At 63.7% G+C, this 55,997-nt stretch carries 57 protein-coding genes (2 of these 57 running past the window's edge); 24 read left to right on the forward strand and 33 right to left on the reverse strand.

Annotated features, from left to right (window positions below; all coding sequences use genetic code 11):
- The 4 genes from tssA to ABE528_RS02335 all read left to right on the forward strand — a co-directional run.
- A protein-coding gene (gene tssA / locus ABE528_RS02320; protein ID WP_346652046.1) for a type VI secretion system protein TssA crosses the window boundary here: on the forward strand, positions 1-1,161 show its 3' portion. 306 nt of this gene lie to the left of the window's left edge; 1,161 of the gene's 1,467 nt are visible here — the last part of the coding sequence; its start codon lies beyond the left edge, outside the window; its stop codon occupies positions 1,159-1,161.
- Positions 1,158-4,727, forward strand: coding sequence for a type VI secretion system membrane subunit TssM (gene tssM / locus ABE528_RS02325; RefSeq protein WP_346652047.1), 3,570 nt, complete (start codon positions 1,158-1,160; stop codon positions 4,725-4,727). The genes tssA and tssM overlap by 4 nt, the downstream gene beginning before the upstream one ends.
- 221 nt (positions 4,728-4,948) lie before the next feature.
- Positions 4,949-5,932 (forward strand): DNA-binding protein, encoded by a 984-nt coding sequence (locus ABE528_RS02330; RefSeq protein ID WP_346652048.1) that lies wholly within the window; start codon positions 4,949-4,951, stop codon positions 5,930-5,932.
- A 56-nt stretch (positions 5,933-5,988) separates the two neighbouring features.
- Complete coding sequence (locus tag ABE528_RS02335) at positions 5,989-6,159, forward strand: DUF6021 family protein (protein ID WP_346652049.1); 171 nt, start codon at positions 5,989-5,991, stop codon at positions 6,157-6,159.
- Between the two features lie 47 nt (positions 6,160-6,206).
- Here ABE528_RS02335 and ABE528_RS02340 read toward each other — a convergent pair whose 3' ends face one another.
- The 4 genes from ABE528_RS02340 to ABE528_RS02355 form a co-directional block, all read right to left on the reverse strand.
- Positions 6,207-6,458, reverse strand: a complete 252-nt coding sequence (locus ABE528_RS02340) for a hypothetical protein (RefSeq protein ID WP_152957471.1) — start codon at positions 6,456-6,458, stop codon at positions 6,207-6,209.
- A gap of 24 nt (positions 6,459-6,482) precedes the next feature.
- On the reverse strand, positions 6,483-6,983 hold the full coding sequence (locus ABE528_RS02345) for a DUF4142 domain-containing protein (protein ID WP_346652050.1): 501 nt from the start codon (positions 6,981-6,983) through the stop codon (positions 6,483-6,485).
- 62 nt (positions 6,984-7,045) lie between these two features.
- The gene (locus ABE528_RS02350; RefSeq protein ID WP_346652051.1) at positions 7,046-7,579 is read right to left on the reverse strand and encodes a GNAT family N-acetyltransferase; all 534 of its coding nucleotides are present in this window, start codon (positions 7,577-7,579) and stop codon (positions 7,046-7,048) included.
- Between the two features lie 32 nt (positions 7,580-7,611).
- Entirely contained in the window at positions 7,612-8,325 is a 714-nt protein-coding gene (locus tag ABE528_RS02355) for an MgtC/SapB family protein (RefSeq protein WP_346652052.1), read from the reverse strand.
- Positions 8,326-8,707: 382 nt separating this feature from the next.
- Between ABE528_RS02355 and ABE528_RS02360 the strand changes: the two genes are divergently transcribed.
- Entirely contained in the window at positions 8,708-9,181 is a 474-nt protein-coding gene (locus ABE528_RS02360) for a beta-carotene hydroxylase (protein ID WP_346652053.1), read from the forward strand.
- On the opposite strand, the gene ABE528_RS02365 is transcribed toward ABE528_RS02360, so the two are convergent.
- A complete protein-coding gene (locus ABE528_RS02365; protein ID WP_346652054.1) occupies positions 9,138-10,025 on the reverse strand; it encodes a bile acid:sodium symporter family protein in 888 nt (295 codons plus the stop codon). The genes ABE528_RS02360 and ABE528_RS02365 overlap by 44 nt on opposite strands.
- A gap of 192 nt (positions 10,026-10,217) precedes the next feature.
- On the opposite strand from ABE528_RS02365, the gene ABE528_RS02370 reads away from it, so the two are divergent.
- From ABE528_RS02370 to ABE528_RS02415, 10 genes are all read left to right on the forward strand, one after another.
- Complete coding sequence (locus tag ABE528_RS02370; RefSeq protein ID WP_152957465.1) at positions 10,218-11,099, forward strand: Dyp-type peroxidase; 882 nt, start codon at positions 10,218-10,220, stop codon at positions 11,097-11,099.
- Positions 11,100-11,187: 88 nt separating this feature from the next.
- Positions 11,188-12,096 carry an aldo/keto reductase gene (locus tag ABE528_RS02375; protein WP_346652055.1) on the forward strand — a complete coding sequence of 303 codons (909 nt, stop codon included), beginning with the start codon at positions 11,188-11,190 and terminating at the stop codon, positions 12,094-12,096.
- Between the two features lie 4 nt (positions 12,097-12,100).
- On the forward strand, positions 12,101-13,405 hold the full coding sequence (locus tag ABE528_RS02380; protein WP_346652056.1) for an MFS transporter: 1,305 nt from the start codon (positions 12,101-12,103) through the stop codon (positions 13,403-13,405).
- Positions 13,406-13,519: 114 nt separating this feature from the next.
- On the forward strand, positions 13,520-13,699 hold the full coding sequence (locus ABE528_RS02385) for a KGG domain-containing protein (protein WP_152957463.1): 180 nt from the start codon (positions 13,520-13,522) through the stop codon (positions 13,697-13,699).
- A gap of 60 nt (positions 13,700-13,759) precedes the next feature.
- On the forward strand, positions 13,760-13,957 hold the full coding sequence (locus ABE528_RS02390) for a hypothetical protein (protein WP_152957462.1): 198 nt from the start codon (positions 13,760-13,762) through the stop codon (positions 13,955-13,957).
- 19 nt (positions 13,958-13,976) lie between these two features.
- Complete coding sequence (locus ABE528_RS02395; RefSeq protein WP_346652057.1) at positions 13,977-15,314, forward strand: iron-containing redox enzyme family protein; 1,338 nt, start codon at positions 13,977-13,979, stop codon at positions 15,312-15,314.
- On the forward strand, positions 15,314-16,267 hold the full coding sequence (locus tag ABE528_RS02400; protein ID WP_346652058.1) for a class I SAM-dependent methyltransferase: 954 nt from the start codon (positions 15,314-15,316) through the stop codon (positions 16,265-16,267). Before ABE528_RS02395 ends, ABE528_RS02400 begins: the two co-directional genes overlap by 1 nt.
- Before the next feature lie 6 nt (positions 16,268-16,273).
- On the forward strand, positions 16,274-17,395 hold the full coding sequence (locus tag ABE528_RS02405; protein WP_152957459.1) for a carboxylate-amine ligase: 1,122 nt from the start codon (positions 16,274-16,276) through the stop codon (positions 17,393-17,395).
- A 52-nt stretch (positions 17,396-17,447) separates the two neighbouring features.
- The gene (locus ABE528_RS02410) at positions 17,448-18,038 is read left to right on the forward strand and encodes a nucleosidase (RefSeq protein WP_152957458.1); all 591 of its coding nucleotides are present in this window, start codon (positions 17,448-17,450) and stop codon (positions 18,036-18,038) included.
- Positions 18,039-18,124: 86 nt separating this feature from the next.
- Positions 18,125-18,973, forward strand: a complete 849-nt coding sequence (locus tag ABE528_RS02415; protein WP_152957457.1) for a Ku protein — start codon at positions 18,125-18,127, stop codon at positions 18,971-18,973.
- A gap of 53 nt (positions 18,974-19,026) precedes the next feature.
- Here ABE528_RS02415 and ABE528_RS02420 read toward each other — a convergent pair whose 3' ends face one another.
- From ABE528_RS02420 to ligD, 5 genes are read right to left on the reverse strand one after another with little or no spacing between them, the layout of a single operon-like run.
- Positions 19,027-19,674 (reverse strand): glycosyltransferase, encoded by a 648-nt coding sequence (locus ABE528_RS02420; RefSeq protein WP_346652059.1) that lies wholly within the window; start codon positions 19,672-19,674, stop codon positions 19,027-19,029.
- Positions 19,671-20,270, reverse strand: coding sequence for a class I SAM-dependent methyltransferase (locus tag ABE528_RS02425; protein WP_152957455.1), 600 nt, complete (start codon positions 20,268-20,270; stop codon positions 19,671-19,673). Before ABE528_RS02425 ends, ABE528_RS02420 begins: the two co-directional genes overlap by 4 nt.
- An 11-nt stretch (positions 20,271-20,281) precedes the next feature.
- Positions 20,282-21,037: a PIG-L family deacetylase gene (locus tag ABE528_RS02430; protein ID WP_152957454.1), complete on the reverse strand. Its 756-nt coding sequence runs from the start codon at positions 21,035-21,037 to the stop codon at positions 20,282-20,284.
- On the reverse strand, positions 21,034-22,077 hold the full coding sequence (locus ABE528_RS02435; protein WP_346652060.1) for an acyl-CoA dehydrogenase: 1,044 nt from the start codon (positions 22,075-22,077) through the stop codon (positions 21,034-21,036). The genes ABE528_RS02430 and ABE528_RS02435 overlap by 4 nt, the downstream gene beginning before the upstream one ends.
- Positions 22,074-24,572, reverse strand: a complete 2,499-nt coding sequence (ligD, locus tag ABE528_RS02440; RefSeq protein ID WP_346652061.1) for a DNA ligase D — start codon at positions 24,570-24,572, stop codon at positions 22,074-22,076. The genes ABE528_RS02435 and ligD overlap by 4 nt, the downstream gene beginning before the upstream one ends.
- 128 nt (positions 24,573-24,700) lie before the next feature.
- Between ligD and ABE528_RS02445 the strand changes: the two genes are divergently transcribed.
- Positions 24,701-25,162, forward strand: a complete 462-nt coding sequence (locus ABE528_RS02445; RefSeq protein WP_152957451.1) for a phosphotransferase system, HPr-related protein — start codon at positions 24,701-24,703, stop codon at positions 25,160-25,162.
- On the forward strand, positions 25,159-25,389 hold the full coding sequence (locus ABE528_RS02450) for a metallothionein (RefSeq protein ID WP_152957450.1): 231 nt from the start codon (positions 25,159-25,161) through the stop codon (positions 25,387-25,389). Before ABE528_RS02445 ends, ABE528_RS02450 begins: the two co-directional genes overlap by 4 nt.
- Before the next feature lie 109 nt (positions 25,390-25,498).
- Here the strand turns inward: ABE528_RS02450 and ABE528_RS02455 are convergent, their stop codons facing one another.
- From ABE528_RS02455 to ABE528_RS02470, 4 genes are read right to left on the reverse strand one after another with little or no spacing between them, the layout of a single operon-like run.
- On the reverse strand, positions 25,499-26,446 hold the full coding sequence (locus ABE528_RS02455; protein ID WP_346652062.1) for a lysylphosphatidylglycerol synthase domain-containing protein: 948 nt from the start codon (positions 26,444-26,446) through the stop codon (positions 25,499-25,501).
- Positions 26,446-27,648 (reverse strand): cardiolipin synthase ClsB, encoded by a 1,203-nt coding sequence (gene clsB / locus ABE528_RS02460; protein ID WP_346652063.1) that lies wholly within the window; start codon positions 27,646-27,648, stop codon positions 26,446-26,448. The genes ABE528_RS02455 and clsB overlap by 1 nt, the downstream gene beginning before the upstream one ends.
- Positions 27,645-28,430: an endonuclease/exonuclease/phosphatase family protein gene (locus tag ABE528_RS02465; RefSeq protein ID WP_346652064.1), complete on the reverse strand. Its 786-nt coding sequence runs from the start codon at positions 28,428-28,430 to the stop codon at positions 27,645-27,647. Before ABE528_RS02465 ends, clsB begins: the two co-directional genes overlap by 4 nt.
- Positions 28,427-29,344 (reverse strand): DUF72 domain-containing protein, encoded by a 918-nt coding sequence (locus ABE528_RS02470; protein ID WP_346652065.1) that lies wholly within the window; start codon positions 29,342-29,344, stop codon positions 28,427-28,429. The genes ABE528_RS02465 and ABE528_RS02470 overlap by 4 nt, the downstream gene beginning before the upstream one ends.
- Positions 29,345-29,515: 171 nt before the next feature.
- On the opposite strand from ABE528_RS02470, the gene ABE528_RS02475 reads away from it, so the two are divergent.
- Together ABE528_RS02475 and ABE528_RS02480 are read left to right on the forward strand one after the other, a co-directional pair.
- On the forward strand, positions 29,516-29,890 hold the full coding sequence (locus ABE528_RS02475) for a low affinity iron permease family protein (RefSeq protein WP_152957446.1): 375 nt from the start codon (positions 29,516-29,518) through the stop codon (positions 29,888-29,890).
- 22 nt (positions 29,891-29,912) lie between these two features.
- A complete protein-coding gene (locus ABE528_RS02480) occupies positions 29,913-30,464 on the forward strand; it encodes an ATP-dependent Clp protease proteolytic subunit (RefSeq protein WP_346652066.1) in 552 nt (183 codons plus the stop codon).
- A gap of 74 nt (positions 30,465-30,538) precedes the next feature.
- Here the strand turns inward: ABE528_RS02480 and ABE528_RS02485 are convergent, their stop codons facing one another.
- Entirely contained in the window at positions 30,539-34,303 is a 3,765-nt protein-coding gene (locus tag ABE528_RS02485) for a CheR family methyltransferase (protein ID WP_346652067.1), read from the reverse strand.
- A 324-nt stretch (positions 34,304-34,627) separates the two neighbouring features.
- Here ABE528_RS02485 and ABE528_RS02490 point away from each other — a divergent pair, with 324 nt between their 5' ends.
- Complete coding sequence (locus ABE528_RS02490; protein WP_152957443.1) at positions 34,628-34,843, forward strand: general stress protein; 216 nt, start codon at positions 34,628-34,630, stop codon at positions 34,841-34,843.
- A gap of 103 nt (positions 34,844-34,946) precedes the next feature.
- Complete coding sequence (locus tag ABE528_RS02495; protein WP_152957442.1) at positions 34,947-35,216, forward strand: DUF6555 family protein; 270 nt, start codon at positions 34,947-34,949, stop codon at positions 35,214-35,216.
- A gap of 4 nt (positions 35,217-35,220) precedes the next feature.
- Here ABE528_RS02495 and ABE528_RS02500 read toward each other — a convergent pair whose 3' ends face one another.
- Entirely contained in the window at positions 35,221-35,835 is a 615-nt protein-coding gene (locus tag ABE528_RS02500) for a response regulator transcription factor (protein ID WP_346652068.1), read from the reverse strand.
- A 116-nt stretch (positions 35,836-35,951) separates the two neighbouring features.
- Between ABE528_RS02500 and ABE528_RS02505 the strand changes: the two genes are divergently transcribed.
- Positions 35,952-37,613 (forward strand): hybrid sensor histidine kinase/response regulator, encoded by a 1,662-nt coding sequence (locus ABE528_RS02505; RefSeq protein WP_346652069.1) that lies wholly within the window; start codon positions 35,952-35,954, stop codon positions 37,611-37,613.
- Here ABE528_RS02505 and ABE528_RS02510 read toward each other — a convergent pair.
- From ABE528_RS02510 to paaF, 16 genes are all read right to left on the reverse strand, one after another.
- On the reverse strand, positions 37,600-37,899 hold the full coding sequence (locus ABE528_RS02510; RefSeq protein ID WP_152957439.1) for a hypothetical protein: 300 nt from the start codon (positions 37,897-37,899) through the stop codon (positions 37,600-37,602). The two genes, ABE528_RS02505 and ABE528_RS02510, sit on opposite strands and share 14 nt — an antisense overlap.
- 277 nt (positions 37,900-38,176) lie before the next feature.
- Positions 38,177-40,225 carry a phenylacetic acid degradation bifunctional protein PaaZ gene (gene paaZ / locus ABE528_RS02515; RefSeq protein ID WP_346652070.1) on the reverse strand — a complete coding sequence of 683 codons (2,049 nt, stop codon included), beginning with the start codon at positions 40,223-40,225 and terminating at the stop codon, positions 38,177-38,179.
- Between the two features lie 24 nt (positions 40,226-40,249).
- A complete protein-coding gene (locus ABE528_RS02520) occupies positions 40,250-41,482 on the reverse strand; it encodes an OprD family porin (RefSeq protein WP_346652071.1) in 1,233 nt (410 codons plus the stop codon).
- 27 nt (positions 41,483-41,509) lie between these two features.
- Positions 41,510-43,072, reverse strand: coding sequence for a cation acetate symporter (locus tag ABE528_RS02525; RefSeq protein ID WP_346652072.1), 1,563 nt, complete (start codon positions 43,070-43,072; stop codon positions 41,510-41,512).
- The gene (locus ABE528_RS02530; protein WP_110637637.1) at positions 43,069-43,377 is read right to left on the reverse strand and encodes a DUF485 domain-containing protein; all 309 of its coding nucleotides are present in this window, start codon (positions 43,375-43,377) and stop codon (positions 43,069-43,071) included. Before ABE528_RS02530 ends, ABE528_RS02525 begins: the two co-directional genes overlap by 4 nt.
- Before the next feature lie 145 nt (positions 43,378-43,522).
- Complete coding sequence (paaE, locus tag ABE528_RS02535) at positions 43,523-44,599, reverse strand: 1,2-phenylacetyl-CoA epoxidase subunit PaaE (RefSeq protein WP_346652073.1); 1,077 nt, start codon at positions 44,597-44,599, stop codon at positions 43,523-43,525.
- A 15-nt stretch (positions 44,600-44,614) separates the two neighbouring features.
- A complete protein-coding gene (paaD, locus tag ABE528_RS02540) occupies positions 44,615-45,148 on the reverse strand; it encodes a 1,2-phenylacetyl-CoA epoxidase subunit PaaD (protein ID WP_346652074.1) in 534 nt (177 codons plus the stop codon).
- A complete protein-coding gene (gene paaC, locus ABE528_RS02545) occupies positions 45,135-45,893 on the reverse strand; it encodes a 1,2-phenylacetyl-CoA epoxidase subunit PaaC (RefSeq protein ID WP_152957433.1) in 759 nt (252 codons plus the stop codon). Before paaC ends, paaD begins: the two co-directional genes overlap by 14 nt.
- 8 nt (positions 45,894-45,901) lie before the next feature.
- On the reverse strand, positions 45,902-46,183 hold the full coding sequence (gene paaB, locus ABE528_RS02550) for a 1,2-phenylacetyl-CoA epoxidase subunit PaaB (RefSeq protein WP_013972614.1): 282 nt from the start codon (positions 46,181-46,183) through the stop codon (positions 45,902-45,904).
- A gap of 25 nt (positions 46,184-46,208) precedes the next feature.
- A complete protein-coding gene (gene paaA / locus ABE528_RS02555) occupies positions 46,209-47,198 on the reverse strand; it encodes a 1,2-phenylacetyl-CoA epoxidase subunit PaaA (RefSeq protein WP_346652075.1) in 990 nt (329 codons plus the stop codon).
- Positions 47,199-47,391: 193 nt separating this feature from the next.
- Positions 47,392-48,711, reverse strand: a complete 1,320-nt coding sequence (paaK, locus tag ABE528_RS02560; protein WP_152957431.1) for a phenylacetate--CoA ligase PaaK — start codon at positions 48,709-48,711, stop codon at positions 47,392-47,394.
- A gap of 121 nt (positions 48,712-48,832) precedes the next feature.
- The gene (pcaF, locus tag ABE528_RS02565; RefSeq protein ID WP_346652076.1) at positions 48,833-50,053 is read right to left on the reverse strand and encodes a 3-oxoadipyl-CoA thiolase; all 1,221 of its coding nucleotides are present in this window, start codon (positions 50,051-50,053) and stop codon (positions 48,833-48,835) included.
- Positions 50,046-50,501, reverse strand: a complete 456-nt coding sequence (paaI, locus tag ABE528_RS02570) for a hydroxyphenylacetyl-CoA thioesterase PaaI (protein ID WP_346652077.1) — start codon at positions 50,499-50,501, stop codon at positions 50,046-50,048. Before paaI ends, pcaF begins: the two co-directional genes overlap by 8 nt.
- Complete coding sequence (gene paaH, locus ABE528_RS02575) at positions 50,494-52,011, reverse strand: 3-hydroxyacyl-CoA dehydrogenase PaaH (protein ID WP_346652078.1); 1,518 nt, start codon at positions 52,009-52,011, stop codon at positions 50,494-50,496. The genes paaI and paaH overlap by 8 nt, the downstream gene beginning before the upstream one ends.
- A gap of 2 nt (positions 52,012-52,013) precedes the next feature.
- Complete coding sequence (gene paaG / locus ABE528_RS02580; protein WP_346652079.1) at positions 52,014-52,805, reverse strand: 2-(1,2-epoxy-1,2-dihydrophenyl)acetyl-CoA isomerase PaaG; 792 nt, start codon at positions 52,803-52,805, stop codon at positions 52,014-52,016.
- Between the two features lie 38 nt (positions 52,806-52,843).
- A complete protein-coding gene (gene paaF / locus ABE528_RS02585; RefSeq protein ID WP_346652080.1) occupies positions 52,844-53,617 on the reverse strand; it encodes a 2,3-dehydroadipyl-CoA hydratase PaaF in 774 nt (257 codons plus the stop codon).
- A 278-nt stretch (positions 53,618-53,895) separates the two neighbouring features.
- Between paaF and paaY the strand changes: the two genes are divergently transcribed.
- Together paaY and paaX are read left to right on the forward strand one after the other, a co-directional pair.
- The gene (paaY, locus tag ABE528_RS02590) at positions 53,896-54,495 is read left to right on the forward strand and encodes a phenylacetic acid degradation protein PaaY (protein ID WP_152957425.1); all 600 of its coding nucleotides are present in this window, start codon (positions 53,896-53,898) and stop codon (positions 54,493-54,495) included.
- Between the two features lie 77 nt (positions 54,496-54,572).
- On the forward strand, positions 54,573-55,496 hold the full coding sequence (gene paaX / locus ABE528_RS02595; protein WP_346652081.1) for a phenylacetic acid degradation operon negative regulatory protein PaaX: 924 nt from the start codon (positions 54,573-54,575) through the stop codon (positions 55,494-55,496).
- Between the two features lie 83 nt (positions 55,497-55,579).
- Here paaX and ABE528_RS02600 read toward each other — a convergent pair whose 3' ends face one another.
- Positions 55,580-55,997, reverse strand: the end of a protein-coding gene (locus tag ABE528_RS02600; RefSeq protein ID WP_346652082.1) for an RHS repeat-associated core domain-containing protein. It continues 2,435 nt past the right edge of the window; only the last 418 of its 2,853 coding nucleotides appear in the window; its start codon lies beyond the right edge, outside the window; its stop codon occupies positions 55,580-55,582.

Raw genomic sequence — 55,997 nt, forward strand, 5'->3', positions numbered from 1 at the left:
GTCGAAGGCTACTGGGAAGCAGCTCATCCAAAACCGGGCCCTAAAGGCTTCCTCGGCAAGCGCAAGCTGGTGGGGCTGGTGCTCAACCGATTGATCGAAGCACTGCCGCGCCTGGATCGCTTCACTTGCAGCCCCGCTCACGCAGCGGCAGCTCAGGATGCGTTGCACCGCCTGCAACAGCAGCAGGATGTCGCGCAGCTGGATGAAGCGCTCCTGAGCGAACTGAAGCGCCTGCTAGGCAAGCACACGGAACTTGCCAACGGCGTGGGCGGGCCGGCTACGTCAAAGGCTTCTGCGACAAGCATCAAGCCTGTGGCGCTGGCCGAAGTCATTGCCGCACCGACGCCCCGGGTGTCGCTAGGCAACCAGCGTGAATCGCGCCGCGCCGTGCTGGCCATGGCCGAGCTGATCAATCAGCAGGACCCATACGAGCCAACCGGTTACCAGTTACGACGGTTCGGATTGTGGGCTCACATACAGGCGGCGCCTCAAATCAAGCAAGGCGATCGCACAGAGCTGATGGCCGTGCCACTGGATATTGCCGGTGATTATGAAGATGCCATTGCGGGCACATCGATTGACTCGGCATTGCTCCTGCGTATCGAAAAGAGTGTGACGGCTTGCCCCTACTGGATACGCGGCAGCTTCCTGGCGGCAACCGCCGCCACGCGGCTGGCCATGGGCGAGGTGGCGGAGGCCATTCGTGCTGCGACCGCACGGTTCGTGCAGCGCCTGCCGGCATTGCAAAAACTGTGCTTCAGCGACGGCAAGGTGTTTGTCGATGATCAATGCCTGGCGTGGCTCAAGGGGGTACAAGGCTCGCCCGATCAGGGAGCAGCGACCCATGAGTTTGCCAACTTGCGCACGGAACTTGTCAGCCAACTGGAAGCCGGCAGCGTAGAAACCGTTTTGCTCAGGTTGCAGGGGATGCAAGCGGATTTCCGTGCCCCGCGTGAGCGCTGCCATACCACCATCATTGCCGCTGACTTGTTGGCCGCACGGGGCGTGTCGTGGCTGGCCCAGGATTTATGCGCAGGCGTAGCCCGAACGATGCAGGAAACCACCGCCAGCGCCTGGGAACCTGAGGTGTTTCAACGTCTTCAGCGGTATGCGACCGCGCAAATGCAGACCGATCGGAACAAGGAACGGAAGTCACGATGAATCAACTATGGAAGCACCTCAAACACTGGGGCTTACCCTTGGTGGCCCGTATTGGTCTGGCCATGCCGCTGCTACTCGGGCTGGGTGCTGCATTGATGCTGGTCACCATCTGGTGGCTCGGTCCGCAATGGACGTGGCGTGAGCAGCAGCCGCTGGCCAGCATGGCCCATCGAGGCCTGGCAAGTCTGCTGCTCGTGCTGGTACCCCTGCTGTGCTGGATCGTTGCTTTGCGCAGGGGTAATGCCCGCCTGCAGGCAGAACGCAAGCAGGCAGTGGCTACCGAACTTGACCGCGCATTGCCGTTCGTTCAGGCACAAGAGAAGGCGCTGGATCAGGGGCTCTCGCGATTTCTGGACGATGCCGGCGGGCGACGCGCGTTGTACCGATTGCCTTGGTACCTGGTGTTGGGCGACCAGCATGCCGGCAAAACCAGCTTCATCGACCGCACCGAACAGCGTTTTTCTCTGACCCGTAACGACAAGGTACAGAGGCAAGGCCGACAAGCTAAGACACTGGCTTACCCGATAGGCTGGTGGGTCAGCAACGAGGCAGTGATCATCGATCCGCCGGGCGCCTTCATCAGTCAAGAATTGGGGCCGGCCGAGGAAGCAGACGCATCGCAAGTACCCGCCGATACCCCGGCCAGGTTGTGGCAGCACCTGCTGGACTGGCTGCTGCGCAACCGCAGCCAGAGAGCCCTGAACGGCGTGTTGCTGATTGTCGACCTGCCTGCCTTATTGCATGGCACACCTGAGCAACGTGTTGCACTGGCGCAGGTCTTGCGTACCCGCTTGCATGAGGTGAGTAGTCAGTTGGGTTCGCGCCTGCCGCTGTATGTGATGCTGACCAAGTTCGATCTGCTGGAGGGTTTCGAACAACTCTACGCCGGGCTTTGCGCTGCCTCGCGGGAGAAGATGCTGGGCTTCACGTTCAAACTGGATGCGCTCGGTACGTTTGACGCCTGGCTGGAAGAATATGGCCAACACTACGATCGATTGATCAGCGAGTTGTTCGAGCAGGTGTTAGAGCGGCTTGATGCATTGGACGGTGCACCCCTTCGTGCGCGGCTGTTCTCGTTGCATGCCCAGTTGATCGGCTTGCGCCCGATACTGCTGGGTTTCCTGAAAGAAACACTGGCAGCTGACCGCTACACCACGCCTGCCCTGGTACGTGGTGTGTACTGGTCCTCGGTGGTGCAGCAAGGTGACATGCTCAACGCCTTTGTTCGTGAGGCGGCACAGCCATACAAGACGAAGCCTCCACTGCTTGAAGGCAAGGCCCAAGGCAAGGCGCAGACCTACTTCATCCAGCACGCGTTCAGGCGTGTCATCTACCAGGAAACCGGACTCGCCGGGGACAATATCAAAGTGGCGCGCAGCAAACGCCAGTTGTTCTGGCTAGGCTCTGGCGTAGGCGCACTGGCTATTTGCGTCGCCATCGCCAGTTGGCAACGGTACTTCGACATCAATGGTGCCAAGGCTGCCACCGTACTCGCCAAAAGCCGGGAATACAGCCATCAGGAAGTGGACCAGCAACTGGACCCCACCGGGCGCAACCTGCTGGGGCCGCTAGACCAGATCCGCGATGCCGTGTCGGTGTTTGGCGACTATCGCGCCGCGTGGCCGGGTGTTGCTGATCTGGGCCTGTATCAGGGCCGTGCCATTGGTCCACGTGTCGATGAGGCTTACCTCAGCTTGCTTTCCAAACGGTTCCTGCCGGCCTTGGCCAGTGGGGTGATCGATGCCATGGACGCGGCTCGGCCAGGCAGTGAGCAGCAAATGGCTGCGCTCAGGGTTTACCGGATGCTGGAGGACCGCCAGAACCGCCGGCCCGAATGGGTCGAGGAGTGGATGGCCCGCCAGTGGCAGCAAACATTCCCGGGCCAGGGGCAGCTGCAACGCGACCTCATGCGGCACCTGAAGTATGCCTTGGCCTATGCCGATGCCGATTTGCCACAGTACCGCCAGCGAATCGCCGAGGTGCAGCAGGTCTTGCGCAAGGTACCACTGCCTGAGCGGGTTTATGCAAGCCTCAAACAGCAGGCCGGGGAACAATTGCATACGGGCCTGGACCTGCGTCATCAGGTGGGGCCGGCCTTCGATGTGGTGTATCAGGCGTCTAGCGGCTCCAGGAAGGGCGATGATGTCTTGTTAGCACCCATGCTTACCACCAAAGGGTTCAGGGAGTACTTCGAACCACGCAGTCAACGGTTTGCAGAAATGGCGATGATCGACCAGTGGGCACTGGGAGAACGTGGCCAGCTCGATTACTCGGTTAGCGACCGGGAAGCGTTGAGCGAGCGGCTGCGTAACGTGTACAGCGCCGACTATATCGACAGTTGGCGGCGTGCTTTGAACGCCTTCTCGGTGGTTGACTTTCGCGACCTGGATCATGGGGTTTCAATCCTTCAGCAGTTGACCGGGCCAGCGGCGCCCCTGCACCGGCTATTGGATACGGTAAGGGATAACACTTCGCTTTCATCACCCATGGGTGTTGAGGTGCCAGGGGCGGCAGAAACGCTGCGACCGACAAGCAACAAGCCGGAACAGCAGCAGGCCTGGGCAATCCAGCGGGCGTTCGCAGGGCTGAGCGCCATGCTGCAGGCAACGGGTGAGAAACCCAGCTACTACGATGAAACCCTTGGCGCCATCGCGGCCGTGCACGACTATGCCAAGGCGGTGCAGAACAGCCCCGACCGAGGCAACGCGGCGCTACGGGCGGTGCATCAGCGCTTTTCGATGACGGGGCATGACCCGATCGGAACCCTGCAGCGGGTGGCCACCGGTTTGCCGGAGCCGATCAACCATCAGGTCAGGAAAGTCGCCGATCAAACGGCGCAGGTGTTGAACGTTGAAGCCCTTCGCGAGCTTGAACGGCGCTGGGATGCCGAGGTGTACAGTTTCTTCCAGCAGCGCCTGGCAGGGCGCTACCCCTTCGTCGTGCGGGCACCCGATGCTTCTCTGGAAGACTTCGAGGCGTTCTTCGGGCCAAAGGGGCGTCTGCAACAGTTCAATGATCAGTACCTGAAGGTGTTCTTGAAGGACAACCTCGAAGCCCTGCAAGCTGGCCAGCAGGGGCAGTCGTTGATCCGTAGCGATGTGATCGAACAGCTGGCGCTGGCAGATCGCATCCGCGAAACCTTCTTCGATCAGCGCGGCAACCTGAGTGTGCAGTTCAGTATCGAGCCGTTAGGGCTCAGTGCAAATCAACGCACCAGCCTTCTGGATCTGGATGGCCAGTTGATCTCCTACACCCATGGCCCGAGTCAGATCATCGGTATCGTCTGGCCCAATACCCTGGGTGCTCAGGTGCGCAGCAACCTGACGCTGCTCAGGCGCAGCGGCAACAGCAGTAGCCTGGAATATCGTGGTCCATGGTCGATGTTCCGTTTGCTGAGCCGTGGCGCATTGAACGGACGCACGCCAACCAGCGTCGACCTGAGCTTCACAACAGGTGATGGCGTGATGCGCTATCGGCTGAATGCTGAGAAGGCTTTCAATCCCATAACCCAGCAACCCTTCAAAGGTTTCAAGTTGCCACGTGGCCTGCTGCAGAACCCCGGCTGAGCAGGTGCCAGAAATCCAGCGCCGAGTGTCAGGGCTGGTCAGCCCCCGTTCCTCGTACTGACCTCTTCGGACAGCAACTGGAAACCACGCTTTTCATCCATCACATGCGATAAGCCGTGATTATTAAGCCTTAGGTTTAACTTGAAACTTTGCCAGAAGAGGAACAAAATCCCTACGTAATTACATAGTACGTATCATGTTACGAAATCGTAGGAGCAAACATGGCCCGGGGTGGTATCAACAAGGCGGTAGTGCAGCAGGCGCGGCAGGTGCTGATCGCCCGGGGTGAGTACCCCAGCATCGATGCAGTACGTATCGAGTTGGGCAATACAGGCTCGAAGACCACTATTCATCGTTACCTGAAAGAACTCGAAGGGCACAAGCCTGCGGCCCTGCAAGGCCAGGCGGCGCTCAGCGACTCGCTGACCCGGCTGGTAGCGCAATTGGCCGCGCAGGTGCAGGAGGAAGGGGACGCCCGCATCGAGCAGGCCGAAGCCGCGTTCAACGAGCAGCATCAACAGCTTGAGGCGCAGTTACAGCTGGCCCAGCAGGCACTGGCAGCCGCTCACCAGCAACAACAGATCCAGGCCGCGGCGCTGGCTGCCGAATCAGAGCGCCTGGTCACCGCACAGAACACCCTGCAGGCCGAGCAGTTGCGCAGCGCCAGCCTCAACCAGTCGCTGGGCGAATTGCAGGTGCGCCTGGCCGACAAGGAAGAGCAGGTACGCTCGCTGGAGGACAAGCACCGCCACGCCCGTGAAGCGCTGGAGCATTACCGCAGCGCCAGCCGCGAACAGCGCGAGCAGGAACAACGCCGTCACGAAGCGCAGACCCAGCAGTTGCAAGTTGAGCTGCGCCAGTTGCAGCAAGGCATGATCGTCAAGCAGGACGAACTGACCCGCCTGCACCGCGACAACGAAAGGATGCTCGGCGAGCACCGCCAGGCCAACAGTGAATGCAAGGTCAAGGACGAGCTGCTCGAGCAGCGCGACGCGCAGATCCAAGGCTTGCGGACAATCCTCGCGCAGGCCCAAGGCGCCAGCGATGAGATGCGTCGGCAGCTGCAAGCGCAGACGCAAAGCCTGGAAGCCCAGCGTGGGCTTTGCGCCGAGCAGGGCAGGCAGTTGCAACATCTGCAGGATGAACTATTGAAACGCGACGATGCACTTCAGGCATGCCGGGCGCAGCTGATGGTGAGCAATTGAATCAAACTTCCTGAGGCTTCTGTGTTCTTCCGTAGACATTCCCGGGAGAGCGCATCATGAACAAGACCGAGCAACATCCACAGGGCCCGCATTCCTCAGACCACGCAAACCGGGAAGAAGACCTCGGTTTCGACCCTGACTCACCCGACCTGGACGACCCGCAGGTTGACCCACAAGGGCCGGCCAAGCCGCCAAGGGACGTGGAAAAATCAGACCACAAGCGCTAACTTGACCCGCCCCATCGCCGATTCCCCGGCGATGGGGCGGCAGGGTATCAACCCTCCACTTGCTTGGCTGCCTCGACGCCTGCCGATGACAGCTTGATCGGATAGCTCACGCTGATCTGATGGTCATCGTCGATCGCCACGGCGCCATCCTGGATCAGGCCATGCTCCTGCAGGGTCTTGAGCATGCCAGCAACGGCTTTCTCGCCGCGATAGTTATCCAGCAGCTCCTTGCCCAACCCTTGCGGGTGGGCGTGCAACAGGCGGGTCAGGATTTCGCTTCGCAATGCATCGTTACTCATGAATGGCCTCCTGTGGTGGAGCGGTCACTTGCCGTGGGTGGCCTGGAGTGCCTTGGCCTGTTCCAGGTGGTGTTCGAGCGTTGGCAAGGTTTCGCTGGCAAAGGCTTTGAGTTCAGGCTTGTCGGAGGAGGCCGCTTCTTTCTTGAACAGCTCCACAGCCTTTTCGTGGGCCTCGACCTGGTTGTTGACGTAGGACTTGTCGAACGACTCGTCACGCCATTCGAGGATCATTTTCTTCACCTTGTCGGTCAGCGCTGCTTCATTGGGCACGCTGATGTCCAGCTTGCGGGCAATGTCGCCGAGTTTCTGGTTGGCCTTGGTGTGGTCGGTGACCATTTGCTGGGCAAAGGTCTTGATCTCGGCGTTCTGGCTTTTTTCCAAGGCCAGGTTACCGGTGACAGTCTCGGCGATGCCCGACTCGGTGGCGGCTTCGACGAAATCATCCGACGTGGCGGCCACCGCCTGTAGCGATGCCATGCCCAGAACCAGCGACAACCCAGCGCGTTTGATGAACAGATTACTCATGCCTGACTCCTTGTAACGTTGGCGCGACCTCAGTGTCGCGTACGGTTGAGCCGGGCTTGTTGTCAAAGGTTTAGTTTTTCTTGGCACCGGGCGACCAGCGCCAGGCGCATTGCACACCGCCCTGATAAGCCATGCGCGCGCTCTGTTGCCAGAATGCCCTGCAACCTTGCTCCGAGGTGCTGTTCATCAAGCACCTCGAACCCGTATCGCGCATAAAAGGGGCCATTCCAGGCCACTTGCGCAAAAGTGGTCAATGTCAGCTCCAGGGCACCCCGATGCCGCGCCACGGCACACGCCTGGTCCAGCAACTGCCTGCCGATACCTTGCCCCTGCGACTGCATCCGTACAGAAAGCTCGTGCACATGCAGCGCCTGGCCTTCCAGGCTCAGGCACACAAAGCCCAGGGCCTGCCCTTGATCATCCTCGGCCAACCAGCTGCCATGGTCGTCAATGAAGGCCTTGTGCGCCTTTTCGTCCAGCCCCTCGGCACTTGCCAGCCAGGCCAGTTCGGGCAGCCGCAAGAACGCCTGTGCGGCTGATTGCTCGACGGCAATCAGTTGGGCGATGTCTGGGAGCAGGGCGGGGCGCACGCGCATTGAAAGTCCTCCATGGGCAGGCATAGTATCGATTAATCCGCCGCCAGTACCTGTGGCTGCAACTGCCAGCGCACCGAGCTGACGCCCTTTTCCAGGCTCACCCGGCCTACCAGCCGCTCCAGTTGCGCCGGTGCCTGTGGGTTGCCGAGCAGTTCTGCGCGCACTTCCAGGCGGGCCGGGTTGGCCAGGTCTTCACTGTGCAGCGATTGCAGGCGCAACTGTGGGTCGCCCAGGCTGTGCAGCATCAGGCTACGCACCTGGATCTCATCTTCGGCGCGGCAGACGATGCGCACCTCGAAACGTTGTTCGACCTCACTGGCTGGCAGCACCTCCTGGCGGTCGAGGCGCTGGGCGATTTCACGCAGCAGGATGTTGGCACACAGCACCATCAGGCTGCCAAGTGTTGCTTCAAGCAACAGCCCGAGGCTGCACAACACACCGACCGCGGCGGTGCACCAGAGCGTGGCGGCGGTGTTCAGGCCGCGCACGTTGAAGCCGTCGCGCATGATGACCCCACCACCCAGAAACCCAATGCCGGAGACCACGTAAGCGGCCACCCGCGAGGCATCGTTGGGCGCCATGCCAGGCACCGTCTGGGTCATCAGCACGAACAGGCAGGCACCGGTGCTGACCAGCGCGTTGGTGCGCAGCCCGGTCAGGCGCTGACGCAGTTGACGCTCGGCACCGATCAGGGCACCGAGCAGCAGGGCAATGCTGACGCGCAGCAGAAAGACTTTCCAATCCATAGCAAACCTCTTCCACGGGCACACGCCCGCACGGTTGAATAACCAGAAAATGCGCAGGACCACGAAAGGAAAGAGGGGAAAGCCTTCAAAGGCTGGAGAATTCCACCGCCTGGCCAATGGCGAGACAGTGGCAGGAAGCTGCCGGACTAGCTCGCCGTGTGGGCCTGTCGCAAGCGACTGGGGCTACTGTCCAAAGCAGGACTCCTGTTCAGGGATGCGAAATTGCGCCGCGGACCTTACGCCGCCAGCCACAGAGGGTCAAGGGCAAAAACATGACAAGGGATTCATCCGGAAATGCCCTACAGCCGGTCACGCCTGCATGGAAATAAACCTGGGTAATCGGTACGCTTGCGCCATTCTCTGCCATACCCCGGACCGTTACATGCTGTTCAATCTCACCGTGCTGCTCGGCACCCTGGTGGCCATGGAAGGTGTCGGCACACTGGCTCACAAGTACATCATGCATGGCTGCGGCTGGTGGCTGCACCGCTCGCACCATGAGCCGCAGCTGGGCATGCTGGAAACCAACGACCTGTACCTGGTGGCGCTGGGCCTGATCGCCACGGCGCTGGTCGCCCTGGGCAAGGCTGGCCATGCGCCATTGCACTGGGTGGGGGCTGGCGTGGCCGGGTATGGGGTGCTGTATGTGCTGGCCCACGACGGCTTGTTTCACCGGCACTGGCCGCGCCAGCCGCGGCCAGTCAACCGTTACCTCAAGCGCCTGCACAGCGCTCATCAGCTGCACCACGCCGTGAAGGGGCGTACGGGCAGCGTCTCGTTCGGCTTCTTCTACGCGCCACCGCTGAAGGTGCTCAAGCGCCAGTTGCAGGCGCGGTTGCCACGCGACCGCGGCTGACCCACCAGCCGAACCCTCCTGCCGTGAAGAACATGATCAGGCTGTACAGCGCCGCCGGCACGGCCATGGTGGGGTTGTTCAGCAGCGATGGGCTCAGCGCCAGGGCGATGGCCAGGGTGCCGTTATGGATGCCGATTTCCATGCCGATGGCGATGGCCTGGCGCTTGGGGATGCTCAGCAGGCGTGGTACCCAGTAGCCGAGCGTCAGGCTGATCAGGTTGAACAGCAAGGCAGCCAGCCCCACCACCGGGGCATATTCGACGACGGTCTGCCAGTCCTTGGCCAAGGCCAGGATGATGATGAAGGCCAGGAACAGCGCCGCCACCAGTTTCATCGGTTTTTCCATGCGGGCGGCAAAGCGTGGTGCCCAATGGCGGATCAGCATGCCCAGGGCCACCGGCAGCAGGACGATGGCAAACACCTGCATGACCTTGGCAAATTGCAGTGGAATCGCCTGGTCCGATGCCATGAACCAGGCCAGCGAAAGGTTCACCAGCAGCGGCATGGTCAGGATGGCGATCAACGAATTGACCGCTGTCAGGGTGATATTCAGCGCTACATCACCGTGGGCCAGGTGGCTGAACAGGTTGGCGGTGGTGCCGCCCGGGGACGCCGCCAGCAGCATCAGCCCGACCGCCAGCGCCGACTCCAGGCCAAAGCCATTGGCGATCAGGAAGCACACCAGCGGTAACAGCAGGATCTGGCAACACAGGCCGACCACCACCGGTTTCGGGTATTTCACCACGCGGGCGAAATCGGCCAGTGTCAGTGACAAGCCGAGACCGAGCATGATGATGCCCAGCGCCAGAGGGAGGAACGCAGTCAGCAGCGGTGAGGCGGTCATGGGCAGGCACTCGGGCAAAGGATCCAGGCAGTCTAGGCCGGCCTTATGGGCTAGCTAATCGCAATGCGCCAGTACTTGGTAACCGTTTGTTACCGGATTCCCGGCAACCCTTGCCGCACAGCGTCTGCATGCCGCGTTGCGATAGGCGCCCCGGCGCAGTAGCATGCCGCTTTTGCCGAGGATTAGCCCGTCATGCCGTTCCAGCAAGGTCTGCTTGCCACCCCTGTGCCGGCCCACGCCCGTCACCTGTTCTTCGCCCTGCAGTCGCCCGAGGCGCTGCCTGGCGTACTGGATGTATTGCTGCCGCAGGTGGATGGGCAGAAGCTGATCCTTGGCATCGGTGCCCCCTTGGTGAAAGCCCTTGGTCGTGACGTTCCCGGCCTGCGCGCCTTCCCGCAGCTCGATGCCGCCGTGGAAAACCCGAGCACCCAGCATGCCCTATGGCTGTGGCTGCGTGGCAACGAGCGTGGCGACCTGCTGCTCCAGGCCCAGGCACTGGAGCAGGCACTGGCCCCGGCACTGCGCCTGGCTGACAGCGTCGATGGCTTCCTCCACCGCGGTGGCCACGACCTGACCGGTTACCAGGACGGCACCGAGAACCCGGTAGACCAAGAGGCTGTGGACGCCGCCATTGTTGCCGGCGAGCAGCCGGGCCTGGCCGGTTCCAGCTTCGCTGCCTTCCAGCTGTGGAAGCATGACCTGGAGTACTTCAAGTCACTGCCCCAGGCCGACCAGGACAACATCATCGGCCGCCGTCTGAGCGACAACGAAGAACTCGACGACGCGCCGGAATCGGCCCACGTCAAGCGCACCGCCCAGGAAAGCTTCGAGCCAGAGGCCTTCATGGTGCGCCGCTCGGTCGCCTGGGCCGACAGCCGTGGTGCAGGCCTGGCGTTCGTCGCCCTGGGCCACAGCCTGGATGCCTTTGAGGTGCAACTGCGGCGCATGAGCGGCCTGGAAGACGGCATCATCGATGGCCTGTACCGCTTCAGCCGGCCGCTGACCGGTGGCTACTACTGGTGCCCACCGATGGCCGAGGCGGGTGTGGACCTGAGCGTGCTGCTGCAGGCCTGATTACAAAACATCCAGATACAGAATCACCCGCCAGCGCAGGGTATAGCGGCTAGCCTTGAAGTTTCCGACTTATGACGGGAGCTTTGCCATGTACAAGCGTCGCGATGTACTACGCGCTGGTGCGGCTTTAGGCCTTGTAGCCGCTAGCCCCTGGCTGCAGGCCGCCAACTCCGGTGGCTTGCTGACGCGCAAGGTCCCGGCCTCTGGGGAGGCCTTGCCGGTGATCGGCGCCGGTACATCCGGCAGTTTTGAGGTCGAGGCCGGCTCCGCCGAGTATCAGCAGCTCAAGAGGGTGCTCAAGGCGTTTTTCGAGAGTGGCGCCAAGGTCATCGACACTTCGCCCAATTACGGTGGCGCCGACCGCATTCTCGGCCAGCTGCTGGAGGAGGGCGGCTGGCACCGGCAATGTTTCATCGCCACCAAGATCGCCGCCGACAGCCGGGCCGATGCCGAAGCGCAATGGGCCGGCACTATCAAGAGCCTGCGTACCGACAAGGTCGACCTGCTGCAGATTCACAACCTGCGCGACTGGCAGACGCAACTGCCCTATGCCCGTGAGCTCAAGCAGCAGGGCAAGACCCGCTACGTCGGCATTACCCATTACCTGAACAGCGGCCACGAAGACGTGGCGCGCATCGTGCGCAGCGAACCGCTGGACTTTATCCAGATCAACTACTCGGTGAATGCCCCACAAGCGGCACGCGAGCTGTTGCCGTTGTGCCAGGACAAGGGCGTCGCCGTGCTGATCAACCGTGCTTTCGACGACGGTCGTTTGTTTGCCAGGGTCAAGGACCAGGCCTTGCCCACGTGGGCCGCCGAGGCCGGTATCAGCAGCTGGGCGCAGCTGTTTCTCAAGTTTGCCATCAGCCATCCGGCGGTGACCACGGTCATCCCCGCGACCGGGCGCCCGGAGCGCCAGCTGGACCAGCTCAAGGCAGGGCATGAGCCTTTGCTCAACCAAGCGCAACAGCAGGCGCTGATCGAGCAGTTCACCTGAGGCCGTGGGCAACTGGCGCAAGCGCTTGGGCCAAGGGCTGAATATCCAGCCCGGCGAGGCCCCGGCAGTACTCGCCGGGCTGTTGCTGTTCTACCTGCTGTTCACCGGCTATTTCATGCTGCGCCCGGTGCGCGAAACCATGGGTGTGGCGGGTGGCGTCGAGAACCTGCAGTGGCTGTTCACCGGTACCTTCATCGCCACCCTGGCCTGCCTGCCATTGTTCGGCTGGCTGGCCTCAAAGGTACGTCGCCGACACATCCTGCCCTGGACCTATGGTTTCTTCGCCAGCAACCTGTTGCTGTTCGCTGCGCTGTTTGCCGTGAATCCAGAGGACTTGTGGAACGCCCGGGCGTTCTACGTCTGGCTGTCCGTGTTCAACCTGCTGACCATTTCGTTGGCCTGGAGCGTGCTCACCGACCTGTTCTCCAGCGAGCAAGGCAAGCGCCTGTTCGGCCTGCTCGCCGCCGGGGCCAGCCTGGGAGGCTTGAGCGGGCCGATTCTGGGCACGCTGCTGGTGGCACCGCTGGGACACGCCGGGCTGGTGCTGCTGGCCGCACTGTTTTTGTTGGGCAGCGTGATCGCCTGCGTCGTATTGCAACGCTGGCGCGATCGCAACCCATTGCCTGCAGCGAATGAACCACCCACATCGCGCCCCTTGGGCGGCAATCCCTTTGCCGGCGCGACGGCCGTACTGGGTTCCCGTTATCTGTTGGCCATTGCCTTGTTCGTGCTGCTGCTCGCCAGCGTCAGCACCTTCCTGTACTTCGAACAGGCGCGCATCGTCAGCGAAACCTTCACCGATCGTACCCGCCAGACCCAGGTGTTCGGCCTGATCGACACCGTGGTGCAAGCGCTGGCGGTCCTCACTCAAGTTTTTCTCACCGGCCGGCTGGCCAGGCGCATGGGGGTAGGGGTGTTGCTGGTGGCGGTACCGCTGGTGATGGCGGCCGGCTTCGTGTGGCTGGCCCTGGCGCCAGTATTTGCCGTGTTCGTGGTGGTAATGGTGGTGCGCCGGGCCGGTGAGTATGCGCTGGTGCGGCCGGGCCGCGAGATGTTGTTCACGGTGTTGCCAGCCGAAGACAAATACAAGGCCAAGAATTTCCTCGACACCGTGGTGTACCGCGGTGGCGATGCCCTGAGTGGCTGGCTCAAACGCGGCCTGGACCTGCTGGCCGATCACCCGCAACTGGCAATGTTGATCGGTACCGCGCTGGCCGTGGGCTGGGCGTTTACCGGCGCCTGGCTGGGAGGGCGACAGCGCCAGGCGGAAACGGCTGTTGCACCAAATAAACCGCCGCCGCTTATTTAACGCCACCGGTCCGAACCCTTCGCAATAAAACGAATCCCCCGATATCGCCGAACTCCGACCTTATGTACGGCGCAGTGCCGTTCACACTTCGAAAGCCACAAGAGGTTAGAGACCATGGCCAACAAAGATAACAGCCGCACGGGCAGCCAGGGTGGCAACAAGAACCCAGGCAATTTCGCCAACGACCGGGAAAAGGCCTCCGAGGCCGGCCGCAAAGGCGGCCAGCAATCCGGTAGCGGTAGTGGTAGCGGCCGCAGCAGCAGCGATTCGAGCCGCAAGGGCGGCCGTTCGTAAGTGAGCCAACGCAGTGCCAAGGCGACTTGGCACTGCGCTCCACCGGTACGGGAGGTTCCCATGCGTGTGACACCTTTGATCGCCTTGTTGGGCAGCCTGGTATTGCTCGGCGGCTGCTTCGACCGCGACAACAATCACCCGGGCAAGAACAGCGATCCAACCAAGCCTTCTGTTCAGATGCAGCAACCTGCGCAAAAGCCTGCACCGCAGCCTGCGCCAGACCCACAACCGATGCCGCAGGAAGACCAGCGCCAGTAAGCTGCAAGAGGAATACGGCATGACCGTGATGACCTGCAACACCGCAGCATCGATCCCGGCCCTGGCCGATGACACCAGCCTTGCCAGGCGCTATCAGGGGCTTCTGTCAGGCGACGACGCAGATAGCCGTCAATGGCTGGCAGCGCGCCTGGCCGAGGTCAGCACTGCTGCTGACGACCTGCCCGATACGCCGAGCGAACTCGATGCCTGGAGCGCCCGCCATGCGGCGCGGGTTGCCCGTGACCATGCGTGCTACCTGGAGCAACGCCAGCAAGGTGCTCCGCGCCGCTATTTTGCTAATCGCTCCCAGGCGCTCTGGTTCTTGCAGCAAGTGGCGCCGACCAAGGCTGTCGACGGTGCCTGGTTGCACGCGACCCTGCATCACTGGCAAGACCCCCGTTATCACGGCCTGATTCGCACGTATCTCGAAGAACTGGGCGATGGCGACCCGCGAAGCAATCATGTGCTCATTTACCAGCGCCTGATCAGCCGCCTGGGTTGCCTGGAACCGCTCCCACTGGACGATCAACAGTACCTGCAAGGCGCCTTGCAGCTCGCGTTGGGCCATTACGGCGAAAGCTTCCTTGCGGAGGTGATCGGTTACAACCTGGGCTATGAACAGCCCCCGCTGCACTTGCTGATCACCACCCACGAACTGGCTGAACTGGGCATAGACGGTCACTATTTTCAATTGCATGTAACGATCGACAATGCCGCCAGCGGTCACGCCCAGAAGTCTATCCGGGCAGTGCAGCAACTCTGTCCGCAGGGCGACCCCGAGGTGTTCTATCGCAGGGTGCGTCACGGCTATCGGCTGAATGACCTGGGCACCGATACGCCCAGCCTGATCAGCCGTTTCAACCTGGAGGGCGAATTGCTTGCGGCCCTGGAGCGCAAGCGCCGCTTCGGCCAGTTCATGCATGCCGACCGCTGCCGTCTGCAACAACGCACGGTGAACCAATGGCTGGCCGAACCCGGCGCCTTGCCGGGCTTTCTCCAGGCATTGCAGGCGCAAGGGTGGATCAAGCGTGGACAGAACCCAACGCAGAGTCGCTGGTGGTCGCTGATCGACGGCCCGAGTGCGCCCATGTTTGGTGTGTTCAGCGCCTATGAAAAGCAGCTGTGGCACGACTGGATCGCGGCTGACTGGCAGGCCCCGCTGCGCCGGGTGCTGCCCGGCAGCTGGATGCCGGATGTGCAGGCATTACCGGGCAGCGACGGGCTGGACGGTGGCAGCGAGAGCATCGACAGCCTGATCGCTCGCATGGCCGGCAACCAGCATGCCCAGCCACAGGGCCTGCGCGCCACTCGCGCCTACATTCGTGCCACCGGCCTGGCCCAGGAGGGCCCACATTGATGATGCTCGATTCCCGACAGGTTGAGGCCGACGAGGCTTTGTTGCAGCTCGGCCGTCGCTTGCGTGCCGACGGCTACCGATTTACCTGCGTGACGCCGGCAACCCAGGCGATCAACAACGCCCGCGAGGGGGCTGAGCATGCCAGCACCCTGCGCGATGTGTTTGGCTGGAGCCGGGCATTCCCGCCCTCGCTGCTCTCGGCCGACGAACTGCAGCAGATGCGTGCCGCACAGGTGCTGAACGAGGAAGGCAGCTGGCTGCGCAGCCGCGTGCGCTGGTCGAGCCTGGATGACTTGCTGCTGGTGCACTCAGCCTATCCGACCGACGCCAGTGATGCGGTGTTCTTTGGCCCTGACAGTTATCGCTTCGCCCACGTCATCCATGACCACCTGCAGCGCTGCCCGAACCGCGTGCAGCACGCCGTCGATATCGGCTGTGGCAGCGGCGTGGGCGCACTGGTAATCGCACGGGCGGCGCAACAGGCCCAGGTGAGTGCCGTCGATATCAATCCGCTGGCCCTGCGCTACACGGCGATCAATGCAGCCTTGGCCGGCATCAGTAATGTGACGGTCGAAGCGAGCGACCTGCTCGAGGGCATCAGCGGCTATTTCGACCTCATCGTCGCCAACCCGCCGTACATGCTCGACACTGGCCAGCGCACCTATCGTCATGGCGGCGGGGCACTGGGCGCGGACCTGTCGCTGCGCATCGTCGAACAGGCCCTGGAGCGCCTGAGCCCCGGGGGGACGTTGCTGCTGTATACCGGCGTGGCCATCGTCGAAGGCCGCGATGGCTTGCTCGAAGCCATCCGCCTGCGCCTGGCCGGCCCGAAGTGGGCGTGGGTCTATCGGGAAATCGACCCGGACGTGTTTGGCGAGCAATTGCTCGAGCCGGGCTATGAACGGGTCGAGCGCATCGCTGCGGTGGCGCTTACCGTAAACCGCAGTAGCTGACCCCGCATGCACCGGCCCTGCACGTTCGGCATCGAGGAAGAATACCTGTTGCTGGACCTTGCCAGCGGCCGCCTGCTGACCTCGCCGTCACAGCGTGTGGCCAGGCGTTGCCGTGAGGTGGCTGGCGAGTACTTTGCCGAAGAGATGTTCCGCAGCCAGATCGAAGTCGCCTCGCCGGTGTTCGGCAACCTGCATGAGGCACGGGGCTTCTTCCAGGATCATCGTCAGCGCCTGAGTGCCAGCCTGGCCGAGGAGGGTGTGGGCCTTTACTGCGCGGCCAGCCACCCCAATGCGCCCTGGCAGCGGCAGCAGCCCAGGGCCACTGCGCATTACCGGCAGCTGTTCGACGACTACCAGCAGGTAGCGCGGCGCAGCCTGCTCAACGGCCTGCATGTGCATGTGGGTGTGCCGCCAGGTTGTGATCGCATGCAACTGATCAATAACCTGGTGTACTGGCTGCCCTTGCTGCTGGTGCTGAGCACGTCGTCCCCCTTGTGGGCTGGGCAGAGGACCGGCTACATGAGCTATCGGCGCGTGATGTGCGGGGAGTGGCCCCATATGGGCCTGCCCGAGCCCTTGCTCGACTGGGGCGCCTATGAACGCTACCGCGCGTTGCTGCAACGCACGGGCGCACTGGCCAAGGACGGTGATTTCTGGTGGGCGATCCGGCCGTCCAGGCGCTACCCCACGGTGGAACTGCGCATCTGTGATGCCTGCCCGGCGCTTGAAGATGCACTGTGCCTGGCGGCGCTGTTCCGCCATCTGGTGGAGCAAAACGTGGCGAGGCACCGCGCTGCGCCTGCGCTCAGCCGCGAACTGCGCTGGATCACCCAGGAAAACTACTGGCGCGCGATGCGCCATGGACGCTTTGCCGAATTCATTGGTGTGCATGAGCAGCAACCGGTCACCGCGCTGGCCTGGCTGGGCCAGTTGCAGGCGCAGTTCGAGCCGGATACGGTGGACGCCGAGCGCGCTTACCAACATGCCCGGCTGATCCTGCAGCAGGGCACCAGCGCCGACCGCCAGCTGGCGGCCCTGCAGTGCGCCTTGGCCAATGGCGCCAGCGCTGCGCAGGCCTGCCAGGCCGTGGTCAGGCAGGTGGTCGCGGCTGGGCTTGCATTCAGCTAACGAATGCCGACAATGGCTGCGCCCCTCGCCAGCCATTCGGACCCACCGCACCATGATGCTGAACAAGCAGTTCCCCGACATTTCCCTCGCCGACACCCTGTTCGTTTTCGCCCTGGAGGCTGAAGCGGGTGATGTCTTTGCCGAGGTGAACACCGTGTTCACCGGCATCGGCAAGGTCAATGCCGCCATCGCCCTGACCAAAGCGATCCAGCAACGCCGTCCGAAGCTGATCGTCAACCTCGGCTCGGCCGGCAGCCAGCGCCATGGCAAGGGCGAGGTGGTGTGCTGCACGCGCTTCGTGCAACGCGACATGGACGTGACTGCGCTGGGCTTCGCCCGTTACCAGACGCCGCTGTCGAACATTCCGGTGCTGCTGGAACATGGCCAGACGATCCCCGGCCTGCCAGTGGAAACCTGCGGCAGTGGCGACAGCTTCGAAATCAACCATGGCGACGCCCCTTACGATGTGGTCGACATGGAAGCCTACGTGTTCGCGCTGATCGCGCGCGATGAAGGCATTCCGTTCGTGTGCCTGAAGTACATCTCCGATGACGCCGGCAGCGATGCGGCGGACGATTGGGCGGTGCAGGTGCATTTGGCGGCCGAGGCGTTCAAGCGGGTGTTGTTCACCCAGGCCGGCTGACCATCAGGGCAACGCGAATAAACCTTTACCGCGTCAGGCAGTCACTTCAGGTATGAGGCTCATCTTGAGCCTGGGAGGTGTTGCCAATGGCCAGGGCTATCTGGAAAGGCGCGATCAGTTTCGGACTGGTGCATATACCGGTGTCGCTCAACACCGCGGTGCGCACCGAGCGGGTCGACTTCGACTGGCTCGACAAGCGCAGCATGGAGCCGGTGGGCTACAAACGGATCAACAAGGTCACCGGCAAGGACATCGACAAGGACAACATCGTCAAGGGCGTGGAGTACGAGAAGGGCCGCTACGTGGTGATCAGTGAAGAAGAGATCCGCAAGGCCCGCCCCGAAGCCACGCAGACCATCGACATTTTCTCGTTCGTGGAAGCTGCAGAAATTCCCTTGCAGCAGTTCGACACGCCGTATTACCTGAGCCCCGACAAGCGCGGCGGCAAGGTCTATGCGCTGCTGCGCGAAACCTTGGCAAGTACCGGCAAGGTGGCGCTGGCCACGGTGGTGCTGCATACCCGCCAGCACTTGGCGCTGTTGCGCCCGCTGGACGATGCGCTGGTGATGATTACCCTGCGCTGGCCGGACGAGGTGCGCGGGCTAGACAGCCTGGAGCTGGACAAGAGCGTGACCGACAGTAAACCCGACAAGCGCGAACTGGACATGGCCAAGCGGCTGGTCGAAGACATGAGCGGGGCGTGGGCGCCCGATGAGTACCACGATGCGTTTCGCCAGACCATCATGGACCTGGTGGAAGAGAAGGCCAGCAAAGGTAAGATCGCCGTGGTGGACAAGGGCGAGGGTGGGGCTGCAGAGAAGGGGGCCGATATCATCGACCTTACCGAGCTGCTCAAGCGCAGCCTGGGTGGCAAGGCATCGCGCAAAGCGGCGCCCGAAAAGAAACCGGCCAAGCGCTCCCGCAAGGCATCGTGATGCCTGTTCCGGCCTTATCGCGGATAAAACTGCGATAAGGCCGGAACAGGCAGCTAAAGACTCGCCAGGTAATCCCCAAACCCCTCCCGGGCCCGGCTATCGATGCGGCTACTGGTGGCCACGCTGTGCCTGGCGGTCCAGACGATCTGTGCCCCGTCCGCCTCAAGATCACGCACCAGCTGCACATCCTCATGCGCCGCCAGCGGTTGAAACCCGCCAACCCGCTCATAGGCGCGGGCACACACCCCCAGGTTGGCCCCATGGATATGCCGATGGCCCTCTCGCGCCTCATACCGGCTGAGATACAGCTTGCGCAGCGCCGCCCGTTGCCAGTTTTGCCAGCGGGCGACATGCACTGTGCCGCACACCACCTCAGCCGTGCAGGCCAGTTGTGACAGCAGCCAATGCACAGGCACCTGGCTGTCGGCGTCGGTGCAGGCCAGCCAGCTTGCACCGCGCTGCAGCATCCATTCGGCCCCCAGGCGGCGCGCCATGCCAACGCTTCCAGCCTCGACTGCGAGCACGTCGACATCATACCGAGCGGCCACCTTGGCGCTGCCATCGACACAGCGATCGAGAACCACCAGCACGTTCACACCGTGGCCTGCCTGCTTCGCCACGGCCACCGCTGCGGCCATGGCTTTCAAGCAGCGCCCGAGGCGGCGTGCTTCATTGTGCGCGGGGATCACCACACCGATCATGTGCAGGTCTCATCCAGGTCGACCACACTGGGCTGACATGACCAGTACTCGAGCACGAAGTCGGCCTCCTCGTGCCGGTAGACCGCGAACAGTGGCAGGTGCTTGGACAGCAACTGGTGCACCTCGCGGCCATCCTGCGGGCAGCCGGCGATCGGATGCTTCCAGTGGCAGGCCAGCAGGCCGCCGTCATAGGTCAGGCTGGCGACCGACTGCTCAATGACCTGCAACCAATCGGTGGGATCGAGGTAATAGCCCACTTCGCTGAGCACGATCAGGTCGAAGCGCCCCCCCGGCCAGTCACCTGGCAACCTGGCCAGTTCAATCGATGCATTCGGCACATCGGCCAAGCGCTCTCGGGCAAGCGCCACTGCCGTTGGGTCCAGGTCCTGACACAACAGTTCGGCGCAGCGCTCGGCCAGCAAGGCACTCAGTTCGCCATTGGCGCAGGCGGGTTCGAATACCCGCTGGTAGCATTGGCGCGGCAGGCTGGCCATGACCAGTTCACGTTTGCGTTTTTCATACCAGCGGGTACGAAACGCCCACGGGTCTTCATTGCTGGCATACAAATCGGCGAAATACTGCGCATCGAGGCTCATGACGACTCCATCTACAGAAATACCAGTTCGAAAGGTTGCAGCAGGCAGTCCAGTAGCCTGGCTGGCAGCACAGGCGGGCGTGGGCCGTCGGGTTGCAATTGGCTGACATGCGCGGCCAGGGCCTTGCGCTTGCGCGCCAGGGCGGCCTCGTCGAGCTCGATGCGGTGGGCACGGGGCCAGGGCAGGCGCGGGTCGTCCGGCTGCGCCCAGTGCCAGGCCCATACCGGCACCTCAACCAACTGCGCCTTGCGCGCCAGGGCGGCCTGGGCCGCCGCCCTGCCAACGGCCTCATGGTCGCAGTGACCGTCGTCGCGCCAGGTGGCCATCAGCACATCATCGGATCGCAGCGCCTGGGTCAGGTGATTGACCAGGAAGGCTTCCTCGCGAGGCAAGCCGCCGTCTTTCAGGTTCAGCCTGCGCCAGTTCAGGCGGTTGAGGTCCAGGTCGAGCTGCTGCAGGGCTTGGCGGCTTTCCAGCGGGCGCTGCCGACGCAGGCGATGCTCGGTCCAGTATTCGGAACTGGGATGGCTACCTTCGCCGTCAGTGGCGGCAATCAGCAGCAAGTCGTCTTCGCGACCGCGAAAGTGCGTCAGCAACCCACCGGCCATGAGGATTTCATCGTCCGGATGCGGTGCGATCAGCACCAGGCGACGCCCGGGTGGGCACAGTTGCTGGGGGCTTATCCAGGTGGCGCGCGCCAGGCGCGCGGCCTGTTGCCACTCGGCCCATGGGGTGCCTTCGCTGGACTGGATCAGGTTCGCATTCATAGCTTCCAGGCTCCTGCAGGTACTTGTGCCAGTTGCTCACCCAGTGCGGCCAAGTCGCGTTCGGCGTGGCTCTGGCGAAGAAATACCGGCAGGTCAGCGCTGAGCCTGGCGAAATGGCTGTTGCGGCAGAACGGTGTAGCCCCCAGCGCACGGCCTACGTGGTTGATCACCTGCTCGACCGCGTGTTCGACCTGAGCGCGAGTGCGCCGCACCTCGAAACTGGCGTCGGCGTCGGGCTGTCGGTCTATCCAGGCGGCGCATTCGCGCAGCGCCGCGCGAGCGCCGAACAGGGCCGCGTCCACCGCACCGAGGTGGGCATCGGCATGGGCGTCGGGGCGGGGCTTGCGACAATGCGCCCGCAAGTAGTCGGCCAATGCTTCGGCGGCGCCGTACCAACAGGCGGCAATGCCTGCGCCGCCATGCCAGAAGCCAGGGCGCGACAGATACTGCCCGGGCTGGCCGATGGCGATGCCGACGGTGTTGGCGAACGTCACCTCGATGCTCGCGGTGGTTGCCATGCCCACGGCCTGCCAGCGGTCGATACTCAAGCCTTGGCTCGGCTGTGCCAACTCGATCGCCACCAGTTGTGGCTGGTCGTCATCGGCCCAGGCGGTAATCAACGCCCGGTCGATCTGCAGCGCACCCGAGCACCAGGCCTTGCGACCGGTCAACAGCACCTGGTCACCATCGCGCGCGACAATGCGCGCCCGAGCGTCTGGGTGTTCCGCTGCCCAGACGCCCCAGGTGCCTTCTGCCACCCGATGCGCCGCGCCACACTCAGCGAGTATCGCGAGTGCGTCGGTATGGCCTTCGTAGAGCTTGGCCAGCGCCAGGTCGCAGCCGGCCACCCGCGCCAGGGTCTGCCAGCGGCGCAGGGTGTTGCCTTGCCCAGGCAGTGGCAGCAGGTCCAGGTGGTCGGCCTTGAGTGCCTGGATCAGTTGCGGCAGCTGGGTGTCCAGGTTCAGGGGTTGCGGCCGCTCACCGAAGGTGCGCAACAGCCGGTCGAGGTTGTTGAGGTCGAAATCCTGGATGATGCTCATGCCATCCCCATTTGCTTGCGCATGCCTGCGGTGATCGATTGGCGGACTTTGGCAATGTCGGCCCAAGGGTCGTCGACTTCAGCCAGGCGTTCATGCAGGTTGCCGATATGCCATTGATTGGCGCCCTTGAGCTGGGCCAGTTCTTCACGCCAGATCGGCACCGACACCGGCAGGCCTTCGCGGGCGCGCAGGGAATAGGCGCTTACCGTGGTGGCGCCTTTGCCGTTGCGCAGGTAATCGATGAAAATCTTGCCGACCCGGTTCTTCGGGCCTGAGACGGCGCTGAGGCGGTCGGGGAACAGCCTGGCCAGGTAGTCGACAATAGCGTGACTGAAGTCTTTGACGTCATCCCAACCGGCACGACGGGTCAGGGGCACCACCAGGTGAATGCCTTTGCCGCCACTGGTCTTGAGGAACACCTTCAGGCCCAGTTCGTCGAGCAGGGTAAGGGCAAGCTGGGTCGCTTCGAGCATGGCCTTCCACGGCAGCGCGGGGTCGGGGTCGAGGTCGAGGACGAAGCGGTCGGGCTTGTCGAAGTCCTTGTCGGTGGCATTCCAGGTGTGCAGCTCCAGCATGTTCATCTGCACGGCGCCCAGCAGCGTATCGGGGCGGTTGATGACCATTGCGGCCTGACCGGCTTCGGCTTTGTCGTAACTGAGCACATGGGGAAGGTGCAATTGCCCGGCGTTCTTCTGGAAGAACAGCTCGCCAGCCAGGCCTTCCGGTGCACGCACCAGGGCTACGGGGCGGTCCTTGAGCTGCGGCAGTATCCACTGGCTGACTTCGGCATAGTACTCGGCGATCTGCCGCTTGGTGGCGCCGATGGTGGCGTCGATCACCCGCTCGGGGTGGCTCAGGCGCAGCTCGCCGAGGTCGCCTGGCAGGTCGGTTTGCTTGCGTTTGGACGCAGATTTGCCGGGCATGGCACGCTCCAGGTCGATGGTGGTGGCCGGCTTGTCGTCGCGCAGCCCGTGGAACACCGAGTGGCGCACCACGCCATCGCGGGTCATCTGGGCATAGGCAACCTCGGCCAGCAACTGCGGCTTGAGCCAGTGCACGCCACGGGCTTCAGCGCCGGTTGGCGGCCTGGATAGGGCGGGCTTGGCAATTTCCAGGGGTTTGAGGCGGGCGTGGATGGTGTTCAGTGTGGTGGCACTGAAGCCGGTGCCAACCTTGCCGGCGTAACGCAACTCGCCGCTGTCATTATCGTGCAGGGCCAGCAGCAGGGCGCCAAAGCCGCTGCGGCTGCCTTTAGGGTCGGTGAAACCGACGATCACGAATTCCTGGCGTTGCTTGCACTTGAGTTTTACCCAGTCGGCGCTGCGCCGGCCGACGTAGGGGCTGTCGGCCCGTTTGCCGATCAGGCCTTCAAGTTCCAGGCGGCAGGCGCTGTCCAGCAGCGAGTCGACCGGCTCGTCGAAATCTTCGGAATACCTCAACACATCCGATTCATTGTGTTCGAGCAACGTGCGCAAGGCCTCGCGGCGCTCCTGCAGCGGCACCTGGCGCAGATCCTGGGCGCCGAGGTACGGCAAGTCGAACAGGTAGTAGCTGATCTGTTCGTCGTGATCGGTGTCGAAGGCGTTCTGCAAGGCCTGGAAATCAGCCTTGCCACTCTCGTCATTGACCACCATCTCGCCATCGAGCCAGGCCGAATCCACACCCAGCGCACGCAGTGCGGCAACTTGCCGGGGCATCTTGGCGCTCCAGTCGTGGCCATTGCGCGTGAACAGGCGGATATCGTCACCTTCGATGCGGGCGAGGATGCGATAACCGTCGAATTTCACTTCATAACGCCAGTCGCCGCCGGGGGGCGAGTCGACCAAGGTGGCGAGTTGCGGTTGCAGGTGTTCAGGCAACGCGGCCTTGACGGCGCGGTTGGCCTTCTTGCGGCTGGTATGGGCTGCTGAGCGCGGGGTGTTGGCTGCGCGCCGAGGCACCAAGGTACGGTCGCTGAGTACGCTGTCCGGCTGGGCCTCGACGATGCTGTACTCAGCTTCGCTGCGCGCCTCGCCATCGTGCGACTTGACCAGCATCCATTGCTCCTGCTTGCCGGCCAGGTGGGTGCGGAACAGGTTCCACACACCGTTGAGCTTTTCGCCCTGCAGGCGAAAACGCAACTTCCCCTTGGCGTAGGCCTGGTGCGCATCGCCTTCAGGTTCCCAGATGCCGCGGTCCCAGACGATCACATCGCCTGCACCATAGTGGCCCTCGGGGATATTCCCCTCGAAATCGGCATAGTCCAGCGGATGGTCTTCGACATGAACTGCCAGGCGCCGCACCTTCGGGTCAAGCGATGGGCCTTTGGGTATTGCCCAGCTTTTCAGCGTGCCATCCAGTTCCAGGCGAAAGTCGTAGTGCAGGTGGCTGGCATCGTGTTTCTGGATGCAGAACTGCAAGGCGTGGGCGCGCTTGCCCCGCTTGCGCTGGCCGCTGGGCTCGGGCGAGGCGTTGAAGTCACGCTTGCGCTCGTATTCTGCAAGGGGCTTGGCCATGGCAGGCTCCAGGGGATTGAGTGTCTGTAGATTGGGAGGAGGCCGCCCGCACGGTAGTTCAAAAAAACTCTGAATCATCCGCAGCTTGGCGGAGTCGACCGTGTGTACCGGACCGATGGAGAACGGAAATGACCCGACCCGATGACCTCAAGCCCTACACACCTACCGAAATTGACACCACCGAAGACCGCATGGGCAGCGTTCATGAACTGGACTTCAATGACCAGGACGACCACCAAGGCCGGGTGGGCGATGAGCGGCCCGCCGCGGAGGTTGCGCAGGAGTTCCCGGCGCGCCGGGTTGCCGAAAGTGGAATGACCGGTGGCGAGGCGCTGAGCGACAGCTTGCATGAGGACAACGTTACCTACGATGACCTCAGCCCGGACACGCTGCTGGACGAAACCGGCGCCCGCGACCCCCATGAACCCGGCAGCGGCGCGCCGGCGGACCAGACCCTGCGCCGCGTGGATGCCGACGAGATTGGCGGTGGCATCGGCCTGGACGAGGCCGAGCTTGCACGCTCCGCACCGCTGGACGGCGAACCTTGGACCGATGACGTCATCGAGGATGACGAGGGAGAAACACCATGAACGAGCAACGTTGTGCCTGTAACCATTGCAGCTGCACCGTCGATGCCAATGCCGTGCAGCAGGGCGGCAAAGCCTATTGCTGCGAAGCTTGCGCCAGCGGGCATCGCAATGGCGAACCTTGCCGCACGGCCGATTGCAAGTGCGGCCAAGCGACCCAGCCGAACGAGAGCAGTGTGGACAATGCGCTGGACGAGACTTTCCCGGCCAGTGACCCGATCTCACCTTGAATCAATGGGTTTGCCAGGTGCCTTGAGCAGGGCCGGCTTCGCCGCTGGCCAGGCTACCGAGCAACATCATCATTGCAGCAGCAACGCGCAGGACTACCTCCCAGGCCGATCAGGCCGGTTTATCGCGTTGGCGCATGGCCTTGGCGCGCTTTTCCAGGATCAGGTAAGTGAGGACGGCGACCACCAGCGGTACCAGGTAATACAACGTCCGGTAACCCAGCAGCGCCGCCACCAGCGTGCCTTGGCCAAGCTGCCCGTGGAGCAGGGCGAGGAACACCGTTTCGAGCACGCCAAGGCCGGCCGGTATATGGGCGACCACCCCGGCCACACAGCTGATCAACAGGATGCCGAGGATTGACGGGTAGAACGCCTCGCCCGGCAGCAGCCAGTAAATCAGCAAGGCCATCATCGCCCAGTTGCTTGCGCCCAACGTGACCTGGCACAGAGCCAGGCGCAGCGAGGGCAGGGTGACTTCGTGCTCGCGCCAGCGCCAGGTGCGCTTTTTTGCCAGGCCACACGCCAGCAGGTAGCCGATTGCGATCGCCAGCAACAACACGCCGATCAACCGCAGACCGCTGGCCCCCACCGCCCAGTTGGCCGGCAGCTTGACCAGGCCCAGGGCGAACACGCTGCCAGCCAGCAGCATGTAGCCCATCCAGTTGGTCAGCAGGCCCAGGGTGAGGATGCGGGTGATGGTTGGCGTATCCAGGCCCAGGCGGCTGTACAGGCGGTAACGCAAGGCCACGCCACCCACCCAGGTGGTGAAGTTGAGATTGAAGGCATAACACACGAAGGCCACCGGCAGCACCTGTCGGGCGGGCAGGTGGTGGCCGGTGTACGCCCGGGCCAGCAGGTCGTAGCTGGCGAAGAGCAGGTAGCTGCACAGTGCCAGGGCCAGGCCAATGGCCAGCGTGCCCGGCTGGTAGGCCAGCAGTGACTGGCGCACCTCGTTCCAGTCAAGGTTGCGCGCAAGAAAGTACAGCAGCACCGGTATCAGGATCAGGAACGCCACGGTGAACAAACGCTTGCCCCAGAGTTGCCAGGTTTTCTGCGCCATCAGGTGTTGCCCTCATGCAGATCGCCCTCAGCTGCGACTTCCGGCTGCAGCGAACGCAGGCGCTGGCGGTGGGCGGGAAACCAGCCAGCGATCCGCGGAAAATGCCGGATGACGTGGAAACACACGAAGATCAGCGGTGCACGCCACCAGTAGCCACGGATCATCCGCTCCAGCGTCACCGGCTTGCATTGCTCGTCTGCGAGGGCCTGCAGGTGCTCGTACAATTGCTGGTTGAATGCCGGGTCGCGGATGAACAGGTTGGCTTCCAGGTTGAACGACAGGCTCAGGGGGTCGAGGTTGCTGGAGCCGACCGTGGCCCACTCGTTATCGACCAGCGCCACTTTGCCGTGCAGCGGCCGCTGGCAATATTCATGGATGCGTACTCCGTCGCGCAGCAGGTAGTTGTAGAGCAGGCGCGACAAGGCGCGCACCCAGCGCATGTCCGGCTGGCCCTGAAGGATCAACGTGACTTCGACCCCCCGGCGCGCGGCGTTGCGCAGTTCACGCATGAGGCGGTAGCCCGGGAAGAAATAGGCATTGGCCACGACCACCCGCTGGCGTGCCGTGCGCAGCGCTTGCAGGTAATGGGCTTCGATAGCGGTGCGGCGCAGGCGGTTGTCGCGTTCCACCAGCACCGCCGTACTCGATCCTGTCGGTGCAGTCTGGGGCCGGATCTCGCTGGGCGGCTCCAGCACCGGCGCCATCAGCCTGCGGCTGGCGGCATGCACCTGCGCCACCACCGGCCCGGTCACCTCCACGGCATAGTCCTGCTTGGCCATGGGGCCAAAATCGCCCAGGTGGTCGGCGCTGTAGTTGATCCCGCCGATGAAGGCCCGCTCACCATCGATCACGACGATCTTGCGGTGCAGGCGCCGGAACAGGTTGGTGCGCATGCCGGCCACCCTGGGTTGCGGGTCGAAGGCATGGAAGCTGACACCGGCATCGGTCAGCGCCGCCACGAAGCTGTCGGGCAGGTCGGCGGTGCCGTAGCCGTCCACTGCGACCTCCACCCGCACGCCGCGCCGGGCGGCATCGATCAGCACACGCTGTAATTGCTGGCCGACCTTGTCGTCGAAGATGATGAACGTTTCCAGCAGGATCTCTTGCTGTGCCTGCGCCATTGCCTCGAAGACACGGGGATAATACTGCTCGCCATTGATCAACAGTTCGATACGGTTGCCATCGATCCAAGGTCTGTTCACAGGGTGATCTCCGCAGCCAGTGGGGCATGGTCGGACAGATGCGACCAGGGATACATGGACAGCACCTGAGCCTTGGTCGGCATGGCATTGCGCAGGTAGATGCGGTCCAGGCGCAGTAACGGCAGGCGAGCCGGGAAGCTGCGTGCAGGGCTGCCGAAGTGTTCGCCAAAGGCCTCCACCAGGCGCTCGGAGAGCACAGCGTCGGCCTTTAGCCGCCAGTCATTGAAGTCGCCGGCGATGATCACCGGAGCCTGCGCCGGCAGGCGGTCAAGCAGCTCCAGCAACAGCTGCACCTGGCTTTGCCGGTGCGCTTCGCGCAGCCCAAGGTGCACGCAGATCGCGTGCACCTGCTCATGCCCTGGCACCTCCAGGCGGCAATGCAGCAGGCCGCGCTGTTCGTTGCCCTGGATCGACACGTCGAGGTTTTCGTGGTGTGTGATCGGGAACTTCGACAGCAGGGCATTACCGTGGTCACCATCGGGGTATACCGCGTTGCGGCCGTAGGCGAATTGCGGCCACATGCTGTCGGCGAGAAATTCGTACTGCGGCGTCTGCGGCCATGCCGGGTGGCGCACGGCGTGCTGCTGATGGCTGCCGTGGACTTCCTGGAGAAACACCAGGTCGGCATGGGTGGCGCGCACCGCTTCGCGCAACTCGGGGAGGATGAAGCGCCGGTTGAACAGGGTGAAACCCTTGTGCACGTTGATGGTCAGCACGTTCAGCCGGTGCACGGCGGTCACCTTGTCGATGACGCAGCGCGGCAAGGGCAGGGTCTTGTTCACAGCGGCACCTCCGGTTCCACGCCCGGCTCGGTGAGCAGGTGGTAATCCAGCTTGAGCTTTTCCAGCAGCCGCCGCGCATCGTAGGGCGCATGAACTTTCTGATCGTTGTCGAAGTAACAGTAGACATCGCGCGACGCTCGCCGAGGCGGCGCCTTGGCCACGACCAGGTGCGCATCCTCTACCTGGCCGCCTGCGGCCCAGGCCTGAATGCGCTGTTTCCACCGTTTCAGGGCACGCGCGGTATAGCCACTGCTGTACAGCTCGACATCACCGTGCAGGCGCATATAGACGAAATCGCTGGTCACATCTTCGACATAGGGCCACTTGCCTGCGCTGTCCGCCACGACCAAGGCGACGCGGTGCTTGCGCAGCAGTTTGATGAAGGTATCGCAGAGAAAACTCTCATGGCGGATCTCCACCGCATGACGCAAGCGCGCATTGCCCTTGATGGCGGTGCCACCGTTATCCTTGAGGCGTTCGGCGCAGCCTTGTGCACAGGCACGAGCAGCCTTGCGATCCTTGGGCAGCAACTGGAAGAACTGGCTGAACCGTTCTTCGTCGAACTTCATGTTCGGCGGAAATTGCCAAAGGAACGGCCCCAGTTTGTGCCCCAGCAGTAGCGGGCCGGAAGCGTAGAAATTGGCGATAGCCTCTTCGACCTCCTTTAGCCGCCGCACATGGGTGATATAGCGCGGGCCCTTGACCGCAAAAATGAAGTCCTCCGGCGTTTCGTCACGCCAGTTCACATAGCGCTCAGGGGTTTGCAGGCTGTAGAACGAGCCATTGATCTCGATGCTGTTCACTGCCCGCGAAGCAAATGCCAGCTCGCTACCCTGGCGCAGGCCCTTGGGGTAGAAGTCCTTGCGCCACGGCCCATAGCGCCAGCCGGAAATACCGATGCGGATATCGCTCACGCTGTTTTCCTCATAGCCTGCCCCATTGCACGTCACCTGAATGTGCGACAGGGGCAGGGCGGCAAGGGTTCAGCGCAGATGATCGAAGGCATCCTTGGCGCCCAGAGTTGAACTTTGCCGGCCTCAGCGATTCCACCGCATAGCAGATATGCAGCACAGGAGTCCGTCGCTATGAAATTCGACCGTTTCTGTCAGGGGCTGGCCAACTGGACCGGTCGACCGCTGACGTTTGGTGTCGCTTTCCTGGTGATTCTGGTCTGGGGCATCTCCGGGCCGCTGTTCGATTTCAACGACACCTGGCAACTGGTGATCAATACCTCGACCACCATCGTCACCTTCCTGATGGTGTTCCTGATTCAGAACACCCAGAACCGCGACAACGACGAACTGCATATCAAGATCGACGAATTGCTGCGCACCACCCAGAAGGCGCACATGGCATTGCTCGACCTGGAGCACATGGACCCGGCCGAACTGCATGCCTTGCGCAAGCAATACCAACAGATGGCTGAGCGCGGCGACGATGGGCAGAACCCCAAGGAATGACCTGCCAGAACCGGAGGCAAGCATGGCCAGACATATCATTCACTTTACCGGACCGATCAATTCATCCACTTGCGGCAACCTGATCAACACCTGCTCGCGCGCCATGCAGCAGGGTGCCGACGTGCTGCAGCTGAACATTGCCACCATGGGCGGCGAGTGCAGCTACGGCTTTACCCTGTACAACTTCCTGCGGGCCTTGCCGATCAGCGTGCACACCCACAACCTCGGCACCGTCGAGTCGATGGGTAACATCCTGTTTCTGGCGGGTGAGCACCGCACGGCGTGCAGCTACAGCAAGTTCCTGTTCCACCCGTTTCACTGGACATTGCATGGCTCGGTGGATCACTCGCGCATGGCTGAGTACGCCATGAGCCTGGATTACGACCTGCGCCTGTATGCGCAGATCGTCGCCGAACGTACCGAGGGCAGCAGCGAAGTGCTGGATGTGCCGCGCTACCTGATGGCCTACCCACGGATATTGGGGCCCAAGGAGGCGCTGGACAGCGGGATGATCCACGCCATCGACGAAATGCCGATCGAAGCCGAAACCAGCCAGTGGAGTGTGCACGCCTGAGTGCCGAAACTTGAGCAATTGTCTTGAGCAATTGTCTTGCCCAATTTCCTGGAGCTGGCGCAATCCCTGTGGATTCAGTAAGGCACCGAGCCGCTTAGCGCCTCAATGGCCTCGACCAGTTCGTCATAACCGACCGGCTTGTTCAGGTGGCGATCGAAGCCGGACTGGCGCGACTTATGCTGATCGGCGCTGGCACCGTAGCCGGTGAGGGCGATCGCTGGCGTGTGGCGCAGGTGGGCGAGGCCGCGCAAGGCCCTGATCAGCGCGTGACCGTCCATGCCCGGCATGCCGATGTCCGAGATGATCACGTCATAGTCGCCGCTGGCTGCGGCCTCCAGCGCCTTCAGCGGATTGCTGTAGGCCGCGACTTCGGCGCTTTCCATCTCCAGCAACTCCTGCATGACTTCCAGGACTTCAGGCGAGTCGTCGACCAGCAATATCGTCGTGCCTTGCAACCGTCCCTCGCTGGCAGGTTCCGGGTTATCTGAACGCAGTTGCAGACCGGGGTCGCACAACGGCAGGCGGACGGTAAAGGTGCAGCCCTTGCCAAGCCCCGCCGAGCTGGCTTCGACACTGCCGCCATGCGCTTCGGCGAGCTGGCGCACCAGCGACAGGCCAATGCCGAGACCTTCTCGGCCATGGCTGGCCACCTGCGGCGCCGCCTGGCTGAACAGGTCGAAGATATGCTCCAGGTTGTCGTCGCTCAAGCCCACGCCCTGGTCGATCACCTGCAGACGTGCGTGCGTTTCGTCGTGGCTCAGCACCAGGCGAATGTCAGCGCCTGGCGGGCTGAACTTCAGCGCGTTGTTCAGCAGGTTCCAGATGATCTGCTCCAGGCGCGTCAGGTCGCCGTCGATCATCAGCGGCAGGTCATCGGCGGGCACCTCCAGGTGCACCGGGCAAGGATGCTGCTCGCTCAGCACCACCGCATGGATACCCCGCACAATCGCGCCGAGGTCCACCGGTTCGGTCTTGAGCTTGAGCTTGCCGGTGCGAATGCGCGCGACATCAAGCAGGTCATCGATGATCCGGGCCTGGCTGGACACGGCTTCGCAGATGGTGCCAACCGCCTTGCTGGCAGCGCCGATGCTCTTGATCGTGGGCAGCCGGCGGAGGATTTCGGCATTGAGCTGGATCAGGTTGAGCGGGTGCTTCAACTCGTGGGACATCACCGCGAAGAACTCGTCTTTCATGTGGCTGGAGCTCTGCGATTCGGCCAGTTGCTTGCTCAGGCGCTCTTCACCGAGGCGCACGCGCTCTTCAGCGGCGTGGTTCTTGCTGATGTCGATGAAGGTCAGCACGGTGCCGTCGATCTTCTGTTCGCTGGCGCGATAGGGCAGCAGGCGCGCGAGGTACCAGTGATTGTCCTGGGCGCCGATCTCACGCTCGATGGTGGTTTCGCCCTTGGCCACGGCGCGGGCATCATCGGCCAGGGCCGGGTAATCGAGGCGGTGGGTGATGTCCAGCAGCGAGCGGCCGGTATCCACCGGCAGCATGTTGAACAGGTCGGTGGCGCGTGGGGTGAACCAGCGAATGTGCAGGTTGCGGTCGACGAACACCGTGGCGATGTCGGTCGAGGCAATCAGGTTGCTCAGGTAGTCGTTGACCTTGTCGGTCTCCTCGACCTTGTTCTTGAGCTCGTAGTTGACCGTGAGCAGTTCCTCGTTGATCGACTGCAGCTCTTCCTTGCTGGTTTCCAGCTCTTCGCTGGCCGAGCGCAGTTCTTCGTTGATGGCCTGCATTTCTTCGTTGGAGGCGGTCAGCTCTTCGCTGGAAACCTCCGACTGTTCGATGGTTTCCTGCAATAGCAGGCGGGTGCGCTGCAGTTCGCGCTCCAGGTTGTTCAGGACCATGCTGTCGGTCTGGCGGATAACCCCTGGCAGCGGCAAGGTCGGGTCGGGGGCACGCTCTTCGAACACGACCAGCAGGCACTCGCTGGTGCTCAGTTCGTCCTTGAAGGGCTGCACGGTAATTTCCACCTGCTGCCGGTGTTCACCCTCGCCAAGGTCGACCGGCCGCGAGGTGACGGCATCGGTGCCCTGGCGGGCCTGGAACAGCGTGCTGCGCAAGGCCAGGCGCAGGCTCGGCAGCACCAGGTTGAGGAGGTTGCGGCTCGGCTCGCCCCCCGCCAGCTGCAGGTAGCGCCCAACGCCGTCGCTCATGTGCAGGATGTTGCCCTCGCCATCGATGATCAGGCTTGGCGGCATGCGCCGGGCCAGGGCCCGATGGTGCATCTCGGCATAGGACGGCTTGCGCCCGGGCTTGGCCTTGGCCTGCAGGTCCTGGGCGATATTCGCCATGTTCGCACCGGGCAGCTGCCGGCCTGAACTGCGGCCGGCCTGGCTGACCTCACGGGCGCGGAAGATGCGGTTGCGTTTGTCCACCGGGACGAACAGCTCACCGGCCACATCGGCCGATTCGGACGTACCCAGGAACAGGTAGCCGCCGCTGCGCAGGGCGTAGTGGAACATTTGCAGGATGTCGTGCTGGACTTCGCGGTCCAGGTAGATCAGCAGGTTGCGGCAGACGATCAGGTCGATCTGCGAGAACGGCGGGTCGGACAGCAGGTTGTGGCGGGCGAACAGCACCTTCTCCCGCACCTCCTTGCGCACCCGGTAATGCTGGTCCTCCTTGACGAAGAACTGGCGCAGCCGAGTGGGCGGCACGTCGGTGACGATCGCCTCGGGATAGGAGCCCGTGCGGGCGATGCCGATGGCGCGTGCGTCGAGGTCGGTGGCAAACACCTGGACCTTGCTTGCACGCTGCTCCAGGGCCAGCTGCTCACACACCAGCATGGCCAGGCTGTAGGCCTCTTCGCCAGTGGAGCAGCCGGCCGACCAGACGCGGATCTCGCGATTGTCTTCGCCTTGGCTGACCAGTTGCGGCAGAACATGACGCTCCAGCGATTCGAACGCTTCCCGGTCGCGGAAGAAGTTGGTCACGCCGATCAGCATGTCGCCCAGCAAGGCCGTGGCTTCGCTGCTGTGCTGCTCCAGGTAGCGCAGGTAGCCACCCAGCTCGGTCTGCCCGGTCACGTGCAGGCGGCGCTCGATCCGCCGTAGCACGGTGGCGCGCTTGTAATGCTGGAAGTCGTGGCCGGTGGCGTTGCGCAGTTGCAGCAGGATTTCGTCGAGCAAGGGCTCGGCGGCCTGGGCATCGCCGGCGCGGGTGCCCAGCGGTGGTGGCAGGGTATCGTCTTCGATCTCTGGCAATTTCACCTGGCTCGCCGAGCGCCACAGCTCCATCAGTTTCTGTGGCATCTCGGCAGCCGGCAGCACCAGGTCGACCATGGCGGTTTCGATGGCGGCGCGCGGCATGCTGTCGTATTGGGCGTCGTCCGGGGTCTGCACCAGGGTTACCCCACCTTGCTCCTTGATCCGCGACAGGCCTACCGCGCCATCGGCACCGGTGCCCGACAACACCACGCAGAAGGCGTGGTCCTTGTGCACGTCGGCCAGGTCACGGAAGAACAGGTCGATGGCCACATGGTCGCCGCGTCGGCGATTGGCCGGGGTGACGCGCAGGTAGCCATCGTTGGTGGAAAGGCGGTTGGCCGGGGAAATCACATAGACGTGGTTGCGTTCGATCGGCACCGGCTCAGTGACCTGGCGCACCGGCATCGGCGTGGCTTCCTGGATGATCCGGTCGGCCACGCTCTGGTGGTCGGGCGACAGGTGCAACACCACCACGAAGGCCGCGCCGCAATCGCCGGGCATCTGCTGGAAGAAGGTGCGAATGGCCTCCAGGCCGCCAGCCGAGGCGCCGATGCCGACCACCGGGAAATCCAGGTGGCTGGGGCTCAGCGCGGGGTTTTGCGGCGATGCGGGTTGCTCAGTCATGAAGATGCCTTGTGCAGACCTGGAGGGTGGCCCTTTGAAGCATCGCCGGGCAGATGAGCGAGCATTATAGGCCGCTCGTCGGCTCTGTCGCGAGGCTTGGCAGTGTCGGGCCGGTTGCAGTTGTAACCGTGCAGTTGTGACAGTGGCCCAGCAAAAAAATTGCCTGGCCAAAACCCACCGCACAAGCATTTTTACCGAGGGCCTTTCGCGCCACCGGTCAGCCGCACGCAATCCGATTGAGCAGACCCGCCCATGGGCTGTTCCGAACCAAGGCATGGCACCGTTTCATGCGCCTAACCCATCCGCATCGCAAGGAGAAACGACATGGCTGCTGATCAACAACGGACCGGACAACGTGGCGGCACCAAGGAAACCAACCCGGGCAACTTCGCCAATGACCGCGAACGGGCCTCCCGTGCCGGCCACAAAGGTGGCCAGGCGTCGGGCGGCAACTTCGCCAACGACCGGCAGCGGGCATCGGAAGCCGGCCGCAAGGGCGGGCAGAACAGCCACGGCGGGGGCCGCCAGCCTCAGCAGTAGCGCCCGCCGCCTGGCTTTGAAAGGTTCGACAATCTTTTTGAATTTTTAGCGGACGGCATCACTCAATGAAAGAGTCATCCATGGAGAAGAGGAGGGCCGCGTGATGCCTAGTCCCCAGCTGTACATTATCGATTACCTGCTGCACGGCCAGCCGCGCAGCTTCATTATCCGGCTCGAGAAAATCGATAACGCCGAGGCCTGGCACTGGGCGAGTTGTGATGCAGGGATCGGCATCATCCCGAAGTTCGGGCGAGAGAAGATCAAGAAAGTGAGCCGGCCGATGGCTGAGCGCTACGGGATAACCGCCGTGAGTTGGCGGCTTTCAGGCAGCAAGCCCAGCCAGACAGTCAGTGACTCCAGCGTGACCAGTTGAACAATCAGGTACCGCTGTACTTGACCGCCGCCGCCGTGCGCGAGGTGACATTGAGCGCCTTGAGCAACGATGACACGTGAATGCGTACGGTGAACGGCGAGATGTCCAGGGCGCGGGCGATTTCCTTGTTGGTCTTGCCTTGGGCGATCAGCCTTAGCACCTCCTGCTGGCGGTGGGTGAGCTGTTCCAGTTCGCTGACGCTGCCCAGGCTCGGCAACAACCCCGAAGGGCTGTACTTGACCAGCACCTCGCCGTCTCGGATGGCCAGGATAGCTGCGCCGAGCTCCTCTGGCGCGACGCTTTTGCCGATGAACCCGTCCACGCCGCTGGCCATGACATGCTCGATCAGCGCCGGGTCATCGACCATCGACACGATGATCAGCGTGGTACGGCGCAACAGCTGACGCAGTTCGGCCAGTCGCTCGATGCAGTCGAGCCCCGGGAAGCGCAGGTCGAGAATCAGCGTGTCCGGCGCCTCGCCCTCGCGGGCCAGCGCCAGCACCTGCTGCAGGTCGCCGGCCTCCTCAAGCTGGGCCTGCGGCAAAACCCGCTGCACGGTACGGACCATAGCCTCCCTGAACAGTGGATGGTCGTCCGCCACGATGATGCGGCACGTCACGATCTGGCACTCCCTGTGAACGACGGTTTTCCCGACCATGCTAACTTAGCAGTCGACAACGGCAAGCGCTGCGCCACGAGGGCGTTTATGCGACCCCGTGCACAAGGACGTCGACCATGGACTACAACAAGAACAACGAACTCGACCAGGCCAACCTGCGCGTCATCGTCGCCAGTTGCGCGCTGGTCTACATCACTGTGCTGGGTTTCCTGCCGGGTGAGTCGATCGACAGCTACCTGCCGGTGATCTACTACATCATCAGCTTCATCGCGTTGTCGATCGGCCTGCGCCAGGCCATTGCCCGCTGGCCGGGGCACTACCCGTGGCGGCGGGTGCTGGGCATCGTGCACGACTACACCGGCACCTGCTTCGGCCTGGTGCTGGGCGGCGAAGCGGCGTTGCCGCTGTATGCGGTGATGGTCTGGGTCAACCTCGGCAACGGCATGCGCTTCGGCACCCGCTACCTGGCCATCGCCACGGTGCTGGCGTTGACCGCACTGGTGGCGGTGTACCAGCTGAACCCTTACTGGCAGGCCAACCCGTTCATGGTGCTGATGCTGCTCACCACCAGTACGGTCATCCCGCTCTACGCCCATATGCTGCTGGAGCGCACGCGCAAGGCCTCGGAGCTGGCGATGGCGGCCACCCAGGAGAAATCGCGTTTTCTGGCCCAGGCCAGCCATGACCTGCGTCAACCGATCCACTCCATTGGCCTGTTCACCGCCTGCCTGCGTGAAGCGCCGCTGGCCGAGCAGGAGCGGCGCCTGGTGGACAGCATCGACCGCTCGCTGCTCAACGTGTCGCAGCTGTTCCGCTCGATCCTCGACCTGTACACGCTGGACAATGGCCGGGTGCAACCGAAGTACGAGGCCTTTGCGTTGCATGAGTTTCTCGCCGAGCTGCTGCGCCAGAACGCCGAGGCGGCGCGCTGGGCAGGTGTCGAGATGCGCCTGCACCCTTGCCGTTGCTGGACCCGCGCCGACCGCGGCATGCTCGCGACCATGGTGCAGAACGTGCTCTCCAACAGCTTCAAGTATGCGGCCCAGCGGCCGCTGCTGATCGGCGTGCGGCGTCATGGTCAGGCGCTGGCCATCGTCGTCTATGACCAGGGTCGCGGGATCGATGAAGCGCATCAGGGCCTGGTCTTTGAAGAGTTCTACCGGGTGCGCCAGGTGCGCGACAAGGATGTTGAAGGCGTGGGCCTGGGCCTTTCGATCGTCAAGCGCCTGGGGCATTTGATGGGTTTGCAGGTACAGCTGCGCTCGCACGTGGGGCATGGCACGGCGGTGAGCCTGCAAGGCTTGCCGCACCTCGCGGCACAACCGTTGGCCCGCAGCAGTGAACAGCAGGTGTTGCAAGGCGCGATGCTCACGGGTCTGAAGGTGTGCCTGGTGGAAGATGATCACAACGTTTTGCGTGCGACATCGGCGCTGCTGCAGCGCTGGGGCTGCGAAGTTGAAGCGCATGGTTCACCCGTGGGGCTGGTCAGCGACTGTGACGTGATCGTTGCCGACTACGACCTGGGCCAGGAGGCCACCGGGGTCGACTGCATCGACAGCTTGCGCGCACAGCGGGGCTGGGAGGTGCCGGCGTTGATCATGACCGGTCATGACCTGGAGAAGATCCAGGTGATCGTGCAGGGGCGCAATATCGCGCTCTTGTCCAAGCCGGTGCGCCCGGCGGAATTGCGCACGGCCCTGCGGGCGTTACGCGAGCTGCCAGCGGCGCCGGAAACGGAGCGCGGCGCCGGGGGCAGAGGCAACATTACTGCAGGATGATCGCCTGGCCTTCCTTGAGGCAGGATGGGGTCGGCTCATAGAGGCCCATGCCGCTGACCGCGACGATGGCGCCGCTGGGCATCTGGCAGTTGTATTCGCCCTTGGCGGTGGTGACGGTGTAGTAGGTCAGGGTGCTGTCGTTGCGCACGTTGGCGACCTTGCTGACCGGGGTGTTGAGGGCGAACTCGGCGCGTTCCTTGAGGGTCTGCTCGGAGGGCTTGATGGTCTGGCAACCGGCGACGGTGAACAGGACAGCGGCGCTCAGCAGGAGCTTGGCGGGTTTCATGGTGGAGGCTTCCTTGGCGTGGGGTGTGGCGGATGGCGGGACTATAGCGCCGAGGAGCGGGCAGGGCATTAGGGCGGATGTACGAGGTGGCCATGTGCCTTTAGTGATGCCTGTACCGGCCTCTTCGCGGCTAAACCCGCGCCCACAGGGGATGCGCCGTCCCCGGTGGGGGGGCTTTAGCCGCCGAGTGGCCCGCACAGCCCCGCCCAGCAGGGTATGCGCAGTCCCTGTGGGAGTGGCTTTAGCCGCGAAGAGGCCGGCACAGCCAATCCATCACTTACTTCTTCAGCACCAGGGTCAGAATGTCATAGCTGGCCACCAGCTCACCGAGCTGATTGGTGACCTCCACATCCCAGGCCACCACCCCTTGCGGCTGCCCCAGAGGGCTGGTCTTGCCCTGGTCGATCTTGCGCTTGCAGGTCAGCCGTGCCTGGATCGTGTCACCGATCCCCACCGGGTTGATGAAGCGCAGGGTATCCAGCCCGTAGTTGGCCAGCACCGGCCCGGCGCCTGGCGAGACGAACAGCCCGGCGGCAGCGGAGAGCACGAAGTAGCCATGGGCGATGCGCTTGCCGAACTGCGACTCCTTGGCTGCGATCTCATCGAAGTGCATGTAGAAATGGTCGCCCGACAGGCAGCCGAAGTTGACCAGGTCGGCTTCGGTCACGGTGCGGCGGTGGGTCAGCAGCGATTCGCCGATGCGCAGGTCGTCGAAGTAGCGGCGGAACGGGTGCACTTCGGTCTCGATCACTTCGGCGCCGCGCACGTATTCACCGGTGACGGCTGTCAGCATGCTGGGCGAGCCCTGTACTGCGGCGCGCTGCAGGTAGTGCTTGACCGCCCGCAGGCCACCCAGCTCCTCGCCACCCCCGGCGCGGCCCGGGCCGCCGTGCTTGAGCTGCGGCAGCGGCGAACCGTGGCCGGTGGACTCCTTGGCCGCTTCGCTGTCGAGCACCAGCAGGCGGCCGTGCCAGGCGGCGGCGACCGGGATGGCCTTGGCGGCCACGGCGCGGTCGGCGGTGACCAGGGTTGCCACCAGGCTGCCTTTGCCGCGAGCGGCCAGGGCCAGGGCTTCATCCAGGTCGTCATAGGCCATCAGCGTGCTGACCGGGCCGAACGCCTCGATGTCGTGGGCACCGCCCTCGGCATGCGGGTCGCGGGCCTGGAGCAGGGTCGGGGCGAAGAACGCGCCTTCGGCAACGCCTTCGCCACGCGGAGCAAAGCCATCGCTGGCACCGAACAGCTGGTCACAGCTCTGCAGCAGGCTGCGCACACGCTCGCCAACGTCGCGTTGCTGGTCATGGGAGGCCAGCGCACCCATGCGCACGCCTTCCACCGAAGGGTCACCGACCACCACCTTGCTCAGGCGCTCGCGCAGGCGGGTAGCCACCGCATCGATGTGCCTGGCCGGGACAATGGCGCGGCGAATGGCGGTGCATTTCTGCCCGGCCTTGGTGGTCATTTCCCGCACCACTTCCTTGATGTACAGCTCGAACTCTTCGCTGTCCGGGCTGACATCCGGGCCGAGGATGGCGCAGTTGAGCGAATCGGCCTCGGCGGTGAACGGCACCGAGTTGCGAATCAGGTTGGGCGTGACGCGCAGCTTTGCGGCGGTGTCTGCAGAACCGGTGAAGGTCACCACGTCCTGGCCCTGCAGGCGCTCCAGCAGGTCGCCGGTGCTGCCGATCACCAGTTGCAGGCTGCCCGCCGGCAGCAGGCCGGAGTCGTTCATCAGGCGCACCACGGCTTCGGTCAGGTAGCTGGTCGAGGTCGCGGGCTTGACGATGCACGGCATGCCAGCCAGGAAGGTCGGCGCGAACTTCTCGAGCATGCCCCAGATCGGGAAGTTGAAGGCATTGATGTGCACGGCCACGCCAGCGCGCGGCACCAGGATGTGGCTACCGGCGAAGTGGCCCTGTTTGCCCAGGGCAATGGCAGGCCCTTCATGCACCAGGTTGCCCGACGGCAGTTCGCGGCTGCCGATGCCGGCGTAGCTGAACAGCGTGGCATTGCCGCCCTCGATGTCGATCCAGCTGTCGGCACGGGTGGCGCCGCTGTGGTGGGACAGGGCGTAGAGCTGTTCCTTGCGCTCGGCCAGGTACAGGGCCAGGGCCTTGAGGCGCTGGGCGCGCTGCTGGAAGTCCATGGCCATCAGCTCGGCCAGGCCGCGCGCGCGGGCGAATTCCACGGCTTCGGCGAAGTCCGGGCGTTCTTCGTGGCTGTAGGCCAGGACATGGCCGTCCAGGGCGCTGCGCAGGGCCTGGGCGCCGTGCTGGCCGATCCAGCGGCCGGCAATGAAGCTCTGCAGGGTTGGGGCGTCAGACATGCTGTTTTCCTCTTGTGGGCGCTGTTACCACAGCGCCAGGGTGTAGCCGATGATCAGGCGGTTTTCGTCCACGGCGTTGGTCAGGCCATTGCCGGAACGGAAGGTGACGTTGCGCCAGCGCAGGCTGACGTCCTTGAGCGGGCCGCTCTGGATGACGTAGGTGAGGTCGCTGTCGCGTTCGCGCTCACGGCCGTTGCTGACGCTGGCGGTTTCGGCGTGGCGGCCATCGGTGTAGCGGGTCATGAAGCTCAGGCCGGGGACGCCCATGGCGACGAAGTCGTAGTCGTAGCGCAGCTGCCACGAGTCCAGCCCGGCGCGGGTGAAGGTGTTGTAGGTCACCAGGTTGACGGTGAACGGGTCGCCGCCGTTGACGAACGGGAAGGCGCTGTCGCCAGACATCTGTTGCCAGGTGGCGGTGAACTTGTGGGCCCGTACGCCGAGGGTGAACATGGCGTTGAAATTGCGGTTGTCGATGTTGCCGGCGCGCTCGGCACCATCGTTGCGGCTGTCGAAGTAACGCAGGTCGCTGCGCAGGCTCAGGCCTTCGCCCAGCGGCCGGGTATCGACCAGGCCGACGAATTGCTGGCGGTAGATGTCCTGCAGCTTGGCGTAGTAATAGCTGACGCTGGTCTGTGCGGTGAGCGCGTAGCTGCCACCGCCAAAGTCGAGGTGGTCGCTGGTCGCGGCGCCGTAGCCCATGTCGTCGCGCCCGGACGAATCGCGCAGGTTGACCTTGCTCAAGCGCCCGGCATTGACGGTCAGCCCGTCGATGTCCTGGCTGTTCAGCTGGCCACCCTGGAAGGTCGAGGCCAGCAATCGGGTGTCGTTGTACACCACCACCGGCAGGATCGGCTGCAGCGTGCCCAGGCGCAAGGTGCTCTTGGACACCCGCACCTTGCCGGCCAGGCCCAGCTCGCTGTAGTCGTCGACCGGCTCATGGCTGCTCGAACCGAACGGCAGCAGGCCGGTGTTGCGCCGGTCAGGGCTGGAATCGAGCTTGACGCCTAATTGCCCCATGGCATCGAGGCCGAAGCCGACCATGCCGTCGGTGAAGCCCGATTCCACTTTTGCCGTAAAGCCCTGGGCCCATTCCTCGGCCTTGGCCTGGGGCGCGTTGCTCTGGCGGAAATCGCGGTTGATGTAGTGGTTGCGCAGTTCCAGCCGAGCGTGGCTGTCGTCGATAAAGTCCGCCAACGCTGGCAAGGGCAGGGCGAGGGTGGCCAACCAGGCGGCCGATTTCAGGTGCATGCGGTTCATTGTTGTTATACCCGACAGAGTCAAAGATCAGTGCTTGCTGGCGCCGGCGGCGCCGATACCGGTCATGGAGCGGATGAACTGCCCCAGATAGCGGCCACGTTCTTCCTTGGCCCGCTGCGAGCTGTCGCTGACCGAAAACGCCCAGGCGCTGATGAACGCCAGGCTCATGGAGAACAGCGCCGGGTTGCTGTAGGGGAACAGCGCCGTCTGGTTATGCAGCACGTTGACCCACACCGCAGGGCCGAGCACCACCAGCACCACAGCCGACACCAGCCCGGCCATGCTGCCGCACACCGCGCCACGGGTGGTCAGGCCCTTCCAGAACATCGAAAGCAGCAGTACCGGGAAGTTGACCGAGGCCGCCACGGCCAGCACCAGGCCGGACAGGAAGGCGATGTTCTGCGACTCGAACACCAGGCCCAGCACCACCGCGAGCATGCCGATCACCAGGGTGGCGATCCGCGACACGCGCATTTCTTCCTGCTCGCTGGCCTGGCCCTTGCGTACCACGCAGGCATACAGGTCGTGGGACACCGCCGAGGCGCCGGACAAGGCCAGCCCGGCCACCACGGCCAGGATGGTGGCGAAGGCCACGGCAGAGATGAAGCCCAGGAACAGGTTGCCGCCCACGGCCTGGGCCAGGTGCACGGCGACCATGTTGCCGCCACCGATGATCGCGCCTGCCGCATCGCGATAGGCGGGCTCGGTACCGACCATGACGATGGCGCCAAAGCCGATGACGATCAGCAGCAGGTAGAAGTAGCCGATGAAGCCGGTGGCATAGAACACGCTTTTGCGCGCTTCCTTGGCGTCGCTGACGGTGAAGAAGCGCATCAGGATATGCGGCAGGCCGGCGGTGCCGAACATCATGCCCAGGCCCAGCGAAATCGCATCCACCGGGTTCGACAGCAGGCCGCCCGGGGCCATGATCGCCTGGCCCTTGGCATGTACCGCCACGGCGCTGGCGAACATCGCTTCAGTGCTGAAACCGAAGTGCTTGAGCACCATGAAGGCCATGAAGGTGGTGCCGGATAGCAGCATCACCGCCTTGATGATCTGCACCCAGGTGGTGGCCAGCATGCCGCCGAAGGTGACGTAGGCGACCATCAGCACGCCGATCAGCATCACCGCATACAGGTAGCTGATGCCGAACAGCAGCTCGATCAGTTTGCCGGCGCCGACCATCTGCGCCACCAGGTACATCAGCGCCACCACCAGGGTGCCGAACGCCGAGCTCAGGCGTACCGGGGTCTGCGCCAGGCGATACGAAACCACATCGGCGAAGGTGTACTTGCCCAGATTGCGCAGGCGCTCGGCGATCAGGAACAGGATGATTGGCCAGCCGGCCAGCACACCCAGGGCATACAGCAGGCCGTCGTAGCCATTCAAGAACATCATGGCCGAGATGCCGAGGAACGACGCGGCGCTGATCATGTCCCCGGCAATCGCCAGACCGTTCTGCATGCCGGTCAGGCCGCCGCCGGCGGTGTAGAAGTCACTGGCCGAGCGGGTGCGCAGGGCCGCCCAGCGGGTGACCAGCAAGGTGAAGCAGACGAATACCATGAACATCGAGATGGCGGTCCAGTTCATTGCGCGCACTCCTGCTTGAGCTTGTCGTTGAGCGGGTCGAGCACGTTGTTGGCGCGGTGCACGTAAATGCCGGTGAGGGCGAACGACAGCAGCACCATCAAGACGCCGACCAGCATGCCGACGGTGGTCACGCCGCCGCTCAGGGACTGGCCGAGGGTACTCGGGGAGAACGCCACCAGCAGGACGAAGCCGTAGTAGATGACCAGCATCGCCAGGGTCAGGCTGCCGTTGAGGCGGCGTTTGCGCCGGACCAGGTGCTGGAAGTCGGGGTGATTGCTGATGCTTTCGATGTGTTCCGGGGTCATGGCAAGCGATCTCTTTTTGTTTTGTAATTGTTGTAATCAGGTCACTTTTTGGGGGGGCTGATGGCCTCTCGCGGATCAATCCGCTGCTACAGGCCGGCGCTGTGCCTGCAGGAGCGGATTTATCCGCGATGAAGGCAACGCGGTATCAGAGCTGGTCGAAGTCGAGCACCACCTTGTCGCTCACCGGGTAGGTCTGGCACGACAGCACATACCCGGCCGCCACTTCGTAGTCCTCCAGGGCATGGTTGCTGTCCATCTCAACCTCGCCCTCGATCACTCGGCACTTGCAGGTCGAGCACACGCCGGCCTTGCACGAGTAGGGCAGCTCGGCGCCGATGGCGTTGCCGGCATCCAGCACGTTCTGGGTGTTGCGCGGCAGGTCGAAGCTCAGCGCCCGGCCATCGCTGATCACGGTGATATGGCTGAGCGCCGAATCGACCTGGCGTGCAGCCTCGCGGGCCTCACGACGGGCCTCGCTGCCAGCAGCGGCGAACAGTTCGAAGTGGATACGCTCCTTGGCCATGCCGTTGGCCTGCAGGCTGTCGCGCACCGTCTCGGTCATCGCCTGCGGCCCGCAGATGAATGCGGCATCGAGGCTGGCAACATCCATCCAGCGCGAAAACAACTGGCCGCACTTGTCGGCATCGATGCGGCCGTTGTACAGGTCGACATCCTGCTGCTCGCGGCTGAACACGAAAATCAGGTTGAGGCGGTCGAGGTAACGGTTCTTCAGGTCTTCGAGCTTGTCGCGAAACAGCGCGCCGGAACTGGAACGGTTGCCGTACAGCAGGGTGAAGCGGCTGTGCGGTTCGCTGGCCAGGGTGGTGGCGATGATCGACAGGATCGGCGTGATGCCGCTGCCGGCGGCCACGCCCAGGTAATTGCCCTGGCGCGCCGGGTCCAGTGGCACGAAGAAGCTGCCCGAGGGCGGCAGCACGTCCAGCTGCTGGCCGGCCTCGAGCACTTCGTTGGCAAAGGCCGAGAAGCGCCCGCCGGGCACGCGCTTGACGGCCACCCGCAGCTCGCCGTCCTGCACCGCACTGCAGATGGAGTAGGAGCGGCGGACTTCTTCGTTGTCCAACTGGGTGCGCATCACCAGGTACTGGCCCTGAGTGAAGCGGAAGGCCTCCTGCAGGTGCGCCGGTACGTCGAAGGCGATTGACACCGCGTCACGGGTTTCATTGCGCACTTGCTTGATGGTCAGGCTGTGAAACTGGCTCATGGTGGTCTCCACGGCTCAAATGCATTTGAAATAGTCGAACGGCTCCAGGCACTCGCGGCAGCGGTACAGCGCCTTGCAGGCCGTGGAGCCGAACTGGCTGAGCAATTCGGTGTGGCGGCTGCCACATTGCGGGCAGCACACCTCGGGGGCCTCGCCAAGCAGGCTGCGCTTGCTGGCGCTCCCTTGCGGCGGGGCGATGCCATAGGCACGCAGGCGTTCGCGGCCCAGTGCGCTGATCCAGTCGGTGCTCCAGGCCGGGGTCAGCCTGCGCTCCAGGTCTGGCGCGGCGAATCCGGCCTGCTCCAGTGCCTGGCAAATATCGGCCTCGATCACCTCGGTGGCCGGGCAGCCGGAGTAGGTCGGCGTAACGATCAGGTGCAGGTGGCCGGCACGCCAGCCCAGGTCGCGCACGATGCCCAGATCGACCACGCTGACCACGGGCACTTCCGGGTCCATGACCTGGCCCAGTACGGCCCAGGCCCGCGCCAGGTCGTCGCCGCGCGGCGCACGGGCGCCGCGGTCGCCTGCAATCAGCTCACCAGGTTGCATCGGGGTAGGCTCTTGGCAGGAACTGCATCTCGGCCAGCAGCAGGCCCAGGTGCTCGCTGTGCAGGCCTTGGCGGCCGCTCAGGTAGAAGTGGCTGGCAGCCTTGGGCAGCGGCAGCTCGACCGATTCGAAGGTCGCGCTCACCTGCTTCAGCCAGGCCGCGCCGACTGCTGCCGGGTCGGCAGCGATGCCGGCCTGGGCCAGTTGCACTTCGTTGTCACTGCCAGCGGTCAGTTCGACAGTGAAGCGCCACAGTGCTGGAATCGCTTCGAGCATGCGCCGGCGGCTTTCATCGGTGCCGCCACCCAGGCGCTGCACCCATTCGCTGGAGCGGCGCAAGTGATAGGTCACTTCCTTCAGGGCCTTGGCGGCAATCCCGGCGATGCGCTCGTCACGCGACTCGACCAGGCCCTGCAGCACGGCGTAGTGCCAGGCGTCGTAAAGGAACTGCTTGGTCATGCTCACGGCGAAGTCGCCATTGGGCTGCTCGACCAGCAACAGGTTGCGGTAGGCGCGCTCGTCGCGGCGAAACGCCAGGGCATCGGCGTCACGGCCGTCGTCGAGCAGCTCAGCGGCGTATTCCAGCCAGTTGCGCGCCTGGCCCACCAGGTCGAGGCCGACGTTCATCAGGGCCAGCTCTTCTTCAATGGCCGGCGCGTGGCCGCACCACTCGCACAGGCGCTGGCCCTGGATCAGGGCGCTGTCGCCGAGCAGCAGCAAATACGGGATCAGATCGTGCTTGTGCATGGCCAACCTCACATGTGCCCGACTTCGTCGGGCAGTTCGTAGAAACTGGCGTGGCGGTAGACCTTGTCGTCCGCAGGGGCGAACAGCGGGTCTTTCTCGTCGGGCGAGGAGGCGGTGATCAGTGCCGAAGGCACCACCCACAGGCTCACCCCTTCACTGCGGCGGGTGTACAGCTCGCGAGCGTTCTCGATGGCCATGGCGGCGTCGGCGGCATGCACGCTGCCAACATGCTTGTGGTTAAGGCCGTGCTTGCTGCGCACGAACACTTCGTAGAGGGTCCAGACAGACATTTTCGATCTCCGCATCAATCGCCGCTCAGGCGGCGTTCTTGTTCTGTTGCTTGCGTGCATAGGCCACGGCCGCTTCGCGCACCCAGGCGCCATCCTCGATGGCCTTGCGCCGGGTGGCGACGCGCTCCTGGTTGCACGGGCCGTTGCCCTTGATGACTTCGTAGAACTCGTCCCACTGGATCTCGCCGAAGTCGTAGTGGCCATGCTCGGCGTTCCACTTCAGGTCCGGGTCGGGGGCGGTGCAGCCGAGCAGTTCGAGCTGCGGCACGGTCTGGTCGATGAAGCGCTGGCGCAGTTCGTCGTTGGTCTGGCGCTTGATCTTCCAGGCCATCGACTGGGCGCTGTTGGGCGAGTGCTCGTCGCTTGGGCCGAACATCATCAGCGCCGGCCACCAGAGGCGGTTGATGGCGTCCTGAACCATGTCCTTCTGCGCCTGGGTGCCTTCACGCATCATGGTCAGCAGCAGCTCGTAGCCCTGGCGCTGGTGGAAGCTCTCTTCCTTGCAGATGCGGATCATGGCGCGCGAGTAGGGGCCGTAGGAGGTGCGCTGCAGCACCACCTGGTTGACGATGGCGGCGCCATCGACCAGCCAGCCCACGGCGCCCATGTCGGCCCAGCTCAGGGTCGGGTAGTTGAAGATGCTCGAATACTTGGCCTTGCCGCTGTGCAGCTTGGCGATTTCCTCGTCGCGGTCGGCGCCGAGGGTTTCCATGGCGCTGTACAGGTACAGGCCATGGCCGGCTTCGTCCTGGATCTTGGCCATCAGCTGCAGCTTGCGCTTGAGGCTGGGGGCGCGGGTGACCCAGTTGCCTTCGGGCAGCATGCCGACGATTTCCGAATGAGCGTGCTGGGAGATCTGCCGGATGAGGGTCTGGCGGTAGGCCTCGGGCATCCAGTTCTTGGCTTCGATCTTGATTTCGGCGTCGATCTTTTCCTGGAAGTTGCGCTCATCAAACGACATCTCTTCCAGCGACTTGACGCGCTTGACTCCGGTTTCCACTAGCTGTGCGTACATGTTCCGACTCCTGCTAAGGCATGAGTCATTTGTAAGCGATACAAAACATAACGTCAAACTGTTTTATGTGTATCGAATAAGATTTGTGTATCGCTTTGCTGGCCCTTTCGCGGGTTTACCCGCGAAGGGGCCGGCAGAAAAAATGCAAAAAAAAGCCCCGGACGATGCCGGGGCCGAAAAGGCAGCCGATGAGTCAGCTGGCCAACCGTTTGTCGAATACGTGGCAAGCCTTGCCTTCGGAGCGCTTGAGCGTGCCGCAAGGCTGCAGGAGTACCTGGGTGCTGATGCCGATGTAGGTCTTGATCTGCTTGCTCAGCTCGCCGACCACCTGCTTGCGCTGCGACTCATCGAGATGCTGGCATTCCCCACGCAATTCCACATGCACCTCGACACTGTCCAGGTTGCCATTACGATACAGATAAATTTCATAAAGCTCTGAAAGCTGTTTTATTTTGAGCACCTGCTCCTCGATCTGCGTCGGGAACACGTTCACCCCGCGGATGATCAGCATGTCGTCACTGCGCCCGGTGATCTTGCCAATGCGCCGCATCGGCCGCGCCGTGCCCGGCAGCAGGCGGGTCAGGTCACGGGTGCGGTAGCGCACCATTGGCAGCGCCTCCTTGCTCAACGAGGTGAACACCAGTTCGCCCAGTTGCCCGTCCGGCAGCACCGCGCCGGTTACCGGGTCGATGATCTCAGGGTAGAAGTGGTCTTCCCAAATGGTCGGGCCATCCTTGGTCTCGATGCACTCCATGGCCACACCCGGGCCCATGATTTCCGACAAGCCATAGATATCCAGGGCATCAATGCCAAGGCGCTGTTCAATGGAACGGCGCAGCTCGTCGGTCCAGGGCTCGGCACCGAAGATGCCCAGGCGTAGCTTCAGGTCATGCGGGTCGATGCCCTGGCGCTCGATCTCGTCGGCGAGGTTGAGCATGTACGAAGGCGTGACCATGATGATGTCGGGCTGGAAGTCGCGGATCAGCTGCACCTGCTTCTCGGTCTGGCCGCCGGACATGGGGATTACCGTGCAGCCCAGGCGCTCGGCGCCGTAGTGGGCACCGAGGCCGCCGGTGAACAGGCCGTAGCCGTAGGACACATGCACCTTGTCGCCCTTGCGCCCACCCGCGGCACGGATCGAACGGGCCACCACGTTGGCCCAGGTGTCGATGTCGTTCTGGGTGTAACCGACTACCGTCGGCTTGCCGGTGGTGCCGCTGGAGGCATGCAGGCGCACCACCTCTTCCTGGGGCACGGCGAACATGCCGTAGGGGTAGTTGTCGCGCAGGTCGTTCTTGCCGGTGAACGGGAACTTGGCCAGGTCGTCGAGGGACTTCAGGTCATCGGGGTGGGCGCCGGACTCGTCGAAGCGCTTGCGGTACAGCGGCACGTTGTCGTAGGCGTGCTTCAGGCTCCAGCGCAACCGCTCCAGCTGGTGCTGGCGCAGGGCGTCGATACTGGCGGTTTCCATCGGGTCCAGCAGGGCACGATCGGCATCATGGTACATGTTCATGGCTTCACTCGAATTGTTCTTGTACGCCGCGCGAACCAGGCTGCAGGCTACGCGGTGAGTGTCATGGAGGCAGCATATACGGCTGCGTTCAGTTCGGTAACACGCGGATGGCCTGAACCGCTCAGAGGCGCTCGATGACCATGGCAATGCCTTGGCCTACACCGATGCACATGGTGCACAGGGCGTAGCGGCCGTCGGTTTGTTCAAGCTGGTGCAGGGCGGTGGTGACCAGCCGCGCACCGCTCATGCCCAGCGGGTGGCCCAGGGCGATGGCACCACCATTGGGGTTGACCCGCGGGTCGTCGTCGGCGAGGCCCAGTTCACGCAACACGGCGAGGCCCTGGGCGGCGAAGGCTTCGTTGAGCTCGATGACGTCCATGTCAGCCAGCGCCAGGCCGGTCAGCTCCAGCACCTTGCGGGTGGCCGGCACCGGGCCGATGCCCATGATGCGTGGCTCGACCCCGGCCACCGCCATGCCGATGATACGGCCTCGGGCCTTGAGGCCATGGCGGTGGGCCGCAGCGCCGCTGGCCAGCAGCAGGGCACAGGCGCCGTCATTGACGCCTGAGGCATTGCCAGCGGTGACGCTGCCGCCTTGGCGGAAGGGCGTGCCGAGCTTGGCCAGTTGTTCCAGGCTAGTCTCGGCACGCGGGTGCTCGTCCTGCTCGACACGCAGGGCCGGGCCTTTGCGCTGGGCGATTTCCACCGGCACGATTTCCCGTGCGAGGCGGCCATTGGCCTGGGCTGCGGCCGCTTTGTGCTGGCTGCGCAAGGCGAAGGCGTCCTGGTCGGCGCGGGAAATCCCAAACTGTTCAGCGACGTTCTCTGCTGTTTCCGGCATCGAGTCGGTGCCGTACTCGGCCTTCATCAGTTTGTTGACGAAACGCCAGCCGATGGTGGTATCGAACAGCTCGGCGCTGCGGCCGAAGGCTTGCTCCGACTTGCCCATGACGAACGGCGCCCGCGACATCGACTCGACGCCACCCGCCAGCATCAGCCCGGCCTCGCCACAGCGCAGGGCGCGGGCGGCATTGCCGATGGCGTCCAGGCCCGAGCCGCACAGGCGGTTGAGGGTGGTGCCCGGGACACTGATCGGCAACCCGGCCAGCAGGCCGGCCATGCGCGCGACGTTGCGGTTGTCTTCGCCGGCCTGGTTGGCGCAGCCGAGGATCACGTCGTCGATGGCCCGCCAGTCCAGTTCCGGGTGGCGCGCGATCAGCGCCTTGATCGGCACGGCGGCCAGGTCGTCGGCACGCACGCTGCTCAACGCGCCGCCGTAACGGCCGATGGGGGTGCGCACGGCGTCGATGATCAGGGCATCGAGGGGCTTGGCTTCAATCATCTTGGGTCTCCTGCGCGAGCACGGTGCCGCGCACTTGGTAGGATTTGCCGCGCAGCAGGGCGATCAGCTCGCCACGCTGGTTGTGGATGCGCACGTCGTACAGGCCGGTACGGCCTTTGCGGCTGAGTTCGACGGCCGCGGCGGTGAGCACGTCGCCCGGCAGCGCCGGGGCGACATAGTCGATGCTGCAGCCCTGGGCGACCGTGGCCTTGTCCTGGCTGTTGCAGGCAAAGGCAAAGGCCGAATCCGCCAGGGCGAACAGGAAGCCGCCGTGGCACGTGCCGTGGCCCTGCAGCATGTCGGCGCGCACCGGCATGCTCAGGCGCGCCCGGCCTGGGCCGACGTCGAGCAAGGTGATGCCCAGGCCCTGGGTGGCCCGGTCGCGGGAGTACAGGGCGTCGGCACAGGCCTGGGCCAGCTCTTCGGGATTACGCTGCAGCTCAGTCATGCAGGTTCGCTCCTTGTTCGGCGCAGCGGCGCAGCAGCAGGGAAGGCCGGTAGCGGCTTTCGCCGTAGCTGGCTTGCAGGTTTTCCAGCACGCGCAGGGTGTAGCCGACGCCAATCTGCTCGGCCCAGGCCAACGGACCACGGGGGTAATTGACCCCGGCACACATGGCCAGGTCGATATCTGCGGCGCTGCCGACGCCCTGCAGCACCGCATCGGCCGCTTCGTTGGCGAGCATGGCCACGCTGCGCAGCACCACCAGGCCAGGCAGGTCAGCGATGCCGGTCACTTTCAGGCCGGCGCGCTGCAGCAGCGCTACCGCCTGGTCGCGTGCTTCGGCCGTGGTGTCGGCCGACCAGCTGATGGCAATGCGTGTGGCGGCCTGGTAGTCCAGCGCGAGGTCGACCAGCACCAGGTTGCGCAGCCCCTCTTCCCGGGCCCGCTGGCTGGCCAGGCGGCCGTCGGACAGGGCCAGGGTGGCATCACCGGCACGCAACAGGCCGTTGCCCGCCCGCTCGGTGATGGCCAGGCCACTGTCCCGCAACCGCGCGACCAGCGGCTGCAGGACGCCCAGGCTGCCCTCGACCACGCAGCATTCGGCGCTTGCCTGGCTATGCAACTGCGCCGCCGGCGGGCGTTCGGCGCCCTCTGCGTAACTGTAGAAACCTTGGCCGCTCTTGCGCCCCAGGCGCCCGGCATCCACCAGTTCTTTTTGCACCAGTGAGGGCTGGAAGCGGAAGTCGCCATAAAAGGCGTCGAATACCGAGCAGGTAACGGCGTAGTTGACGTCGTGGCCAATCAGGTCGGTCAGTTCGAACGCGCCCATGCGAAAGCCGCCGGCATCGCGCAGCAGGGCATCCAGCGTCGCGCAATCGCCAGCGCCTTCCTGCAGCAGCCGCAGGCTTTCGGCATAGAACGGCCGAGCCACGCGGTTGACAATGAAACCGGGGGTGGAGCGCGTGTGCACAGGCTTCTTGCCCCAGGCTTTGGCGGTGTCATAGAGCGTGCTGGCGATACCGGGCGCGGTCACCAGGCCGGAAACGATTTCCACCAGCGCCATCAGCGGCGCCGGATTGAAGAAGTGCATGCCGACCACCTGTTGCGGCCGTTGCAGGCCAGCCGCGAGGCTGGTGATCGACAGCGACGAGGTGTTGCTGGCCAGGATGCAGTCTTCGGCGCACAGGCCTTCCAGTTGCTGCAGCAACTGCTGCTTGACCTGCAGGTTCTCGACGATGGCCTCGATCACCAGGCGGGCGTCGGCCAGGGTTTCGATCGCCTCGACTGGCTGCAGGCGTGCGCTGATGGCTTCGCGTGCTTCTGGCTGCAATGTGCCTTTTTCCACCAGGCGCCCGAGCTGGCGGTCGATACCGGCGACTGCCTGGGCGGCGGCACCTGGCCGGTTGTCATAGAGCTTTACCGGGTGGCCGGCCTGGGCCGCGACCTGGGCAATACCTGCCCCCATGGCGCCTGCGCCGATGACTGCCACCAAGGCGTTGCTGTTCAGTGCACTCATGCTCAGCGCCCCTTGAATGCAGGCGTGCGCTTGTTCATGAAGGCGCTCACGCCTTCACGGTAGTCCTCGCTGCGCCCGGCCAGCCGTTGCAGGTCGCGCTCAAGTTCCAGCTGCTGGTCGAAACCGTTGTCGAAGCTGGCGTTGAGGCTGCGTTTGATCAGGGCCAGGCCGTAAGTCGGCTGGCTGGCCAGGTGGCGGGCGAGGGCAAGTGCCTCGTCGCGCAGCTCGGCATCATCGACCACACGGTGGATCAAGCCCCAGCGCTCGGCCTGCTCCGCGCTCAGGCGCTCGCCAAGCATGGCCAGCGCCTTGGCCCGGGCCATGCCGACCAGGCGTGGCAACAGCCAGGTACCGCCAGAATCCGGCACCAGGCCGATCTTGCAGAACGCCTGGATGAAGCTGGCCGAACGGGCTGCCAGCACCAGGTCGCAGGCCAGCGGGAGGTTGGCGCCGGCACCGGCAGCCACGCCATTGACGGCGCAGATCACCGGCAGTGGCAGGTCGCGCAGGGTGCGCACCAGCGGGTTGTAGAACCTGTCGATGGACTCGCCCAGGTCGGGCATGTCCGCGCCTGGCGCAACGTTGCGATCGGACAGGTCCTGGCCGGCGCAAAAGCCGCGGCCTTCACCGGTCAGCAGCAGCACCCGGGCTTCGCGGCTCTGGCGTACCTGCTTGAGGGCTTCGCGCACTTCCAGGTGCATCTGCGTGTTGAAGCTGTTGAGTTGCTCGGGGCGGTTCAGGGCGAGGAAGGCCACGCCGTCCTCGATGGAAAACACAATGTGCTCGAAAGTCATGATGGACTCGCTCGATCAGTCGATGGGGAGTGGGCGACTCAGCAGCCTTTGAACTGCGCCGGGCGTTTTTCCTGGAAGGCGCGGATGCCTTCGTCACGGTCGGCGGTGCCGGCCAGCACGGTGAAGGCATGGCGCTCGAAGCGCAGGCCGCAGGCCAGGTCGCTGTCGCCGGCCTTGAGTAGCGCTTCCTTGGCCAGGCGCACGGCCAGCGGTGCCTTGGCGGCGATGCTGCGGGCAACCTGCAGCGCACGTTCCACGGCCAGTTCAGGTTGGGTGATTTCGCTGATCAGGCCGGCCTGCAAGGCATGGCGGGCAGTGATGGCCTCACCGGTCAGGACCATCTGCATGGCCAGCGGCTTGCCCACGGCCCGCAGCAGGCGCTGGGTGCCACCGGCCCCGGGCATGATGCCGAGGTTGATCTCGGGCTGGCCGAAACGGGCGTCTTCGCCGGCAATCACGATGTCGGCGCACATCACCAGCTCGCAGCCGCCGCCCAGGGCATAGCCGTTTACCGCGGCGATCAAGGGCTTGGAAAACGCTGCGATGCGTTGCCAGTGGGCGACACGGGGATCGTTGAGAATGCCGACCAGATCGCGCTCGGCCATCTCGCGGATGTCCGCACCGGCGGCGAACGCCTTGCGGCTGCCGGTGATGACCACGGCGCGGGTAGCGGGGTCGGCATCGGCTTGCGCAAGGCCGGCGGCGAGCTCCCCCAGCAACTCGGTGCACAGGGCGTTGAGCGCTTCCGGGCGCTGCAGGGTGAGCAGGCGAACGCCGTGTTCAGGGGCCTGCACATCGATGAAACGAGGCATGTCGGGGTCCTCAGGCTGCTCGCACGGCGCTTCGCGAGGCCGGCGTTTATTGGAATTGTCTGCAGGGGCGGCGGCGGGGCCTGCCCAGGTGCGATCAGTATATGCATTATGCGATACAGCAACGCAATAGCAATTGTGTTTTTGTGTATCTCGTTTTATGTTTGCCGCTATGCAGTTACGGCTAAAGACTAGATAAAATGCGGCTTGCGCTGGGTTCTGCACCGCATCTGTTTGCGATACGCAAAAATTTATCAATAGAAAAATAATGGAGAAATGATATGCCTTGCTATCGACTCGACGGCCTGACCCCGGTGGTCGACCCCACGGCTTATGTGCACCCAAGTGCCGTGCTGATCGGTGACGTCATCGTCGGCCCGCGCTGCTATGTGGGGCCGTTGGCGTCCCTTCGTGGTGATTTCGGGCGCATCGTGCTGGAGGAAGGCGCGAACTTGCAGGACACCTGCGTCATGCATGGCTTCCCCGGCGGTGACACGGTCATCGAGCGCAATGGCCATGTCGGCCACGGCGCGGTGTTGCATGGCTGCCGCGTCGGCGCAGACGCCCTGATCGGCATGAATGCTGTGGTCATGGATGGCGCTCACATAGCGCCACGTTGCATCGTCGGTGCCACGGCGTTTGTCAAAGCCGGCTTCGAGTGCCCCGAACAGAGCCTGGTGATGGGTGCGCCAGCCCAGGTCAAACGCCCACTGACCGAGCAGGAGCTGAGCTGGAAGCAGCGTGGCACCGCCGAATACCAGCAGTTGAGCCAGCGCTGCATGGCAACGATGGTGGAATGCCCACCGCTGACCGCCGCCGAAGCACAGCGCCCGCGCATGGGTGACAGAGGCTTGCGGCCCAAAGGCGAGGCGGGCGCATGAACCTGCCGGCGTCGCGGCATGGTCAGGCGACCCGTCGCACAGGTATAGTCGGTGCTTTCAATGCGCGCAGTTCGTCCATGAGCAACCTCGTTCCGCTGAACAACCTGATCACCCGCTTCCAGGAGCAGACGCCGATCCGTGCCAGTTCGCTGATCATCACCCTCTACGGTGATGCCATCGAACCCCATGGCGGCACGGTCTGGCTGGGCAGCCTGATCAACCTGCTGGAGCCAATCGGCATCAACGAACGGCTGATCCGCACGTCGATCTTTCGCCTGACCAAGGAAGATTGGCTGACCGCCGAGAAGGTCGGGCGGCGCAGTTACTACAGCCTGACCGGCACCGGGCGGCGGCGTTTCGAAAAAGCCTTCAAGCGCGTCTACAGCCCAAGCCAACCGGCCTGGGACGGCGCCTGGACGCTGGTGTTGCTGTCCCAGCTCGACGCCGGCAAACGCAAGGCCGTGCGCGAAGAGCTGGAATGGCAAGGTTTCGGTGCGATGGCGCCGAACCTGCTGGGCTGCCCACGGGCCGATCGCGGCGACCTGGCTGCCACCTTGCGCGAGCTGGAGGCCAGCGACGACAGCATCGTCTTCGAAACCCATACCCAGGAAGTGCTGGCCTCCAAGGCCATGCGCGCCCAGGTGCGGGAGAGCTGGCGTATCGACGAGCTTGGCCAGCAGTACAGCGAGTTCATCCAGCTGTTCCGGCCGTTATGGCAGAGCCTGAAGGAGCAGGACGAGCTGGATGCTCAGGATTGCTTCCTGGCGCGGACCTTGTTGATCCACGAATACCGCCGCTTGCTGCTGCGTGACCCGCAACTGCCGGACGAGTTGCTGCCCGGTGACTGGGAGGGCCGCGCCGCCCGCCAGCTGTGCCGCAACCTGTATCGGCTGGTCTGCGCCAAGGCGGAAAGCTGGCTCAACAGCGCCCTGGAAACCGCCGACGGGCCACTGCCCGATGTGAACGAAAACTTCTACAAGCGCTTTGGTGGCCTGGCCTGAGATTGAAAGGCTTGATGCATCGCCGGCTCAACTCACGCCCAGACATTGGCTGGCCGGGTCGGCAAGCTTCTGACCTCTCACCCTCATTGCGTGTAAAAGGTTTTCAAATTGAACTTTTTAGTAAAGGCATTGACGGCGCGGTCGGTACCATTGAGCATTGTTATAAACCCTTTTTCATTCGCAGAAATAGCCAGGCTGGCAATATCCTTGTCAAATTCAAGGCGCTGATGAGACTGCCATTCTACATAATGCACCATCGGGGTCGACGTTCGAGCCTTTCGAATAGCAACATCGATATAGTAATCCAATTGCTCACTCCGAGCATAGCGAATCAAAGGAAACATATTGCCCTCCGCAGCCATCTGCTTACGCAAAAAATCGTCATCTTCAAATGATTGCTGTAAGAACAGCTCCATAGAATCCTGAGGGGTATAAGACAGATACCCGGCAGCCGCTTCAGACAAGAAAAATGCGGACTCACCGAAAGCCGAAACCTCCGCT

The sequence above is a fragment of the Pseudomonas sp. TWI628 genome (genome assembly GCF_039673865.1).
Lineage (GTDB): Bacteria > Pseudomonadota > Gammaproteobacteria > Pseudomonadales > Pseudomonadaceae > Aquipseudomonas.

Coding starts and splice junctions, on each gene's coding strand:
- tssM (WP_346652047.1), top strand. CDS start 1,158: ATGAATCAACTATGGAAGCACCTCAAACACTGGGGCTTACCCTTGGTG.
- ABE528_RS02330 (WP_346652048.1), top strand. CDS start 4,949: ATGGCCCGGGGTGGTATCAACAAGGCGGTAGTGCAGCAGGCGCGGCAG.
- ABE528_RS02335 (WP_346652049.1), top strand. CDS start 5,989: ATGAACAAGACCGAGCAACATCCACAGGGCCCGCATTCCTCAGACCAC.
- ABE528_RS02340 (WP_152957471.1), bottom strand. CDS start 6,458: ATGAGTAACGATGCATTGCGAAGCGAAATCCTGACCCGCCTGTTGCAC.
- ABE528_RS02345 (WP_346652050.1), bottom strand. CDS start 6,983: ATGAGTAATCTGTTCATCAAACGCGCTGGGTTGTCGCTGGTTCTGGGC.
- ABE528_RS02350 (WP_346652051.1), bottom strand. CDS start 7,579: ATGCGCGTGCGCCCCGCCCTGCTCCCAGACATCGCCCAACTGATTGCC.
- ABE528_RS02355 (WP_346652052.1), bottom strand. CDS start 8,325: ATGGATTGGAAAGTCTTTCTGCTGCGCGTCAGCATTGCCCTGCTGCTC.
- ABE528_RS02360 (WP_346652053.1), top strand. CDS start 8,708: ATGCTGTTCAATCTCACCGTGCTGCTCGGCACCCTGGTGGCCATGGAA.
- ABE528_RS02365 (WP_346652054.1), bottom strand. CDS start 10,025: ATGACCGCCTCACCGCTGCTGACTGCGTTCCTCCCTCTGGCGCTGGGC.
- ABE528_RS02370 (WP_152957465.1), top strand. CDS start 10,218: ATGCCGTTCCAGCAAGGTCTGCTTGCCACCCCTGTGCCGGCCCACGCC.
- ABE528_RS02375 (WP_346652055.1), top strand. CDS start 11,188: ATGTACAAGCGTCGCGATGTACTACGCGCTGGTGCGGCTTTAGGCCTT.
- ABE528_RS02385 (WP_152957463.1), top strand. CDS start 13,520: ATGGCCAACAAAGATAACAGCCGCACGGGCAGCCAGGGTGGCAACAAG.
- ABE528_RS02390 (WP_152957462.1), top strand. CDS start 13,760: ATGCGTGTGACACCTTTGATCGCCTTGTTGGGCAGCCTGGTATTGCTC.
- ABE528_RS02395 (WP_346652057.1), top strand. CDS start 13,977: ATGACCGTGATGACCTGCAACACCGCAGCATCGATCCCGGCCCTGGCC.
- ABE528_RS02400 (WP_346652058.1), top strand. CDS start 15,314: ATGATGCTCGATTCCCGACAGGTTGAGGCCGACGAGGCTTTGTTGCAG.
- ABE528_RS02405 (WP_152957459.1), top strand. CDS start 16,274: ATGCACCGGCCCTGCACGTTCGGCATCGAGGAAGAATACCTGTTGCTG.
- ABE528_RS02410 (WP_152957458.1), top strand. CDS start 17,448: ATGATGCTGAACAAGCAGTTCCCCGACATTTCCCTCGCCGACACCCTG.
- ABE528_RS02415 (WP_152957457.1), top strand. CDS start 18,125: ATGGCCAGGGCTATCTGGAAAGGCGCGATCAGTTTCGGACTGGTGCAT.
- ABE528_RS02420 (WP_346652059.1), bottom strand. CDS start 19,674: ATGATCGGTGTGGTGATCCCCGCGCACAATGAAGCACGCCGCCTCGGG.
- ABE528_RS02425 (WP_152957455.1), bottom strand. CDS start 20,270: ATGAGCCTCGATGCGCAGTATTTCGCCGATTTGTATGCCAGCAATGAA.
- ABE528_RS02430 (WP_152957454.1), bottom strand. CDS start 21,037: ATGAATGCGAACCTGATCCAGTCCAGCGAAGGCACCCCATGGGCCGAG.
- ABE528_RS02435 (WP_346652060.1), bottom strand. CDS start 22,077: ATGAGCATCATCCAGGATTTCGACCTCAACAACCTCGACCGGCTGTTG.
- ligD (WP_346652061.1), bottom strand. CDS start 24,572: ATGGCCAAGCCCCTTGCAGAATACGAGCGCAAGCGTGACTTCAACGCC.
- ABE528_RS02445 (WP_152957451.1), top strand. CDS start 24,701: ATGACCCGACCCGATGACCTCAAGCCCTACACACCTACCGAAATTGAC.
- ABE528_RS02450 (WP_152957450.1), top strand. CDS start 25,159: ATGAACGAGCAACGTTGTGCCTGTAACCATTGCAGCTGCACCGTCGAT.
- ABE528_RS02455 (WP_346652062.1), bottom strand. CDS start 26,446: ATGGCGCAGAAAACCTGGCAACTCTGGGGCAAGCGTTTGTTCACCGTG.
- ABE528_RS02475 (WP_152957446.1), top strand. CDS start 29,516: ATGAAATTCGACCGTTTCTGTCAGGGGCTGGCCAACTGGACCGGTCGA.
- ABE528_RS02480 (WP_346652066.1), top strand. CDS start 29,913: ATGGCCAGACATATCATTCACTTTACCGGACCGATCAATTCATCCACT.
- ABE528_RS02485 (WP_346652067.1), bottom strand. CDS start 34,303: ATGACTGAGCAACCCGCATCGCCGCAAAACCCCGCGCTGAGCCCCAGC.
- ABE528_RS02490 (WP_152957443.1), top strand. CDS start 34,628: ATGGCTGCTGATCAACAACGGACCGGACAACGTGGCGGCACCAAGGAA.
- ABE528_RS02495 (WP_152957442.1), top strand. CDS start 34,947: ATGCCTAGTCCCCAGCTGTACATTATCGATTACCTGCTGCACGGCCAG.
- ABE528_RS02505 (WP_346652069.1), top strand. CDS start 35,952: ATGGACTACAACAAGAACAACGAACTCGACCAGGCCAACCTGCGCGTC.
- ABE528_RS02510 (WP_152957439.1), bottom strand. CDS start 37,899: ATGAAACCCGCCAAGCTCCTGCTGAGCGCCGCTGTCCTGTTCACCGTC.
- paaZ (WP_346652070.1), bottom strand. CDS start 40,225: ATGTCTGACGCCCCAACCCTGCAGAGCTTCATTGCCGGCCGCTGGATC.
- ABE528_RS02520 (WP_346652071.1), bottom strand. CDS start 41,482: ATGAACCGCATGCACCTGAAATCGGCCGCCTGGTTGGCCACCCTCGCC.
- ABE528_RS02525 (WP_346652072.1), bottom strand. CDS start 43,072: ATGAACTGGACCGCCATCTCGATGTTCATGGTATTCGTCTGCTTCACC.
- ABE528_RS02530 (WP_110637637.1), bottom strand. CDS start 43,377: ATGACCCCGGAACACATCGAAAGCATCAGCAATCACCCCGACTTCCAG.
- paaE (WP_346652073.1), bottom strand. CDS start 44,599: ATGAGCCAGTTTCACAGCCTGACCATCAAGCAAGTGCGCAATGAAACC.
- paaD (WP_346652074.1), bottom strand. CDS start 45,148: ATGCAACCTGGTGAGCTGATTGCAGGCGACCGCGGCGCCCGTGCGCCG.
- paaC (WP_152957433.1), bottom strand. CDS start 45,893: ATGCACAAGCACGATCTGATCCCGTATTTGCTGCTGCTCGGCGACAGC.
- paaB (WP_013972614.1), bottom strand. CDS start 46,183: ATGTCTGTCTGGACCCTCTACGAAGTGTTCGTGCGCAGCAAGCACGGC.
- paaA (WP_346652075.1), bottom strand. CDS start 47,198: ATGTACGCACAGCTAGTGGAAACCGGAGTCAAGCGCGTCAAGTCGCTG.
- paaK (WP_152957431.1), bottom strand. CDS start 48,711: ATGAACATGTACCATGATGCCGATCGTGCCCTGCTGGACCCGATGGAA.
- pcaF (WP_346652076.1), bottom strand. CDS start 50,053: ATGATTGAAGCCAAGCCCCTCGATGCCCTGATCATCGACGCCGTGCGC.
- paaI (WP_346652077.1), bottom strand. CDS start 50,501: ATGACTGAGCTGCAGCGTAATCCCGAAGAGCTGGCCCAGGCCTGTGCC.
- paaH (WP_346652078.1), bottom strand. CDS start 52,011: ATGAGTGCACTGAACAGCAACGCCTTGGTGGCAGTCATCGGCGCAGGC.
- paaG (WP_346652079.1), bottom strand. CDS start 52,805: ATGACTTTCGAGCACATTGTGTTTTCCATCGAGGACGGCGTGGCCTTC.
- paaF (WP_346652080.1), bottom strand. CDS start 53,617: ATGCCTCGTTTCATCGATGTGCAGGCCCCTGAACACGGCGTTCGCCTG.
- paaY (WP_152957425.1), top strand. CDS start 53,896: ATGCCTTGCTATCGACTCGACGGCCTGACCCCGGTGGTCGACCCCACG.
- paaX (WP_346652081.1), top strand. CDS start 54,573: ATGAGCAACCTCGTTCCGCTGAACAACCTGATCACCCGCTTCCAGGAG.